Below are 57,471 nucleotides of genomic sequence, written 5' to 3' on the forward strand. Positions count from 1 at the left end.
TGAGGTCGATGGACTCGACCTTGGTGCCGGCGAGGCGACGGGCCGCGTCGGAGGCTCCGGCCTTCGGTCTGCGTTCGATGGTGAAGCCGATGACGGTGCCGGAAAGCGCGGTGGGCGAGTACACGGTGGTGTCCGTGGGTGCGGTCGTGCCGGTGTCCGCGCCGAGAGCCCGGGTGGTGAAGGCAAGCCCGAAGGAGCCGTTCGCGGTGAGGCGGGCGCGGGTGTCGGGCTCACCGAGCTCGGTGTAGCCGTACACCCTGCCGGCCGGGCACAGGGCCGCCTGCCAGCTGGTCATGGCGTCGGCGGCGAGTTCGCTGCCGGCGGTGGCACGCTCGTCGGAGCCGAGGGCGCAGTTGGCGCCGACCGGGTTGAAGCCGAGCTTGACGGCGATGCGGTTCTTCCAGTTGGTGGAGGAGACCGGGGAGCCGGCGTTGACCTGGCTGGTGTCGGCGTAGGGCTTGCCGTCGAGGTCGAGGTGGCCCTGCGGGACGATCACCAGCCAGCAGGAACGCGGTGCCGTACGGCCGTTCTCCGTCACCGGGACGCCACAGCCCAGGTGCGGGGCCTCGTTGGCGGTCTGCGCCTCGAAGAACTCCTGGCCGGTGCCGTCGGCGCCGGTGCGGGCGAAGTCGACCTCGTTGGTGGTGTTGTGGTTGAACAGGGAGTTGTTCTGGGTGCCGCTCGTGATCACCGTGCCGTCGACGGACTTGAAGGGCACCTCGCCCTGTCCTGAGACGCCACCGGCGCCGTAGCGGTCGTCCTGGCCGTAGTTGCTCGGGTCGGCACTGTAGAAGATCTTGCGGGAGTCGTCGTACTCGTTGCCCGGCCAGCTGCCCCGGTCGGTGGTCGGGGAGGCGCCGTACTGGCACTGGGTGCGCGACGGGCCGGGGTTGGCCGGGACGGTGCCGTCGTCGTCGCCCCAGCACTGCATGATCTGGACGAAGTCGGTGTTGAACAGCGTGCCCGCGAAGGTGCTCGGGGTGCCGCCGGTCCAGGAGACGGTGATCGCCTGGCTGGTGAGGTGCTCGGTTTGGCTGACCTTGAACTTCATGTCCTTGAACTCGCCGCGGCCGGAGACGGTGACGGCGGAGTCGGTGCCGCTCGCGGCGGTGGCGGGCTGGGCGGTCTGGGCGACCGCGAGGCCGGCGAGGGCTCCGGCGGCGGCGCCGGCGACGAGGCGCACCAGCAGCTTGCGTACGCGCTTCATCGCGCACCCCCGTCCATGACGTCCTTGGTGTCGTTCTTCTCTCCGCTCCCGGTGCGCCCGGCCATCGCCCGCGAGACGATGGACGGCAGGAGCAACAGCCCGAGGACCAGGGCCGCGGCGAGCAGCATCAGTGTCTGGGTGGTGGTCCAGCCGCTGTGCCCGGCCACGGCGATCGGCTGGGCGAGGGCGATGGTGCCGTCCACGGCGGTACCGCCGCCGGTGCCGGTACCCGATCCGCCGCTGGTACTGGTACCGGTGCCGGGCGCCAGGGTCTGGCCGGTGTCGGGGTCGACGACGGGCTGGGCGCTGCCGCCCGCCGAGCCGCCGGTGCCGCCGCCGCTGCCCGAACTCCCCCCGCTCGTACCGCCGCTCGCGGAACCGCCCGACGTGCCGCCGCCACTTGTGCCGCCCGCCGATCCCGAACCCCCGGAGCCGCCGCCCGACTTGGCGCCGCCGCTGCCGGTGTTGCAGGCCGCGGCGCCCTTCTTGTCGCAGGCCGCCGGGTAGGGGGCGGTCTCGGCGAGCTTGTTGTGCCCGTCGCTGGAGAAGGTCGGGTTGTTGCAGCCCTTGATGTTGATGTTCTTCGTCTGCACGCCCGGGATGCGGCGGATCTGGTCGAAGCCCGCCTGCACCAGGTTGATCGGCAGCGGCGAGTAGCCGAGCTGGGGCATCTGCTGCTGGCCCTGGCACATGAAGTAGTACGAGAAGGCACCGAGCGTCTTGCCCTTGGCCTCGGTGAAGGTGCCCTGCGCCTTCAGGGGCAGGATCATGTACGAGTAGCTGGACAGCGGGTAGTTGCGCTGGTCGCTGTCGTTGTAGACGCCGTCGAGCTGCTGGGTGAGGTAGTCGGCGGAGCTCTTGTTGGTGTTGATCCTCGCCTTGAGCAGCGAGACGGCGACGTTCTTCGGGGTCGGCTCGGTGTAGTAGCCCGCGTGGTTGAGGATCTTGGCGACCGGATAGCCCTCGTTGATGGCGTACGAGTAGTTGACGTAGCCGATGGCGCCCTCGCCGTAGTTCTGGGCGACGTAGCCCGCCACGCCCGGGTCGCCGGACTGGGCGATCATGCCGGACACGGTGGGGTAGTACGAGGTCTGCCCGCAGGCCCCGGAGCGGCCGACCTTGCCGCAGTACGCCTGCCACAGCGACTTGTGCTGGTTGGTCATCCACATCGTGAACTGGGCGGTGGAGCCCGAACCGTCGGAGCGGACGACGGGGACGACGGGGCGGTGCGGCAGTTGGAGCCCCGGATTGTCGGCCTTGATCACCGGGTCGTCCCAGGTCTTCACGACGCCGGTGAAGATCTTGGTGAGGACGTCTCCGGAGAGGCGGAGGTTGGTGACCCTCTTGCCGTTGACGGTCAGGTGGTACATGAAGGCGGTGCCGCCGGCCACGATCGGCATGTAGGCGTAGCTGCCGGCCGACGGACGTTCGGCGGCCGAGCCGTCGGTCGGGTGGGTCTGGAACGGGATGTCCGAGACCGCGAAGTCGACGGTGCCGCTGAGGAATTGCCGGCGGCCGTCGGAGGAGCCGCCGCCGGCGTAGCTGATCCGCATGCCGTACTGGTTGACGGCCTTGCGCCACTGGTCGATGGCGTTCTCCGCCCACGTGGAGCCGGCGCCGGCGACCGGGGTGTAGCTCTCGGCCGCGGCGGGCGTGGCCGCGGGCCCGGCCAGCAGGCCGGCGATCACGCCGAACAGGGCGCCGAGGGTCGCAAGGGCGCGCAGGCGCCCGAGGACGGTAGGGAGGTGGCTGCGCATCAGTCGTTCTCTCCGGGGGCGGTGGGGTCGGCTGTGGCGGACGCTTCGGTGCGGGGGGCGGCCTCGAACAGGGACAGGCCGGGGGCGTGCAGTTCGTCGAAGCGCGCCACGTCCTGCCGCGAGGCGCGGGCGGTGCGGCGGGCCTGACGCTTGGTCTGGTGGCCGGGGCCGCGGCCGCCGATCACACGGGCGATCACGAAGAGCACCAGGACCAGGGCCATGAGGACGGCCGCCGCGCCGAAGCCGCGAGCGATCATGGTCGGCTGGGGCGACTTGACGAAGTTGAAGACGGCCAGCGGCAGGGACACCATCGGCCCGCTGGTGGGGTCGGTGTTGAGTGCCGCGGTGAATCCGGCGGTCAGCAGGACGGGAGAGGTCTCGCCGATGCCGCGCGCGGTGCCGAGGATGACGGCCGTGGCGAGCCCGGAGCGGGCGGTGGGCAGGATGACGTGCAGGACGGTGCGCCAGCGGGGTGCGCCGAGCGCCTCGGCCGCTTCGGTCAAGGTCCCCGGCACCAGCCGCAGCACGACGTCCGACGCGCGGATCACGATCGGCAGCATCATCACGCTGATCGCGAAGCCGGCCGCGAGACCGGACTTCTGCATCCCGAGCCCGAGGATCCAGATGGCGAACACCATCAGGCCGGCCACGATCGAGGGCAACGCGGTCATCGCCTCGACCATGGTCCGCACGAACCGTGAGAAGCGGCCCGGGACCTGGTTCAGGTACACGGCGCAGGCGAGACCCAGCGGCACCGTGATCGCGAGCGCGATGGCGGTCATGATGAGGGTGCCGAGCATCGCGTGGGCGATGCCGCCGTTCGTCAGCGGGTCGAGCGGGCCGGCGGCCTGCATGTCCTTGGTGAAGAAGTTGAGGTGCAGCAGCGCCTCCCGGCCGCGCCAGGCGGTGAAGCCGACGATGAGCACGAGCGCGGTGAACAGCAGCGTGGCCGCCGTCCACAGCACGACCGTCATCACCCGGTCGCGTACGGACTGGCCGTCTTCTTCGAATCCTGTCAACACCGCGTAGATCGCGAGGAAGAGCAGGTAGGCGGTGACGGTGAAACCCAACGCGCCGGAGAACGGGGCGAGTTCGCCGTACAACAGGATCGTGGCGCAGAGCCCGGAGGCGGCGGCGCCGGTGAGGGACAGCAGGCCGGAGAGGCTGACGCCGCCGATACGGCGCGGCCGGTCGGGAGGCAGGGCGGGCTCCGCCGCGGCGGGCCCGGCGGCCAGGACGGGCTCCTGCGCCACGAGGTTCTCTTCTACGACGGTCATCTCATGCCTCGCTCTGTGCGCCGGACCGGGAGCGGGCCACGACCGAGGAGGCGGTGAAGTTGACCGCCAGGGTGAGCAGGAACAGCGCCAGGCCCGCCGCCATCAGCGCCGACATGCCGAAGGGGGAGGCGTCGCCGTAATGCAGGGCGATCAGCGACGAGACCGAGTTCGCCCCGGTCTGGAGGATGTGCGGCTGGATGACGAACACCGGCGAGATGATCAGATACACGGCGATGGTCTCGCCGAGCGCCCGGCCGAGGCCGAGCATCGTGCCGCCGATGATGCCGCCCCTGCCGTACGGCAGGACGACCGCGCGGATCATCCCCCAGCGGGTGGCGCCGAGCGCGTAGGCGCCCTCGCGCTCGCCGGCCGGGGCCTGGGCGAAGACCTCGCGCATCACCGAGCACTGGATCGGCGCGACCATCAGCGCGACGACGATCCCGGCGACGAAGGTGGAGGCGGTGTAGACGCTGTCGGAAGCGAGCGGCTCGCCCGGCTGGGCTCCGTCCACCGTGAACAGTGGTATCCAGCCGAGCCAGGTGGACAGCCAGCGCGACAGTCCGATCACGTGCTGCTGGAGGAAGAACAGTCCCCACAGCCCGTACACGACCGACGGTACGGCCGCCATCAGGTCCACCATCGTCACCAGCGTGTAGCGCAGCCTCCGCGGTGCCACGTCGGTGATGAACAGCGCGGTCCCGATGGCCAGCGGCACCGAGATCGTCACCGCGACGACGGCGATCAGCAGGGTGCCGGTGAGCACGGCCGCGATGCCGAACCGGTGGACGTCCGGCTGCCATTCGGTGGTGGTGAGGAAGGAGAACCCGGTGGCCTTGAGAGCCTGACCGGCTCTCAGCAGCAGGAAGAGGCCAACTCCCGCCATGACGGCGAGGACGACGACACCGCTGGCTGTCAGTTGGTACCGGAAGATCCGGTCACCGAGCCCACGAGCGGCGTACGGCCGCCGGGGCGCGGGTCTGTCGGAGTCCGATCTGTCGGACTCCGCATGTGCGGACGCCACGTGTGGTCCCCCCACTGCGTAAACGAAACAGGCGTGCGGCGACCGATTGGTGCCGTGCGGGGAGATTCAATGACCGGATCGTGTCGGTCCAACGCGCGATCTATGGATCGTTGACGAACAACATGTGTCCGTTCAGTGCAACCGGTGTGGAGGAGATTCGGAGTTCCTGTGTCCCGCCCGGACCGGGCCGCCGCCGCGAACTCAGTCGGGGAGCCTCTCGATCCTGGCCAGAAGGAGTTCGAGATCCCGCGTGGCACGGATACAGAAGTCCTGGTCCCCGTGCTTGAGGTCGGACAGGACACCCGGGTACCCCGGAGCGGCTCGGGAGAGTTCGTCCCGCACCCTGCGTGGCTGGAGGTACCAGTTCTCGGCCGAGACGTCCGCGACCCACCCGACGTTTCCCTCGAACGTCTCGACGGTCGGCGGGATCGCCAGGCGTACCCGGTCCTGCGGGTCGGCGTAGCGCCAGACGACCACGGGCGGACGGACGAGGGAATCCAGCGGATCCACCCCGGCCGAGATCCGGAACCACGCGATCGTTCCGTGGGCCCGCAGTGCCCGCAGCACCTCCGCCGAGCCGATCACGAGAACGGCCCGGCGAAACCCGCGGGCCCCGGCCCCAGCCCCGGATCGATCGACTTCATCAGTTTCATCAGTCTCATGTGGTGACTCGCCGGACGGCGCACGGCTTCCCTACGCCGATGTCACCGCCGACAACCGGTGTACGTCCCGTGCCGTCCCCGTCACCCCGGACAGGAAGCCCTGGGCGCGCGGGGAGGCGTTCTCCGTCAGCCAGGCCGGGTCGATGTCGCAGACGGCGACGCGGACCTCGGTGCCGGCCAGGGCCAGCGGCAGCGTGTGGACGACCGTGGAGGGGAAGCTGAGGATCGTGCGGCCGATGGGGCCGCGGCGGGCGATCAGTTCCAGGGGGAGATCGGGGCGGACGATCTCCAGGCCCGTCTCCGCGGCCAGCCGGTGGAGCTTTTCGGCGCTCTCGCGGCGGTGGGCGAAGTAGCGGGTGGCGCCGTGGGACCTGGCGAGGGTACGGACCGCCTGGAGATAGCGGTCCCCGTCGACGACACCCGTCTCGACGAGGGACGTGCCGACCAGGTCCGCGCCCTTGGTGAGGCGGGGCGGCCCGAAGCGGGCCCGGGTCCAGGAGAAGTCGTTGGCGGTGACGCGCACACCGATCGGGGTCTCGTCGATCGGCATCGAGGAGAACACCTCGACCGTACGGCGTTCACTGGGCGTCAGCCGGCGCCTGGCCAAGGAGGACACCGGGGCGAAGAGCAGGTCGCGCGGGCCCGGGCGGCCACCCTTGCGGTGCCAGCGGACCAGTCGTTCGCCACGGGCGAGCTGGGCGACGAACTCCATCGTCGCCGTGCCGTCGTCGACCACGACCAGGTCGGGGGCGCGGGTGATGGTCAGGAGGAGTTGCACATAGCGGGAGAACGGGTCTCCCATGACGATGCGGCGGGCCCTGCGCAGCAGCGGGGCGAGGCCTCCGATGGTGTGGAAGGGCGCCGTGGTGCCACCGCGCGCCTCCTCCCAGCGGACCGAGTGGCCTTCGTCGCGGGCCAGTTCGGCCATGCGGCGCAGTTGGCCACGGGTCATCGGGTCGTTGGGGGACAGGACGACGAGGGTGAGCCCCGCGCCGGGCGCCGTGCCGTTCTGGGCAGAGGTGTGCGCCCATTCCAGCACGTTCAGGAGCTGTACCGGACTCTCGACGAAGGCGAGAGTGTGGGGGCCGGTGGATCCGGCGCGGGGGCTCATCGACGTACGACCGTCCTGTCGTAAGGAGTTGTCGTAGGGAGGTGGGAGGTAACGCGTGGGGGGTTGTGGAGGTCAGGACCTCAGACCGTGACCGGCTCGCCCGCGGCCGCGGCGATCTCGGACTCGGCGACGACGCCCGTGACGCGGCGCAGCTTCTTCATGGGGCCGAGCTCGGACTCGTAGACCTTCTTGACGCCGTCGCCGAGGGAGGCCTCGATGGTGCGGATGTCGCGGACGAGGCGGGTGAGGCCCTGCGGCTCGACGGAGGCGGCCTGGTCGGAGCCCCACATCGCGCGGTCCAGGGTGATGTGACGCTCGACGAAGGTGGCGCCCAGGGCGACCGCGGCCAGCGTGGTCTGCAGGCCCGTCTCGTGGCCGGAGTAGCCGATCGGGACGTTCGGGTACTCGGCCTGGAGGGTGTTGATGACGCGGAGGTTGAGCTCCTCGGCCTTCGCCGGGTACGTGGACGTGGCGTGGCACAGGAGGATGTTGTCCGAGCCCAGCACCTCCACCGCGTGGCGGATCTGCTTCGGGGTCGACATGCCCGTGGAGAGGATGACCGTGCGGCCGGTGGCGCGCAGGGCGCGCAGCAGCTCGTCGTCGGTGAGGGACGCGGAGGCGACCTTGTGGGCGGGGACGTCGAACTTCTCGAGGAAGGCGACGGCCTCGGTGTCCCACGGGGAGGCGAACCAGTCGATGTTCTTGCTCTTGGCGTACTCGTCGATCTGGCGGTACTCGTCCTCACCGAACTCCACACGGTGGCGGTAGTCGATGTAGGTCATGCGGCCCCAGGGGGTGTCGCGCTCGATGTCCCACTGGTCGCGCGGGGTGCAGATCTCCGGGGTGCGCTTCTGGAACTTGACCGCGTCGCAGCCGGCCTCGGCGGCGGCGTCGATCAGCTTGAAGGCGTTCTCGAGCTCGCCGTTGTGGTTGATGCCGATCTCGCCGACGACGTAGACGGGGTGGCCGGGGCCGGCGGTCTTCGAACCGAACTGGCGCAGACGGGAGTTGGTGCTCATGGTGGAGAAGTTCCTTACTTGTCGAGGGAGTCGAGAGAAGGGCCGAGGATCCAGCTGGCGATCTCTCGGATCGCGCCGTCGCCGCCGGGGACGGTGGTGACCGCGCGTGCGGCGCCGCGCACGACGTCGTGGGCGCTCGCGACCGCCACGGGCCAGCCCACGAGGGCGAAGCACGGGAGGTCGTTGACGTCGTTGCCGACGTAGAGCACGCGCTCAGGCGCGATGCCCTGCTCCTCGCACCACTGCTTCAGTGCGAGGTCCTTGCGGTCGATGCCGTGCAGGACCGGAATCTTGAGCTTCCGGGCCCGGGCGGCGACCACCGGGTTCTGTTCCGAGGACAGGATCAGCATCTTCAGCCCGCTCTTGCGGAGGGCGGCGATACCGAGGCCGTCCCCGCGGTGCACGGAGACGAACTCCCGTCCGTCGGAGTCGATCAGCACCCTGTCGTCGGTCTGGGTGCCGTCGAAGTCGAGGACGACCGCGTCGATGTCTTCCGCGGTCGGGAGCGAACCGGGTCGGTTCGCGTCGAAGAGGGGGGCCAGCGCGCGGGCGCGGGCGAGGTCGTGCGGGTCGTCGATCTCCAGCACGCGGGCCGGGTCGGTGCGGACGAGCTCCGTGCGGCCGAAGAAGCGGTGCTGGTGCTCGCGCAGGCCCGCCGCGTCCATGGCGTAGGCCGCGCCGGTCTCCAGGAGGTCCTGGGGCCGGTCCTGGCGGCGGGGCCGGAAGGACTTGTCGTGGTTGACGCCGTTGCCGCCCTCGGTGGACTCCTCGGCGGCGTCGCGCCAGATGAAGCCGTGGAAGTTGGCCACCGTCAGCGCGGTGTCCGCGCCGTTCTCGGCGACCGCCCCGGCGACCCCGTCGATGTCCTCCCGCGTGATGAACGGGCTGGTGCACTGGACGAGCAGGACCACGTCGACCGGGGAGCCGTGCAGCGCCTCGTGGGCGTCCAGGGCGTGCAGGACGGCGGCCTCGGAGGTGGCGGTGTCACCGGCGATGGCGGCGGGGCGCAGTACGACCTCGGCGCCCGCCTCGCGGGCGGCGGCGGCGATCGCCTGGTCGTCGGTGGAGACCACGACGTCCGTGACGAGCCGCGTCGCCCGGCACTCGCGCACCGCGCGGGCCACCAGCGGCACTCCGCCGACCGGGAGGAGGTTCTTGGCGGGGACGCCCTTGGAGCCGCCGCGCGCGGGAATCACCGCGAGCACCCGGCGCACCGGCGCCGCGTGACCCGCTTCCGAGTTGGTCATGCGCTGTTCTCCTTGACGAGGGACACGGGGAAGGCTTGAGGGATCGGCGGAAGGGCTGAGGGATCGGTGGTGGTCACAGCTCCCCCATCCGCCGGATCACGGGGGCCACGCGCTGCACTCCGTGGCGGTAGGCGCCACGGGCCGCCCGGCGGACGATCTGCCGTACGGGGCTGGGCTCCTTGTCGGCCGCGGGGGCGCCGGGCAGCGGGCTGCCGTCCGGGGCGAGGTGGTGGCGGGCGAGGATCCCGGGGAGGTAGCCGGGGGCGGTGACGGGCGTGTAGTAGGGGGCGAGGGGCAGCAGTCCGGGGGCCGCCAGCAGGCCCGTGATCCGGGCGCGCGCCTCGTCGAAGGCCGTCTCGTACGAGCCGTCGGCGGCGACGCCCTGCCGAGCCACCCAGACCGGGTCGGGCGCCGGCTCGTACCCGGCGTCGAGCTGGTCCCAGGAGGCGAGGCAGCCGGAGCCCACGAAGTGGTGGTTGCCGAGCGCCTCGCGGACCCCGAGGTCGCTGAGGACGACGGTGGGGATGCGGCGGTGCAGGGACTCCAGGGCCGCCGTGGAGCTGATGGTGACCAGCAGGTCGGTGCGGTCGAGCACCTCGCCCATGTGTCCGTACACCAGCCGGAAGTTGGCGGGCAGGTCGGTCTTCTGCGCCAGCTTCTGGTAGGGCAGCTCCTCGATGTGCGTGGTGTGCTCGCCGGGCTTGGAGCGCAGCTTCAGCAGCACCTCGCGGTCCGGGTGGAGGCGGGCGTGCTGGATCAGCCGGTTCAGCAGGTACGTACGGTCCTTGCGGTTCTCCGGGACGGAGGGCTGGGCGGCGAAGACGACCGTGTACGGGTCGTGCTTCTCGTAGGCGGCGCCGCCCAGGAAGGGCAGTGCCACCTCCGTCACCGAGGAGGCGTCGGCGCCCACTCCCTCGTACACGGCCCGGAACCGTTCCGCGTCCTGCCGGGAGTTCGCGAGGACGAGGTCCGCGCCGTGCCGCAGCAGCAGGCCGTCGGCGAGCTTCTCGTAGACGACGCCGACATAGCCGGTGACGACCACGGGCCGCTTGCTGCGCCCCTCCCAGACATGGGCCAGGCCGTGCAGGATCGCCTGCACACCGCCGCCCACGAGGGCGATGACGAGGACGTCGTACGGCTCCCCCTCCATGGCGCGCAGGAATTCGACGGCGGTGACCTCGCGGAGGGAATCCGCGCGGACGCCGACTTCTTCGAGCTGGCGGGCGGTGGGGGTGGCTCGGCCGCGCAGGAGATAACCGTCGAGCAGAATGTCCGAATCAGCCGGTGAAATGCGATTCGCGGTGAGCGAACCCCATTTCCACCGGGTGTCGGAATCCGCGAGAACGGCGACCCGCAGGGACTTCCTGGTACTTGCTGGCACGTCCAAGACGCTAGGAAGCCATTCCGAGTTGCGGCCCAACCTGAATGCAACAAACGGTTAACAGCACATCGACGAATGGCGAATCAGGCCGTGATCGAGCCGGAAATCAGCTGGGTTCACTGCTTCGCCACGCGTCGTTCACCTGACATCTCACCAACGGTCAAGACGAATGCCGGGCTGCCGCCTAACGTCACGTGGGTGGTCAAGCTCTCCGTCATCGTGCCGTTCTACAACGTGCAGCAATATGCACCCGACACCTTGAAGAGCCTGCGTGCGAACGCACGTGAGGACTTCGAATTCGTTCTCGTGGACGACTGTTCACGAGACGAGACTCCGGACATTCTCGCGCGCGCGGAGCGCGAGCTCCCCGGCGCGGTGTATGTCAGACACGAGAAGAACGGAGGACTGGCGACCGCGCGCAACACGGGCATCGACGCGGCGCACGGCGAATACCTCACGTTCCTCGACGGGGACGACTGGCTCGCCCCCGGCTACTACGAACAACTTGTTGCCTCCATCGAACAGCTGGGCTGCGACTTCGTCCGTACGGACCATGTCCAGTGCACCGCGCGGGCCCGCACCATTCACAGGGTCCCGCACGGCCGGCGCGGAGTGGTACTGAACCCCCGCGACGCGATACTGCCCGCCGACCGCTCCACCTCCGTCGACTACGCCTACGCCTGGGCGGGCATCTACCACCGCCGGCTGGTCGACCGGGGGCTGCTGCACTTCACCGACGGCCTGCGGACGGCCGAGGACCGGCCCTGGATCTGGAAGCTGCACCGGGAGGCGGAATCCTTCGCCACGGTGGGGCTTCTCGGTGTTTTCTACCGGCGCGGTGTGGCCTCCTCTCTCACTCAGATCGGGGACGTGCGCCAGCTCGACTTCATTCGCGCGTTCGACCAGGTGGTGGCGGAAACCGCCGCCGACCGCGACGCCGAAAAACTCCTGCCCAAGGCCGTGCGCACCTATTGCGCGATTATTTCCCATCATCTGGGATCCATCGAAAGGTTCGAGCCGGCAGTGGCACGGAAACTGAAGTCGATGAGCGCCGTCGCTCTGCGGAACATGCCGCAGGACGTGCTCGACGACGCCCTCGACTCGATGGACGTGCAGCGCGCCACGCGGCTGCGCCGGCTGCGCCGCCGTCCGGCTTCCACCACGGGGGTGGCCGCGTGACCACCCAGATCTTCATGGCGTCCACGCTGTACGGCACGGCCACGCTCGCCGCGGCCCTGGACACCGACTGCTTCCGCCCCGCCGACCGGCGCATCCTGCTCGTCTCCAACAACGCGGCGACGCCCGAGACGACGCCCGGCCTCGACGAGATGCCCGGCTTCGAGCAGCTGCGCGGCCGCTTCGACGACGTGATCTCGTGGAACGAGACCATCTCCCCCTTCCACCCGGGCGGCTGGGCCCCGCGGCCCGACGACGTCCCCCTGTGGGAGCGGCATCTGCGGCTCGCCTGGAACCTCGGCGACGACGACATCGAGCTGGCCGTCGAGTCGATCCAGGTCAACCCGGCGCTCGGTATCTCGCAGATCTTCATGGGCGCGCCCGTCACCGTGTACGCGGACGGCCTGATGAGCTACGGCCCCACCCGCAACAAGATCGACCCGCTGGTCGGCACGCGCGTGACCCGCCTGCTCCACCTGGACCTCGTCCCCGGCCTCAAGCCCCTGCTCCTCACCGAGTTCGGCGTCGAGCCGGAGATCGTGCCGACGGACGCGTTCTCGAAGGTGCTCGCCGAGCTGGTCGACACCGGCGACGAGCTGCCCTTCGTCGACGAACCGGCCCTCCTGCTCGGCCAGTACCTCTCCGCGCTGGACATCCTCACCGCCGAGGAGGAGGAGAACCTCCACGTACGGATGCTGAAGGGCGCCCTCGCGCTCGGCCACACGCGCGTGGTGTTCAAGCCGCATCCCTCGGCCCCGGCCCGCTGGTCGCGCCTGCTGGAGAAGGAGGCCGAGAAGCTCGGCGCCGACCTCACCGTGCTCGACACCCCGGTCCTCGCCGAGGTGCTCTACCAGCGGATGCGCCCCGCCCTGGTGGTCGGCTGCTTCTCCACCGCGCTGCTCACCGCGTCGGCACTGTACGGCCTGCCGGTCGCCCGCGTCGGCACCGGCCCCCTCCTCGACCGTCTCACGCCGTACGAGAACAGCAACCGCGTCCCCGTCACGATCGTGGACGCGCTGCTGCCCGAACTGACGGACGAGTCGGCGGTCGACGAACAGCGCCGGAGCATGGACGTGGCGGAACTGACGGACCTCGTCCGGGCCGTCGGCTTCGCGATGCAGCCGAAGATCTACCCGGACCTGCGCCCGGCCGCCGAGGCCTACCTGACCAGGCATCTGAACCACCACACCCGGCGCTACTTCAAGCGCAAGCGCCTCACCTCGCTGGCGCTGCCCGGCGCGGTCCCGGCGCAGCTGGCGTTCATCCCGCGCAATGCCACCGTGCGCCGCGTGGCGCGCCGCGCCCGCTCGCTGAAGCGGGCCGTGGGTCGCTGATCCGGTGTCCTGGGCCGGGCCGTCGCGGGCCGGCCCGGGAACCCGAAACGACATACAGGTGAACACGCACGGACCGTCGGGCGAATCGTCGGCCGCACGACCAGGTAAACCTTATTAATCGGATTAGTGTGCTGTGGGTCCACTGAGTCCCGTTGAGGGGAAACCTGTGATCGACTCGCGCGAGGCCGTCCAAGTGGCCTCCACGGGCACCGTGGCCCGCACCGTCCTGCCGCCCACGGACGCACCGTCCCCCGCGAAACCGGCCAAGCCCCGGGAGACGCGGCTGCGCGCACTGGACGGACTGCGGCTGGTCGCCGCGCTGATGGTGGCCGCGTACCACTACGGCGGGCGCGACGGCGAGGTCGCGAAAGCCTGGGGCAGCTCGCCGCGCCACCAGTTCCCCGTGCTGCACGGGTACTTCGCGTACGGCTGCCTGGGCGTCCAGGTGTTCTTCGTGATCAGTGGTTTCGTCATCTGCATGAGCGGCTGGGGCCGCCCGCTGCGCTCCTTCTTCGCCTCCCGCGCCTCCCGGCTGCTGCCCGCGTACTGGGCCGCCATCATCCTGGTGACGGTGGTGTTCGCACTGCCGATGGTCGCGTTCAAGACGGTCTCGCCGAGCGACACCCTGGTCAACTTCACGATGCTGCAGTACCCGCTCGGCGTCGACCGGGTCCTGGGCGTGTGCTGGACGCTGTGGGCGGAGGTCCGCTTCTACGCCCTCTTCGCGCTGTGCATCGTCCTGCCCGGCGCGAACCGCCGCCGCGTGATCATGTTCTGCGCCGGCTGGACGCTGGCCTACGTCATCGCGCAGGGCGCCAAGATGCCGCTGCTGGACATCGTCCTGATGCCCGAGTACGCGCCGTACTTCATCGGCGGCGTCGGCCTCTACCTGGTGCACCGCGACCGCAAGGACGTGTACGCCTGGGGCATCGTGGCCGTGAGCTGGCTGATCGGCCAGCACTACGCGGTGCAGGGGCTGTGGCACGCCCCGCAGGCGAACGGCTTCTCCTACCGCACCACCTACGGCATCGTCCTCGTCGTCACCTTCGGCTACGTCGCGGTCGCCGCGATCGCCCTGGGCTGGCTGCGCTGGGCCAACTGGCGCTGGCTGACGGTCGCGGGCGCGCTGACGTACCCCTTCTACCTCGTCCACGAGCACCTGGGCTGGGTCGTCATCAAGGCCCTCCACCAGGGGCTGCACATCCCGTCGTACGCCACGTTCCTGCTGACGGCGGCGAGCATGCTGACCCTGGCCTGGCTGCTGAACCGGTACGTGGAGAACTGGCTGACGCCCAGACTGCGCACGGCGCTGGCGAAGCCCCGGCCGACCGTGGGGGCGTCCCGGCCGTAGGGCGCACCGCGGGTTCAGCCGATCCCGTACCGCGTTCCGATCCCCGCGATCACCAGGGCCAGCCCTTCTTCGAAGTGCCGGTCGTAGTCCTCGAACATCTCCGCGCCCGCCGCGGCCGACAGAGGGAAGTCGGCCATCCGGCGGGCGCGGTCGTCCACGTCGTAGCCCTCGCGGCGCTCCCCGGGGAGCGGCTGGACGCCCTGCTCCTCGGTGACGAACCCGAGGGTGTAGAGGTAGGCCGTCGTGGCCGCCCGGACCGCCTGGGCGAGGGTGAAGCCCGCGTCCGTGAGCAGGCGCAGGTTCTGTTCCATCTCGACCGCGTGCAGAGTGCCGGTGAAGCGTGAGCCGCTGAAGACCCTGGCACCGTCGCGGTAGCTCAGCAGCGCGGCGCGCAGTGCGCGGTTGGCCGCCAGGATCCGCTCCTGCCAGGTGGCGTCGGGGTCGACCGGCGCGGCCTCCGTCATCCGGCGGTACATCTCCGTCGCCATCTCGTCGAGCAGCGCCTGTTTGTCCTTGAAGTGCCAGTACAGGGCGGGTGCCTTGACGTCCAGCTCCTTGGCGATGGCGCGCAGGGTCAGGCCCTCCAGTCCCCCCTCGTTCAGGAGTTTCAGGGCGGTGTCCGCGACGCGCTTGCGGTCGAGCGGCGCTCGTCGTTCCGTACTCACACTTGACAACTTAACACCGTTAAGGCCACGCTCGGAAACGCCGGAACTTAACAACGTTAAGGAGAGTGTGGTCATGGCAGCACAGACAACGGCGCAGGGCGCGGGCCGAAACATGGGCTCGGACGTGGACGTGGACGTTCTGATCGTGGGGGCGGGCCCCGCCGGTCTCGCCCTCGGCGTCGACCTCGCCCGGCGCGGGGTGGACGCGCTCGTCGTGGAGCGGACCGACGGCCTGTTCCCGGGTTCGCGCGGCAAGGGCATCCAGCCGCGCACGATGGAGGTCTTCGAGGACCTCGGCGTACTCGACGCGATCCGCGCGGCCGGTGGCCCCTACCCGGTCGGGATGATCTGGCAGGACGGGGAGCCGCAGGGCGAGCACCGGATGTTCGACCCGGCCGAGGCGAGCGACGGTTCGCCGTACGCCGAGCCGTGGATGGTGCCGCAGTGGCGTACGCAGGAGATCCTCTTCGCGCGCCTCGTCGAACTGGGCGGAAGCGTCGCCTTCGGGCACGAACTGCTGACGATCACCCAGGAGCCGGACGGGGTGACGGCCCACTTCGCCGCCGGCGCCCCCGTCCGCGCGCGGTACCTCGTCGGCGCCGACGGCGGCCGCTCGACCGTGCGGCGCGGGCTCGGGATCGCCATGACCGGCGAGACGGTCGACCCGCATCCGGCGCTGGTGGCCGACGTCCGTATGACGGGCCTGGACCGTGACCACTGGCACGTGTTCCCGCCCCGGGGCGACGACGACGGCTTCCTGGCGATCTGCCCGCTCGCCGGCACCGAGGACTTCCAGCTCGCCGCCCGCTTCCCGGAGGGGACCGAACCCGATCTGACCCTGGAGGGCGTACGGAAGGTCGTCGCCACCCGCTCGCACCTCGCCCCCGAGGCCGTGACCGAGGTGCGCTGGGCCTCGGACTTCCGCCCGCGGGCGGCGCTGGCGGACCGCTTCCGCGCGGGGCGGGTCTTCCTCGCCGGGGACGCGGCACACATCCACTCCCCGGCCGGCGGCCAGGGGCTCAACACCAGCGTCCAGGACGCCTACAACCTGGGCTGGAAACTGGGCGCGGTACTGGGCGACGGCGCCCCCGAGGCGCTCCTCGACTCCTACGAGGAGGAACGGCGGCCCGTCGCCGCGCGCATGCTCGGCCTGTCCACGGCCGTCCACCGCGGCGAGGCCCGGCGCAGCACGCAGACGACGGGCCAACTCGGCCTGGGCTACCGGGACTCGTCACTCTCGACGGACCTGCGCGAGGGCCTCCCGGAGGACGCCCTGCGGGCGGGCGACCGCGCTCCGGACGGCCCTCTCCCCGACGGTACCCGGCTCTTCGACGCCTTCCGCGGCCCCCACTGGACCCTGCTCGCGGCCGGCCCGGAAACCCGGGTGCCCGCACTCCCCGTCCGCACGGTCGGCATCCCCGCGCACGAGTCGTACGGCACCGGCCTCTTCCTGATCCGCCCCGACGGTTACGTGGGATGGACGGGCGACACGGCTTCGGGGCTGCGGGAGTACGCGACGCGCCTGGGTGTCCTGGGCCAGGACCTGGCCGAGGAGTTGGCCGAGGACCTGTCCTAGGCGCTGGCCAGGGTGAGCTTCACGGCGAAGCCCAAAAACAGGGCGCCCGCCGCGGTCGTGGCCCCCGCCGAGAGCCGCTTGCGGCGCCGGAAGGCCGCCGCCAGCTTCGTCCCGCTGAAGATCAGCGCGGTGAGGTACAGGAAGCTGGCGAGCTGGGCGAAGGCGCCGAGGACGACGAAGGAAAGGGCCGGGTAGGCGTAGCCCGGGTCCACGAACTGCACGAAGAAGGCGACGAAGAACAGGATCGCCTTCGGGTTGAACAGGCTGATCACCAGCGCCCGCCGGAAGGGCCGCTCCTCGGCGGCCGGCGCGGCGGTGGCCTCGCTCTCCTCGGCGCGCTCGTGCCGGGTGCGCCACATGCTCCACGCGGCGCGCAGCATCCCGATCGCCAGCCATGTCAGATATCCGGCCCCGGCGTACTTCACGATCCCGAACAGCACGGCGTTGGCCTGCAACAGCGAGGCGACTCCGGCCGCGGACAGGGTCATGAGCACGGTGTCCCCGCACCAGACACCCGCGGCGGCCGTGTATCCCGTGCGTACGCCCTTGCGGGCGGCGACGGACAGCACGTACAGCGAGTTCGGACCGGGAAGCAGAACGATCAGCACGAGTCCCGCGAGATAGGTCGGGAGGTCGATAACACCAAGCATGAGGTGGAGTGTCGCACGAGAGTACGACAACGGACCCAACGGGTGCCGAGGGTCAATCCCCGTCCAGGAGGGTGTCGACGGAGAGGTCGAGCGTGACACCGACGAACTCGGGCACGGGGACCGTCTGCCCGCGCCTGAAGCGCTGGGGCGCGGGGTATCTCCCGTCGACCGGGTTCTGGTGGAGCAGCACCTCGTCGTGCCGGCGGTCGACCACGACGTAGACGGGAATTCCCGCCTCGGCGTAGCAGGCGACCTTGAGGCCGAGGTCGTCGGACCAGTTGCAGGCGGTCACCTCCAGGACCATCCGGAAGGCGCGGGGCGCATAGCAGTTGATCTGGACGTGCGTGCTCAGGAAGTCCTCCTCGACGATCGAGAGGTCGGGAACGGCGAAGTCCTCCGGCCCTGTGGGCAGCCACAGCCCGATGCCCAGCAGGCACGTGAGCCCTGCCTGCTCCAGTCCGGCGTCAAAGAACTTCGTGATGAGGCGCGTCAACGTCTGCTGATGCGGACCGTCGGCCCACGGCGTGGCGGTGAGCCTCCCGTAGAGGATCTCCCCCGGTACCCCTCCAGCTCACGGGTGAGCCAGGCCTCGGCCTCGATGACAGTCGTGCGCCGCCGTGATGACACCGCCACCCCAACTCCTCTCCGGATACCCCCGTTCACAGAGCGTATCCGGAACGGCACCCTCAGAACGCATCCGTCGGCACATACGTCCCCCAAACCCCCCGCAGCGCGTTGCACACCTCGCCCACCGTCGCGCGGGCGCGCAGGGCGTCCTTCATGGGGTAGAGGACGTTGTCCGTGCCCTCGGCCGCCTTCCTGAGGTCGGCGAGGGCCGCGTCCACCGCCGACTGGTCACGCTCGGCACGGAGCTTGGTGAGGCGTTCGGCCTGCTGGGCCTCGATGGCCGGGTCGACGCGGAGGGGCTCGTACGGCTCCTCCGCGTCGAGCTGGAAGCGGTTGACGCCGACCACGACCCGCTCACCCGAGTCGGTCTCCTGCGCGATCCGGTAGGCGCTGCGCTCGATCTCGCCCTTCTGGAAGCCGTGCTCGATCGCGGACACCGCGCCGCCCAGTTCCTCGACCCTCGCCATCAGTTCGACCGTGGCCGCCTCGACGTCGTCGGTCATCTTCTCGATGACGTAACTGCCGGCGAAGGGGTCGACCGTCGCCGTCACGTCCGTCTCGTACGCCAGGACCTGCTGCGTCCGCAGCGCCAGGCGCGCGCTCTTGTCCGTGGGGAGCGCGATCGCCTCGTCGAAGGAGTTGGTGTGGAGCGACTGCGTGCCGCCGAGGACCGCGCCCAGGCCCTGGACCGCGACGCGCACCAGGTTCACCTCCGGCTGCTGGGCGGTCAGCTGGACCCCGGCGGTCTGGGTGTGGAAGCGCAGCATCAGCGACTTCGGGTTCTTCGCGCCGAACTCATCCCGCATCACCCGCGCCCAGATGCGCCTGGCGGCGCGGAACTTCGCGACCTCCTCCAGGATCGTCGTACGGGCGACGAAGAAGAAGGACAGGCGGGGGGCGAAGTCGTCGACGTCCATGCCGGCGGCCACGGCCGTGCGGACGTACTCGATGCCGTCGGCGAGGGTGAACGCGATCTCCTGCGCGGGCGAGGCACCGGCCTCGGCCATGTGGTAGCCGGAGATCGAGATCGTGTTCCACTTCGGGATCTCGGCCTTGCAGTACTTGAAGATGTCCGCGATCAGCCGCAGGGAGGGCTTGGGCGGGAAGATGTACGTGCCGCGCGCGATGTACTCCTTGAGCACGTCGTTCTGGATCGTGCCCGTCAGCTGATCGGCCGGGACGCCCTGCTCCTCCCCCACCAGTTGGTACATGAGCAGGAGCAGCGCCGCGGGCGCGTTGATCGTCATCGACGTGGACACCTTGTCCAGCGGGATGCCGCCGAACAGGATCCGCATGTCCTCCACCGAGTCGATGGCCACCCCGACCTTGCCGACCTCGCCGTGCGCGATCGGCGCGTCCGAGTCGTGGCCCATCTGGGTGGGCAGGTCGAAGGCGACCGACAGGCCCATCGTCCCGTTCGCGATCAGCTGCTTGTAGCGCGCGTTCGACTCCACGGCCGTGCCGAAGCCCGCGTACTGGCGCATCGTCCACGGGCGGCCCGTGTACATCGACGGGTAGACACCGCGGGTGAAGGGGTACGCGCCCGGCTCGCCCAGCTTCTCGGCCGGATCCCAGCCCTCCAGAACCTCGGGTCCGTAGAGGGGTTCGATGGGCAGTCCGGACTCCGACTCGCGCGCCATTGCTGTGCCTCCCGCTGAAGTTACTTACTGGTAGGTCCGACCCTCGCCACGGACTGTAGCGGCGGCCCTGCGCGGGATGGAGAGGACCGCGCTGGGACCTTGCTCACAGGCTTCATCGCTCTCAGGATTCATTGCTCACACGCTTCATTCCCCAGGATCGCGCGTCGTTCGCAACCGGGCGCGCCTGGGGAGCATCTCAGGGGACACGACGACGCACCGGGGGTTGGAATGCGTACGACTGGTATGGGGAGATCGCTGGCCGCCCTCGTGGCGCTCGTCGCGGTGAGCGGCTGTACGGCCCAGGCCGTGGACGCGCACGGGAGCACGCACGGGAGCACGCAGGGAAAGACGCCGGGCAGCACGCGGGGCGACACACCGCCGTCCGCCTCGAAGACGGACCGTTCGGCCACGCCCGGGGACGACAAGGCGGGCGGCACGACGCCGTCCGCCGCCCCCAAGGTCCTCTGGTCCCGCGGCGACAAGGGGAACGACGTCCGTGAGGTCCAGGCCCGGCTGCACCAGCTCGCCTGGCTCATCCCGGCGCCGACGGGGACGTACGACACCCCGACGGTCACCGCGGTGAAGGGGTTCCAGGGCAAGCGCGGGCTGCCGCGGACCGGCGAACTGGACGCCGTCACCTGGGAGCGGCTGCGGGGGATGACGCACAAGCCGGCCTCGTGGGAGTTGTACCCGTACGGCGGGCAGCCCGCCGCGCGGCCCGACCCGCGCTGTATGACGGGCCGGGTGCTGTGCGTGAGCAAGACGAGCCGCACCCTGCGCTGGATGATCGACGGCAAGACGGTCTCGGAGATGGACGTGCGGTTCGGCTCGCAGTACACGCCGACCCGCGAAGGGGTCTTCAGCGTCTACTTCAAATCGCGCTACCACGTGTCGACGATCTACCACACGTCCATGCCGTACGCGATGTTCTTCAGCGGCGGCCAGGCGGTCCACTACTCCCCCGACTTCGCGGCCCGCGGCTACTACGGCGCCTCGCACGGCTGCGTCAACGTACGGGACGAGGGGAAGATCGCGGCGCTGTTCGCGCAGGTCCGAGACGGGGACAAGGTCGTCGTCTACTGGTGACGGCCGGCCCGGAGGGCGGAGGGAGTGATGGGGCGCGGGCGGGACCGGGGGAACGTGTCCCGCCCGCGCCGATGTGCACCAGGCCTGGGTACGGGGGGAACCCCGGCTCGGTGCGACGGCCGATGACCAGTCGGCTCACCCAGTACTGCGTCGGCGCGGCCGAAAACGTCACACCCGGGCGGAAGAAAATTCCGAGGAAGTGAGAAACCGCAGGTCAGAGAGCAGATGACAGGGTGCGCCGGAGTCCGGGTGGCTGAGAACATACCCGGACCGGATGGCCGAAAGCCTGCTCGGAAGGTCGGCAGCAGTGGCTGCCCGGGAGGTCAGCAGCAGCAGCGGCCGCTCAGGACGTCGGCAGCAGCGGCCGCTCAGGACGTCGGTGTCGGCAGCAGCGGCTCGACGACCGGGCGCGGCGACGGGGCGAGGATCCCGTTGTGGCCGTGGTGGCCCCCCGTGCCGCCGGAGCCCGTGTGGCCGTCGCCGTCGCCGCCGTTGTCCCCGCCACCGGAGCCGCTGCCCGAGCCGTCACCGGAACCGCCCCCGGCCCCCTGGTCGGAGCCGGAGTCCGAGCCCTGGTCGCCGCGGTCCTCGCCCGAGTCGGCGCCCGTCCGTCCCAGGACGCCCTTGCAGTACTTCGTCACGCGCCGGCCGCCGCCCGCGGCGTCCACCAGGACACGTCTGCGGCCGGACTCCAGGGTCTTGCCGCCCAGCACGTCGCGGCAGTACGAGCGCGTCTTGGCCCACCACTCGCGGGCGCGGGCCGACCGCCCCGCGTCGGAGGAGTCGGGCTGTCCGCTCGGCGCGCCGGGCCCCTGGGCCTCGTCGCCGCCGGAGCCGGCACCGGCCGGCGCGCTCGTGGTGGCGCCCGGGACCGGCGTCTTGGCACCGTCGGCCTTCGACGCTCCCGGCGACGGCGAGAGGAACGGCTGCCGCGGTGTCTGTGCCGCGGAAATCGTCGCGGCCGGGTGTGGCGAATCGTCACGGAACGGAGTCGGCAGCACTCCGGTTCCGGCCGCGACGGCGACCCCGCCGATCATCCCCGCGGCCAGCGCGGCGACGATCCCGAGGCGCACCGGACGGCCCCAACGGGGCCCCCGCGGGGCCGGGGCCGGACGGCCCAGCCGGACGAGACCCGCGTCGCCGGAGTGGGCCGCGGCCCCCGGGCGGACCCGGCGGCCGAGCAGGGAGACCTCGCCGTTCCGGCTCGCGCGCGCCTGCTGGAACGCGGCCAACGCGGCAGCCTCGCCGGGGAGTTCGGCACTGGTCGGCGCGGGTTCGGGGGCCAGCGCGCCGAGCACGTCGGCGAGCCGCTTGGCCCGGCCCTGGGTGTCGGCGTCGACGGCTTCCAGCGGCTCACCACGCAGCAGACGCTCCGCGGCGTCACGGTCCAGCCACTTGTCCTGCTCGTCGGCCATCACATGTCCTTCTGCGTCCGCGAACGCGTATGCGTCACACCCGCGGACGTCACCGCGCGTGTGCGCGACTCTCTTCGTGACTCTCTTTGCGGTGGGACGGCACCGAGGCCGCCGGCGGATTCCGGATCCGCGCCGAGCAGCTCCGCGAGCCGCTTGAGACCGCGGTGCGCCGCGGTGCGGACGGCTCCGGGGCGCTTGCCGAGGGTCTCGGCCGCGGTCTTGGCGTCGAGGCCGACGACCACGCGCAGCACGACGGCCTCCGCCTGGTCCTGGGGGAGTTGGGCGATCAGCGAGAGGGTGCTGTCGGTGGCCAGCGCCTCCATCGCCTCGCCCGCGGTGTCGGAATCCCCGGCCTTCGTGGTCAGTTCCGTCTCGTCACCGCCGATCGCGGGGCGGCGCCCGCGCATGCGTATGTGGTCGAGGGCGCGGTTGCGGGCGATCCGGGCGGCCCAGCCACGGAAGCGGTCCGCGTCACCGCTGAACCTCTCCAGGTCACGGGCGATCTGCAGCCAGGCCTCGGACGTGACGTCCTCCGCGTCCGGGTCGCCGACCAGCGTCCGTACGTATCCGAGCAACCGTGGGTGCACCGAGCGGTACACAGTCCGGAACGCGGTCTCGTCCCCGTCCTGTGCAGCAAGCACCGCGGCGGTCAGCTCCGCGTCGTCCCCCAGCACCCCGCGCGCCCCTCTTTGCGCCTAATCCGGCGCCGCTCTCGCGGACCGGGTTGCTCGCCGTTGTGGTTCCTCAATTGGTGGTTGCGGTCGTAGGCCCCTCGTGGGTGCGGTTGTCCGTCCTCCGCACCCCGGCGCGAATGGCACGTTACGGCCTGAAACCGCTCCCCGTCCATGTTCGTACAGGATGCAACTAACTGGTGACACAGCGAGGTGTGACAGAAAACGCAGCCGCGGCGCTGTAGAGAGTACGGGTCGCCGCGCGGCCCGTGCCGCGCGACGGTCGGGGCCTCTCCTGTGGGGGGTGGCGGCCCCGGCCGTTGCCATCGGCTCCCTAACTCTCCTTGAACTCGCGCCCCGGTCGGCGCTGCTCGCGCGGTCGCCAGTCGTCGCGCCGCCGGGTCCGCGCCCCGTGCGCCCCGCCCTCACGAACGGCCCGGTACGCGGCGACGGCACGCCCCTCGGCCTCCGGGTCGACGGGAACACCCCTTACGGCGAGGGCGAGCAGCGCGTCGAGGGAGGTCCCGTTCTCACCCATGCCCCTGCCCACCCCTGCCTGTCCTCGGCCGACCGCTTCCTGACGCCCGTCCCGAACCCCTTAGCGTCCGGAGGCCGTTGGACGTCACACCCCGAGCTCCCCGTCGGGGCCGAGTTGCTGCGCCAGGCGCTTGAGGCCACGGTGGGCGGCGGTGCGGACCGCGCCAGGGCGCTTGCCGAGGACACGGGCGGCGGCGGGCCCGTCGAGGCCGACGACCACCCGCAGCAGCACGGCCTCGGCCTGGTCGCGGGGCAGCCGTGCGACCAGTTCCAGGGCGCGCTCCGTGGAGAGGCTCTCCAGCGCCTGGTCGTGGGTGCTGTGGGAGCCGGGCAGTTCCAGCAGGTCGTTCTCGAGCCCGGTCGCCCGGGGCCGTACCTTCTGCCTGCGCAGATGGTCGAGCGCGCGGTGCCGTGCGATGGTCGCGGTCCAGCCGCGGAACCCCGCCCCGTCCCCCTTGAACCGCCCGAGGTCCCGCGCGATTTCCAGCCAGGCGTCGGACGCCACGTCCTCCGCGTCGTCCCCGACGATCCCGCGCACGTACCCGAGCAGTCCGGGCTGCACGATCCGGTACGCCAGCGCGAAGGCCGCCTCGTCCCCCTGCTGCGCCCGCGCCACGGCCGCACCGAGCTCACCGTCGTACGCCTGTACGCGGCGGGGTTCCCCTCCCTGGCCCAACGCTGTCCTCGTTCGCCCCGAGTCGGTCAGAATGCGCACGGTGCGACACGGTCGGCCGTGTCGACGCCCACGTGGTCATCTGCGTCGGGCCCCACAGAAACGTCACAGCCCGTCAGGCACCCCGGGCGTCCCTCGGGACACATCCCGGCTCAGGCGTCCGTGCGGTCGGAGATACAGCGTCCGTACGCCTCCGGGCTGTCGCCCGCGGGCCGGTTCAGCCCTTGGTCTCCACCGGTTCGGGCAGCGGGGCCGGCCGCGCCTGCGGGGCCGGCATACGGTCCGCGTTCACCACGATCCCGGCGATCAGCGCGGCCAGCAACAGTGCTCCCATCGCCCACCAGGTGGCCACGTTGAAGCCGTGCACGGCGGCCCGGGAGGCGAGGGCGCGACGGTCGACACCGGGGCCCGCGTGCGCGCTCGCGTACCGGGTCGTCACGCTCGCGGCGATCGTGTTGAGCAGCGCCGTACCGATCGAACCGCCGACCTGCTGGGCGGTGTTGAAGGTGGCGGAGGCCGCGCCCGCGTCGCGGGGCGCGACGCTCACCGTGGCCAGCGAGATGGAGGTCATCATCGCGGTGCCCATGCCGAGGCCGAGCATCAGCATGCCGGGCAGGATGTGCGAGGCGTACGCGGGTGCCACCCCGACCTGCGCGATGATCGCCAGCGCCCCCGCGGCCACCAGCAGCCCGGGGACGATGAGGGCGCGCGGCGGGACCCGGTTCAGGAGGCGGGCCGCGACCTGCGTGGAACCGGTGATCATGCCGACGGTGATGGGGAGATAGGCGAGTCCGGTCTTCATCGGCGAGTACCCGAGCACACGCTGCATGTAGTAGGTGAGGAAGAGGAAGACCCCGAACATCCCGATGGTGACGAAGAGGATGGTGAGGAACGCCCCGACCCGCTGCCGGTCCCTGACCACCGACATCGGCAGCAGCGGCACCCGGGCGCGGGTCTGCCAGAGACCGAACACGCCGAGCAGCACGACCCCGGCGGCCAGCAGTCCGAGGACCAGTCCGTCGCCCCAGCTCCTCGACTCCGCCTCCGAGAAGCCGTAGACCAGCGAGAGCATTCCGGCGGAGCCGAGCACCGCTCCCGGCACGTCCAGGCGCGCGTCCTCGTACCGGCCGCCGCCGCTGAGCACCGCCAGGGCGCCGGCGAACGCGACCAGGGCGATGGGCACGTTGACGTACAGGCACCAGCGCCAGTCCAGGTACTGGGTGAGGAAACCGCCCGCGAGCAGCCCGAACGCCGCGCCCGCGCCGACGATCGCGCCGAACACGCCGAACGCCTTGCCGCGCTCCCCGGGGTCGGTGAACGTCGTCGTGAGCAGCGAGAGGGCGGCGGGAGCGAGTAGCGCGGCGAACACGCCCTGGAGGGCGCGCGCCCCGAACAGCATCCCGGAGTTCGCGGCCGCGCCGCCCAGCGCGGACGCGGCGGCGAAGCCCAACAGGCCGATCATGAAGGCGAGTCGGCGACCCGCGAGGTCGGCGATCCGGCCGCCGAGCAGCAGCAGCCCGCCGAAGGCGAGGGTGTACGCGGTGATGACCCACTGCCGGTTGCCGTCCGACATGTGCAGGTCGCTCTGGGCGGAGGGCAGGGCGATGTTCACGATGGTCATGTCGAGGACGACCATCAACTGGGCGAGCGCGATGACGACGAGCGCCCACCAACGGCGGTTGTCGGCCACGAGGCCTCCCGGGTCCGGCGGTTGCCCTCATGTTCACTCCGGAGACCGCCGTTTGGGAACGGTCGCGTACCTTAAGAACCGGCAATCTCGCCGCCGTTCGGCGCGCTGCCCCTATCCCACGGCCTCGCGGCACAGCAGCCGCAGCGAACCGTCGCCCGCGTAGCAGCGGCGGGCCTCGTCGACGGGGTCCCACAGGCGCCCGTCGGGGGTGCGCAGCCAGTGCTCGCCGCCCGTCTCCCACCACTCGGCGCCGGTGCACCGGACGACGACCTCACCGGCGTACGCGCCGAAGCCGCGCAGCACGGCGTGGACGGCGGCGTACGGCGCCCCCTCCCGGCGTATCTCCTCGATCAGCCGGTCGACGCGCCACAGACTCTGCGCCGAGTAGTCGAGGCGCAGCCGGGCGCCCTCGCGCATCGTCGCGACGGTGTCCGCGGCCCAGCGCACGGGCTTGGTCGCGGCGGAGGGCCTGGTCGCCCGGATCGGGTTCGCACTCGTTGCGTTCACACTCGTAGCGTTCACACTCGGAAGAGCGCCTTCCGGACGGGATTCGTCACGCGTCCCGGGCGCCTTCGCGACACCGGCCCAGGACCCTCATCTCCGGCCCCAGGACGGTCACAGGAACCCCTCAGGGAAACAGGTTTACGACCGTCCGCGCGCCCGGCGTGACACCACCGCGCGCAGGACGCGCCGCCCCTCCGTCGACACCTCCAGGGCGGGGCGCAGGCCGCCCGCGCCGCGGGCCGCGAGCAGTTCCAGGACGGCGACCTGGCGACGCAGTTCGGCGGCGACGAGGGGCCCGTCGCCGTCGGCGGCGACATCGAGGAGCCGGTGGATCCGCAGGGCCGCCGCCGAACAGGCGTCGGCCCAGGCGCGCAGGGCGGACGCGCAGGGGTCGTCGGGGGCGGTGGCGAGCATACGGCGGGCGAGTGCGGCGGCGCGGTCCTCGTCACTCACGGCAGCCTCGGTCTCGGCCTCGGTCTCGGCCTCGGTCTCGGCCTCGGCTCCTGGGCCGGATCCGGGGGCGGGGTCGGGGTCGGGGTCGGCGGAGGGGGCGGCGGAGTCCAGTTCCGCCCGTGCCTTGGCGAGCCGTTCGCCCCAGGCGTCGCCGTCCGCGAGGCTCGACCAGAGCGGCCGCAGGACCTCGTCGTCGCCACCCAGCAAGGGCACGCACCGATCCAAACAAGCCAGCCCGCTCGCTGCCAGACCACGCTCGTCGGCCTGAGCGATCAGGTCCACCAGGCTCATCACGCCTCCCTCGACAGGGCGCTCCTGCTTACGGAGCCCGCACTTTCCCTTACTGCGTGCTCCGGAGCGGGAGTGTCACAGGGGCACCACTCCGAGCCGGTCGAGGAACCGGAAAAGCAGGTTTTCGGCCAAAGGGTCGGCGTCCGCGGTCAGCACGGCGAGCAGGGGCTCGGCGACCACCGTGTGCCCGGCCTCCGCGGCCCAGGCAACGGCCCGCGCGGCGGCGTCGGAGGGCTCCAGGAAGTAGTCGTCGACGGTGAGCCCCTCCTCGCTCTGCCCGAGGTGCGCGGCCATCGCCGTGCGCGCGAGGCAGGTCGTCCACGCGCCGCTCCCGGGCCCGGCCGCCTCGACGACCACACAGTCGCTGTTCATGACGTACCCGAAGAGCGCGGGCGCGCCGGTCTCCCGGGCGAGCGTGTTCATGCTCCCGACGTCGCCGTCACCGCTCGGGTACTCCCAGACCTGCCAGCCGTCGGGCGCCGTGGTCCGCAGCGCCATCCCGTGTGCCGCGCCCAGCGCGTCCAGCTCCGCGAGCGGCCGCTCGCTTCTGCCCACGACGTAGTAGCCCCAGTAGCCCATGCCGGTGTCCCCCCGGTGGTGTTTCGGTTCGGCCGCGCCGAATACACCACAGGGGCAAGTGAATTGGCCAGGGAATCGGCCGAACCGGCGCGCCGCCTGCCTCCAACGGCCTAACGCCGACGGTCAGCGGTGGTCCCGGACCGCCGCCGGGACCGGCGCCCCGGGCGGGACCGGGCCGCGCAGGACCTTCTCGTTCTGTATCCGGTTCAGGCGCAGGACGACGAGGGCGGCGAGCACGGCGGCCACGATGTCGGTGACGTCCGAGAAGATCCTCTGGCCCGCGGCGTGCTGGAGTTCCAGCGCGGTGTGGGCCGCGCGGTGCGCGGCGGACGCGGTCTGGTCGGCGGCCGACGTGATGATCCACATCGCCCACCAGGCATTGACGAGCCCGTGTGAGGTGCGGGTGCCGGCGGGACGGCTCGCGTCCCAGGTGTTCAGCATGATCCGGCGCGGGAACCAGAAGTTCACCACCGGCACGAACCAGCCCCAGCCCACCCAGGCGCGCCCCATTTCATGCCCGAACGGGTCGAACACCTCGGCGTTGATCCGCACCCGGTGGAACCAGACGAGGTAGACGGCCATGGTGGCGACCAGGGCGACCAGTTGCGCGACCCCGGCCGCGGCGAAGAGCGAGTCCGCGTGGTCCGCGTCCCGCCGCACGGTGTCACCGATCCCGCCGTCCGCGAGGGTGCCCGTGACGTCGTACATCTTGACGCCTGCCCAGATCGCGAAGAGATCGACGGCGACGACCACGCCGAGCAGCACCGCGACCGCTCTCCCGAGGCCCACCGGCGAGGCCAGCCAGGCATTCCCGTGCGGCGGGGGCACCGTGCCCACCGGCACGGGTGCGAGGGCGGGTGTTTCGGCGCACACGGAACACAGCCCGCCGGCCATCGACGCGGCGAACTGCTGGCAACGCTGACAGATCAAGGGAACCCCCGGACTACCCGCACAAGAAACCGGGTGCGCCCCCTCCCCAGGGGCACACCCGGCACACGAATCACAGGGAAGATACGCCTCAGCCCAGCCGGTTCGCCAGGTTCTTGAAGTCCGTCCAGGACAGCGCCGGCCGGCCCGGGTCCCACAGCTTCTGGATCGTGGCACGCAGCGGCATCCTGATCCCCGCCGCCACCTGGTCCTGGGTCTGGGAGTTCGCGCGGTCGGACCAGACGGCGAAGCTCCCGCCGAGGATCTGGCCGTCGTACTTCGCGGGGACCGGCGTGGTGCCGCGGACGACGAGCGGGGTCCACTGCTCGTAGATGCGCTGCCCGGTCGGGTAGACGAAGGTCTGCGGCTCACCGAGGACGTAGTAGAGGTACTCGTCGTTGTAGTTGATGAGCTCCCGGCCCGCGCTCAGGTACTCGACGGGCGGGCGCGCGCCGAGTTCCTTGCCCGTCCAGTACGCGACCTCCAGGTCCTTGTCCGCCTGGACCGTGCCGCCGCGGAAGAACCCGTCGTTCCAGGCCCGTGCGGTCCGGTCGTGGCCGCGCACCACCTGGGCGCGGGCGTTGAGCCAGCCGGTGGTGAGGTCCGCGACGGTGGCGCCGGGGCCGTAGGCCTGCTTGGCGGCGGCGGCCAGTTGAGGGTAGGAGGTCGACGGGCTGGCCACGGTCAGGGCCTGGTACTCGTCGCCGCCGAGGTGCCAGTACGGGCCGGGGAAGAGTCCGGTGTACTCGTTCAGCAGGTCGTCGACGATGGAGGCCGCGGCGGGCTTGGAGATGTCGACGGTGCCGCGCGGGGCGGTTCCCGAGACGCTGCGCAGTTGGAGGTCGGGGTGGGCGGCGATCACCGCGCCGAGGTGACCCGGCGAGTCGATCTCGGGGACGACATGGATGTGACGGCTCTCCGCGAGGGCGACGATGTCGTGGACGTCCGTCTTGCTGAGGTGGTCCTTCGACACGATCTCCGGGTGGGTGTCCGACTGGATGCGGAAGCCCTGGTCGTCGGAGAAGTGCAGACCCAGCTCGTTGTACTTCAGATCGCCCAGTTCCCGGATCCGGTCCTCTATCCAGGCCGCGGAGTAGGGCTTGCGCGCGATGTCGAGCATGAACCCGCGGCGCGGCTTGGCGGGCTGGTCGCGCACGACGCCCTCGGGCGCCGTACCGCCGTCGTGCACCTCCTGCTTGAGGGTGCGGGTGCCGTAGAAGACGCCCGCCTCGCCGGGCGCGGAGATGGTGACCCGGCGGTTCTTGACGGTCAGGGTGTACGACTCCGGGTCGGCGCCACCGGTGTTCAGGCCGAGTTCGACGTCGCCGTCCTTGGCCGCCGTCTGTCCGGCGTACGACATTTTCAGCTCGTCGGCGAGCAGCTTTCCCTCGTCGGCGAGGCCGGCGTCGTCGACGACCACGCGGGCGCCCGCCGCGGGACGCCAGCCGGGACCGCGCGCCGGAGTGTGCTCGCGTACGGCGGGGATGGTGCGCGGGGTCTGGGAGAGGGGGTAGGTCCGGGTCGGCGTGGGAGACGGCGGGGCCCCGGTCCGGTTCGCGGACCCGGCCGCCGTCCGGCCAGGATCGACGCTCGCCCCGGTCGGCGCGCCGGCGTCACCGGACGGCCACAGCGCGACGGTCGCCACCACGGCACCCGTCACCGCCGCCACGCCGACCGCTATCAGTACCGGCCGCTTCCCGTCCTGCACCGGCGCCCGTCGTCGCCTGCCCGTGCTCACCGCACCACGCCCTTCGCTTCGGTAACCGAGGCCCACGCCCTGTCGTACGCATCGAACGCCTCGTACACCTCACGTCGTACACCCCCGGACGTTCCACGGTCCCCCTCTCCACGTCACCCGTCCACCGCAGGTTCCGAAACTCTCCCGTCCGGGTGAAATTCGGGCATCCATCGGACACCTCCCGTCAATCGTCGATAACGTGGCAGCACAACTCTCACTTCTTCCCCTGCCGCACCACACGTGACGTTCACAGGACGTCACGGCATCCCGTCGACATCCCACCGCCGAGGACCCACGCTGCCTTCGCACCGTCTTCCACGCCTCCCCGGCCAGGTCGCCCTACCCGAGCAGAAGAGCGTGCCGTCGTCCCCGGCGCGCCTGGAGCCGTTCAACTCGGCGCCCGCCGACTCCGTCGTGCGCGCGCTCCTGACCTGCTGCCACAGCCTGCGCTGGGCCCACCGACTGGCCGACCACCGGCCCTACCCGGACCTGGACGCCTTTCTCGCCGCGGCCGACGAGGCGGCCTACGACCTCACCCCGGCCGACCTGGCCGAGGCCCTCGCGGGCGAGTCCCTCACGCTGCTCCCGGACGGCGCCTACTCCGCCGCCCACACGGCCCTGAGCGCGGCCCACGCGGCCTACGAAAGCCGCTTCGGGCATGTGTTCGTCATCTGTCTGGACGACTTCTCCCCGGAGGAATCACTGGATCAGGTGCTCGTCGGAATCCGATCACGATTGACAAACGATCCCGAAGAGGAGCGGCTGGTCACGGCGGAGGAGCTGCGCCGTCTGGCCAGGGGCCGCCTGACGCGCCTCCTCGGGGACGAGGGGCCCTGGGCCGTCCGGAATAGCCCGAACGTGCCTGATTGATTGCCAGTTTGATCACATAGATAGGGCCGCTGTAAACGTTCCGACAAGTCGTCGCTACGATGGCCAGGGCCGGTGGACCGTACCCGGCCGGGCCGACCGACACAGAAGCCGGCAGGCCCCAATCCCCGCTCCCGGAGGGTTCTTCCGTGCCGGCTGGAACGCTGTACCGCGGCCGGGAAGGAATGTGGTCCTGGGTGGCTCATCGAGTCACCGGCGTCCTCATCTTCTTCTTCCTGTTCGTACACGTGCTGGACACCGCTCTCGTCCGTGTCTCCCCCGAGGACTACGACAGGGTCGTGTCCACGTACAAGAATCCGATCGTCGCGCTGCTGGAGTACGGCCTCGTCGCCGCCATCCTCTTCCACGCGCTCAACGGCCTGCGCATCATCGCCGTCGACTTCTGGTCGAAGGGCCCGCGCTACCAGAAGCAGATGCTCTGGTCCGTCGTCGGTATCTGGGTCGTGCTGATGATCGGGGCCCTGTACCCGGTCCTCGGTCACGCATTCCGCGAAGTCTTCGGGAGCTGACGCCGCCCATGTCGAACAACACAGTCACTACTGAGGCCGCCGGTTCCGGTATCGGGCCGGTCGAGGGCGCGTACTCCTCGTACAGCGTCGACAACCCGGCGCCGTTCATCGAGGCCCCGCGCAAGCGCACCAAGAAGACCCCGAAGTCCACCCGTGGCAACTTCGAGATGTACGGCTGGCTGTTCATGCGCCTGTCCGGCATCGTGCTGGTCGTCCTGGTCCTCGGCCACCTGCTCATCCAGCTCGTCCTCGACGGCGGTGTCTCCAAGATCGGCTTCGCGTTCGTCGCGGGCCGCTGGGCCTCCCCGTGGTGGCAGGTCTGGGACCTCGCGATGCTGTGGCTCGCGATGCTGCACGGCGCCAACGGCCTGCGCACGGTCATCAACGACTACGCGGAGCGCGCGAACACCCGGCTGTGGCTCAAGGGCCTGCTCTACACCGCCACGGTGTTCACCATCCTGCTGGGCACGCTGGTGATCTTCACCTTCGACCCGAACATCCGCTAGGCACGGGGCTGAGGTAACCGACTCATGCAGATCCACAAGTACGACACCGTCATCGTGGGCGCCGGCGGCGCCGGCATGCGCGCCGCCATCGAGGCGACGAAGCGCAGCCGCACCGCCGTGCTGACGAAGCTCTACCCCACCCGCTCCCACACGGGCGCGGCGCAGGGCGGCATGGCCGCCGCGCTCGCCAACGTGGAGGAGGACAACTGGGAGTGGCACACCTTCGACACGGTCAAGGGCGGTGACTACCTGGTCGACCAGGACGCCGCCGAGATCCTGGCGAAGGAGGCCATCGACTCGGTCCTCGACCTGGAGAAGATGGGCCTTCCCTTCAACCGGACGCCCGAGGGCCGGATCGACCAGCGCCGCTTCGGCGGTCACTCCCGCAACCACGGCGAGGCCCCGGTCCGCCGGTCCTGCTACGCCGCGGACCGCACCGGCCACATGATCCTCCAGACGCTGTACCAGAACTGCGTCAAGGAGGGCGTGGAGTTCTTCAACGAGTTCTACGTCCTGGACCAGCTGATCACCGAGGTCGACGGCGTCAAGCGCTCGGCCGGTGTGATCGCCTACGAACTGGCGACCGGCGAGATCCACGTCTTCCAGGCGAAGGCCGTGATCTACGCGTCCGGCGGCACCGGCAAGTTCTTCAAGGTGACCTCCAACGCGCACACCCTGACGGGTGACGGCCAGGCGGCCGTCTACCGTCGCGGGCTGCCGCTGGAGGACATGGAGTTCTTCCAGTTCCACCCGACCGGCATCTGGCGCATGGGCATCCTGCTGACGGAGGGCGCCCGCGGTGAGGGCGGCATCCTCCGCAACAAGGACGGCGAGCGCTTCATGGAGAAGTACGCGCCGGTCATGAAGGACCTCGCGTCCCGTGACGTCGTCTCACGCTCCATCTACACGGAGATCCGTGAGGGCCGCGGCTGCGGTCCCGAGGGCGACCACGTCTACCTCGACCTCACGCACCTCCCGCCGGAGCAGCTGGACGCCAAGCTCCCGGACATCACGGAGTTCGCGCGCACCTACCTCGGCATCGAGCCCTACACGGACCCGATCCCGATCCAGCCCACGGCGCACTACGCCATGGGCGGCATCCCGACGAACGTCCAGGGTGAGGTGCTCCGCGACAACACGACCGTCGTGCCGGGCCTGTACGCCGCCGGTGAGGTCGCCTGTGTGTCCGTGCACGGCGCCAACCGCCTCGGCACCAACTCGCTCCTGGACATCAACGTGTTCGGGCGCCGCGCGGGCATCGCCGCCGCCGAGTACTCCGCGAAGGCCGACTACGTCGAGCTGCCCGAGGACCCGGCCTCGCAGGTCGTCTCGCAGGTCGAGCACCTGCGTAACTCCACGGGCACGGAGCGGGTCGCCGCGCTGCGCCTGGAGCTGCAGGAGTGCATGGACGCCAACGTGATGGTGTTCCGCACCGAGCAGACGATCAAGACGGCGGTCGAGAAGATCGCCGAGCTGCGCGAGCGCTACCGGAACGTCTCGATCCAGGACAAGGGCAAGCGGTTCAACACGGACCTCCTCGAGGCCATCGAGCTGGGCAACCTGCTCGACCTGGCCGAGGTCATGGCCGTCTCCGCGCTCGCCCGCAAGGAGTCCCGCGGCGGTCACTACCGCGAGGACTACCCGAACCGAGACGACGTCAACTTCATGCGCCACACCATGGCGTACCGCGAGGTCGGCGACGACGGCACCGAGTCCATCCGTCTCGACTACAAGCCGGTCGTCCAGACCCGCTACCAGCCGATGGAGCGTAAGTACTGATGGCTACCCCGACCCTCGACAAGGCGGACAGCGCCGGCCAGCCCGAGGCGGGCTTCGCCGACTCGCCGTACATCACCGCCACCTTCCGCATCCGCCGCTACAACCCCGAGGTCGCGGCGGAGGCGGTCTGGGAAGACTTCCAGCTGGAGATCGACCCGAAGGAGCGCGTCCTCGACGCCCTCCACAAGATCAAGTGGGACCTGGACGGAACCCTCACCTTCCGTCGCTCCTGCGCGCACGGCATCTGCGGCTCGGACGCCATGCGGATCAACGGCAAGAACCGCCTCGCCTGCAAGACGCTGATCAAGGACATCAACCCCGCCAAGCCGATCACGGTCGAGCCCATCAAGGGTCTGACGGTCCTCAAGGACCTCGTGGTCGACATGGAGCCGTTCTTCCAGGCGTACCGCGATGTGATGCCCTTCCTGATCACGAAGGACACCAACGAGCCGACGCGCGAGCGTCTGCAGTCCGCCGAGGACCGCGAGCGCTTCGACGACACCACCAAGTGCATCCTGTGCGCGGCGTGCACGTCGTCCTGCCCGGTCTTCTGGAACGACGGTCAGTACTTCGGTCCGGCCGCCATCGTCAACGCGCACCGCTTCATCTTCGACAGCCGTGACGAGGCGGGCGAGCAGCGCCTGGAGATCCTCAACGACAAGGACGGCGTGTGGCGTTGCCGCACCACGTTCAACTGCACGGACGCCTGCCCGCGCGGTATCGAGGTCACGAAGGCGATCCAGGAAGTGAAGCGCGCGCTGATCACGCGTCGCTTCTGATCTTCCGGTCGGCCTTCCGGTCGTACGGCGCCGTGGGCCCCGTTCCCCTTGTGGGAGCGGGGCCCACCGTCGTTGACGGACCGTGTTTTTCGGCCTTTCCCGAAGCGTCGAGAACGCGCCGGGGGCCGGGCCGCCGGTAAAAGCTTGTCATGGGAAGCAATGATTCCGTTGTGTATCGCCCCCGCCTGGGCGGGTGAAGGCGCCCCAGAGTAAAGAGAACCTCATCGATATGAGGTTCCCCTGAGGGTACGGAAGGACCTTGCTCTCCGTAGTCGAATTCGCCATTGAGGGGCGATTGGCCTCTTGATAGGTTTCTCATGGGAAAGGCGCCCCGACTGACCACCGGGGGCCTTCGATCGGGACGGCCGGCGTACGCGGTAGGGAATTCTGCAGATTCCCGGATGCTCGGCGGCGCGCTCCGACGGGGGACAGGTGCAACTTCTTCTCTCCGGCCGAGCTGACCACTCTCCCGGATGAGGCCTCACTGCTTCCTGCGGCAGCCAGAGATCTGCCGCGTCATGCGCACCATCTCGCTAGCGAATCGATTCCAGGGATCCCTCACGTTTCCGGTGCGGCTTCGCCATGCCGGAAATTCCCGGAAGACCATCAAATTCCATACAGGAAGGCTCAGCATCGTGAACGCCAAGCGTGTCATAGCGGCGACCGTCATCACCGCGGTCGCCGCAACGGGGGCCGCGGGGCTCGGCGCCGCCAACGCCTCGGCAACGTCGTTGCCGCAGCAGCGGACCGCCGCCCACCACTCGGTCGCCACCGCCACCGTCGTCAATGACGGAGTCCAGCCGCAGTTCTGGCACGCCGTCGCCCAGAGCGTGGTCGCCGCCACCGCGGTCAAGGTCACCGAGGCGGCGGTCAAGGTCTCGACGAAGCTCCGGTCCTCGTCCTCCAGCGAGTCCTCCTCGTCGTCCAGCGGTGGCCCCGCCGTCAGCGCGAACGGCCTGCATGGGGTCATCCCCGGGGACGTCCAGTACGACGCCAACTGACCGCGCCGGGGCCGTGTCCCTGACCGGCCCCGGCATCCGGTGACGCACCACTCGCACACGCGCCCGGCGGTCCTCCCGGCCGCCGGGCGCACCCCTTCACCTCAGCGAAAGGGAGATGTCGCACGATGAGAGTCTTCGGGCGAGTCCCCGCGGACGCCGACGACGACCCGGCTCGCGCGGACGCCGACGACGACCCGGCCGGCGTGGGCGCCGACGACGACCCGGCCCGCGTGGGCGCCGACGACGACCCGGCCCGCGTGGGCGCCGCCGACGGCCCTCGCGCGGACGCCGGCAACGGCCCTCGCACGCACACGCACGCGGTCACGGCGCGGCTGCGGATCTGCACCTTCCTGGCCCTGCTGCCCGTGGCCCTGTACACGGCCGCCTGCCTGGTCTACAACGCGCCCGATTCTCCGGCCAAGTCCCGTATCCAGGGAGCGGTCGCGCATGTCATGCAGCCGTATTTCTGGCAGGACTGGCAGCTCTTCGGCCCCACCCCGGGCAGCAACGACGACCTCATCTACCTGACGGTGCGCATGCGGACCGCCGGTTCCGACCAGGTCGTGCAGACCAGCCCGGTGGAAATCGAGCAGGCCATCGACCGCGCCCCGCACGCATTCCCGCTGAATCCGACGAAGCTCCCGGGTATCCCGCTCGCATTCGACGCCGCCGCCAATCGGTACGCACGTATGGTGACGGATTTCAAAAAGCTTCCCGCGGCGCAACGCAAGGCGGCTCAGGCCGATCTGGACAAGCAGTACGTACCGGAGTTCCAGGAAATACAGCGCTTCCTTTCCGCCCGGGCCGCCACGATGTACCCGGGGGCGGAGATCGTGTCCGTCAAAGCCGCTTTCAAGACCAGGCCCATCATTCCTTTCTCGGAGCGCTATGTGACTCCGAAACCCGAAGAGAAGAGCAAGGGAATTCTGGAGACGTCGTGGATGGACTACGTTCCGGGGGTGGCCCGCTGATGCGCGGATGGGCCAAGTACGGCCTGGCGTGGATCGATGCCGGGCTGCTACGGATGGCGAGCCGTGAGCACCGGCTGATCGGGATCGCGCTGCTGCGGATCGTGATCGGGCTGGCGACGGTCATGTACTGCCTCGCCGACTACGGAAACCGGCGGTTCCTGTGGGGCCCCGACTCCTACAACTCGATCCACACCGCGAAGGCGGCGCTGACCCACGGCGCCTTCTCCCTCTATCTGTTCAGCCACTCCACGGTGTGGTTCGAGATCGTCTTCCACGCCACGATCCTGGTCTCCGCCGCCTTCATGGTGTGCGGCGGCAGAGTGCTGACCGTGGCCCAGGCCGTGCTGATGTGGTCGCTGCACAACCGCAACCAGGACGTGCTGGAGGGCGGGGACAACCTCGCCCAGATCCTCGTCATCTTCATGGTCTTCACCGTCTCCAACGCCTACTTCGCGCCGGGGGCCAAGGCCAGGCGTGCCGGACTGCGGGCCCGTAGCGCCCCGTCGGCCGGCACGGTCGTACACAACCTGGCGGCGTATCTGATCGTCTTCCAGACCGCGGTGCTGTACTTCGCCGCGGGCTACTGGAAGATCACCGGGAAGATGTGGCAGGACGGCGTCGCCATGTACTACATCAGCCGCATCACCGGTTTCCAGATGTCGTCGACGTACGCGCACGCGATGGGCAACGCCTATGTCGGCACCGCGGTCAGCTACTTCACCATCTTCGCGGAACTGGCACTCCCGTTCGCGATCCTGTCCGCCCGCGCCTGGGTGCGGAAGGCCAACACCCTGGCGCTGGAGGGCATGCACCTGGGCATCATGGCCTGCATGGGACTGGTGTGCTTCGGGCTGCTGATGATCGGCGCGGACTGCACCTGCCTGCGGGACGAGGACTACCGGTCCCTCAAAAAGCGGGCGGTCGGCGTCACTTCGCGCCTCGCCCAGCGGCTCCGGCCCGCCGGGACCGTCGGCGCCGGACCCGCCGCGGTCTCCGCGTTCGCCGCCCTCGCGCCTCGGGACGGGGCGGCCGATGCCTGAGCACGACAGCACCGAGGCCGCCCGCGCCCTGGAGCGCTTCCTCCTGGCCGACCCCGGGCAGTGGAGCGAGCTGGCGCCGCGCGTCGTCGACGCCGTGGGCGACCGGCGGCTGCACGAAGTGGTCGGGGCGACACTCGCCCACGTGGGAGACGTGCGCTCGGTCACGGACGGCCCGGACGGGCTGGTGGTCCAGGGGACGGCGGGACGGACCCTGGCCTTCGCCGCCGCGGACGCCGGCGGGCGGCTCACCAACCTCCGTCTCGCCCCCGGCCCCTATCGGCCGCCCCGGCTGCGCGTCCCGGCCGGGGCACGCATCGCCGTGGGCTGGGCCCTGTGGTGCGTGCTGCTGGCCGTGCGCGTCGCGGCCTGCTGGACCGCCTCGTCGGTGACCGGCTGGTGCGGCGACGTCCTGATCGTGGCCGCCGCGTATCTCCTCATGGAGGGGCGTCTCACGCCCGCCCGGCTGCCCTGGTGGCTGCGCCGGGCCATGGAAGCGGGCGGCCCCGTGGCACTCGCCTCCGCCTGGCGGCTGCCCTCGCTGCCCGCCGGTCACCCAGGCGCGGAGCTCGTGACCGGTCTTGTCCTGCTGAGCGGTGTCGCCGGGTACCTGGTGTGGGCGCGACGCCACCGCTGGGGGGCGGAGCTGTCGGCGCCCCTGCGCTTCCCGCTGCGCGACGGCACCTGGCTCATCGCCCAGGGCGGCGGCCCCGGCCTGAACCACCACGCGCCCCACCCCGAACAGCGCGGGGCGATCGACGTCATCGGCGTCGGCGCGCGCGGCGCCCGGCTGCGCTCCGGCGCGGCGCCGGACGCCTACCTGATCTACGGCGCGAAGCTGTACGCCCCGTGCGACGGGGACGTGGTCTCCGCCGCCGACGACTACGCGGACCAGGTCCCCGGCACCATCCGCTACGAACCCCCCTACGGCAACCACGTGTTCATCGACACCGGCAGTGAGCTGGTCAAGCTCGCGCATCTGCGGCCGGGCACCGTGACCGTGGCCACCGGCGACCGGGTACGCGCGGGCCAACTCCTCGGCGAGGTCGGCAACTCGGGCAACACCACCGAGCCCCATCTGCACCTGCACGCCGAGCGCGACGGACTCGGCCTCGACCTCCGGTTCACCGGCATCACCGGAACGCTGCACAGGGGACGCACGCTGCGTACCTGAAGGGCCCCTGAAAGCCCCTCACACCGGGGACCACCCCGCACCGCCCTCGCACCTCCCCTCCTCACGTCCGCCCGCGACCTCCGTACGTCCGGCCCGGACGCCACCTCGGCTCCCCAGAAGGGCTCTCCATGTCCGCACACCCGCGCATACGCCCCGGCGCGCTCGGCGCCGCCGTCTGCACCGCACTCCTGGGCACGGTGCTGGCCTCGCCCGCCGCGCACGCCGCGGCCCCCTCCCCGCACCGGCACACCCTGTCCGGCTCGCGCCCCGGATACGCCACCGCCGGCGCGGACGCGGGCGCGGTGCCGGCCGACCAGCGCCTCACCGCCCGCCTCTACCTCGGCTCCCGCGACCCGGGCGGCCTGGCCGCGTTCCTCCGGCAGGTGACCGACCCGCACAGCCCGCACTACCGGCACTTCCTCACCCCCGCCGCCTACCAGCGGCGCTTCGCCCTCGGACCGGCCGAACACCGGGCCGTGGCCGACTGGCTGACCCGGGCCGGCCTCACCGTCACCCGGGACACCGCGCACTACATGGACGTCTCCGGCCCCGAAAGAGCCGTACGGCAGGCGCTCGGAAGCCCCATCCACCACTACCGCACGGCCCGGGGGACGGTCAGCGCGCCGTCCGGCGACCTCAGCGTCCCGAGCTCCCTCGGCACCGAGGTGGTGGCCGTCTCCGGGCTGTCCGCGCCCGCCGCCGCCCACCCGCAGTCCCACCGCACCACCACCCCGCTGCACCCGCCGCGCCCACCGCACCCGCGGCCCTCCGGCACCTCCGTCGCAGACGCCGACGACACCGGCGCCGTCTGCTCCCCCTCCTTCGGCGGGACCCCGGCCACCGGTCTGCCGACCGCCTACGGCGCGACACCCGCCTACGCGCCCTGCCCGTACGTCCCCGCGCAGCTGCGTCACGCGTACGGAGCGGGCGGTGCCCACGCGACCGGCAAGGGCACCACCATCGCCATCGTCGACGCCTACGGCTCCCCCACCATGCCCGCCGACGCCGACCGGTACGCCCGCGCCACCGGTGACCGCCCCTTCCGTCCGGGCCAGTACCGCCAGCGGGTCACCCCGAAGGACTGGAACGTGGGCTCCGCGTGCGCGCCTCCCGCGTCCTGGGCCGGCGAGGAGGCCCTGGACGTCGACATGGCCCACGGTCTTGCCCCCGACGCGCACGTCCTCTACATGGGCGCCGACTCCTGCCTCGACGCCGACCTCATGGACGCCGAGGCCACCGTCATCGACCACCGCCTGGCCGACTCCATCTCCAACTCCTGGGCCGAGATCATCCACTCCGACCCCGGACATCTGACCCCGGACCTCGTGAACGCCTGGAACCTGCTGTTCGAGCAGGCCGCCGCGGAGGGCATCGGGGTGTACTTCGCCGCCGGGGACTGCGGAGACTCCTCGCCCGGCGCCGCCGAGACCGGCGTCAACTGCGACCCGAAGACCACCGCCGCCCAGGCGGACTTCCCCAGCGGCTCCCCCTGGGTCACCTCCGTCGGAGGCACCACCCTGGCCCTCGACCGGCACGGGAACTACGCCTGGGAGACCAGCATGGGCGACGAGCTGTCGGTCCTCACCGACAGCACTTCCGCCGCCCGGTCATCCGCCGCCCGGTCATCCGCCTCCCGGACATCGGCCTCCCGGACATCCTCCCGGACATCCGGCAAGGCCTGGGGCCCCCTCCCCGGAGTGTTCGCGTTCGGCGGCGGAGGCGGCCCCAGCGACTTCCCGCAGCCCTGGTACCAGCGCGGGCACACACCCGCCGGCGGCCACGGCACCCCGGCGCGGCGCACCACCCCCGACGTGGCCATGGAGGGCGACGGCGCGCTGCCCGTCCTGGTGGGACTCACCGACGGCGGCACCTTCCAGCTCGTGGGCTTCGGCGGCACCTCCGCCGCCACCCCCGCCTTCGCCGCGCTCCAGGCCGACGCCCAGCAGGAGACCGGCCATCCGCTGGGCTTCGCCAACCCGCTGCTGTACGCGCTCGGCGGCAGTCCGGTCTTCCGCGACGTCACCGACCACCCCGCCGCCGCGGGTACCGGCCCGCTCACCGCCGTCCGCGACTACGGCCCCTCGCCGACGGCCCAGGCCCCGTCCGACGACCAGCAGCGCTACGTCCTCTACGCCCTGGGCCGCGACTACGGCCTGCACGCCGTCCCCGGCTACGACGACGCCACCGGACTCGGTTCCCCCTCCCCCGCCTATCTGCGGTGGATGCGCCGTACCGGCGGCATCCCGCGGTGACACCGGACGCCATCGTGGTGGGGTCGGGGCCCAACGGTCTGGCCGCCGCCGTGGTCCTGGCCCGGCGCGGGCTCGCCGTGACCGTCCTGGAGGCGGCCGACACGCTCGGCGGCGGCACCCGGACCAGCGAACTGACCCTGCCCGGGCTGCTCCACGACCACTGCGCGGCCGTCCACCCGATGGCGCTCGCCTCGCCCTTCCTGCGGTCCCTCGATCTGGAGCGGCACGGCCTGGAGTGGCGACGGCCCGAGATCGATCTCGCCCATCCGCTCGATGACGGCCCCGCGGCCGTCCTGCGCCGGTCCCTGGAGGCCACGGCACGCTCCCTCGGCCCGGACGGAGCCGCGTGGGAGCGGCTGTTCGGGCCGCTGACGGACCAGTACGACTCCCTCGCGGCGGAGTTGCTGCGCCCGCCGCAGCGGCTGCCCCGGCATCCCCTCCCCCTGGCCCGGTTCGCACTGCACGCGGCGCTCGGCGCCACCGCCGTCGCGCGGCGCTGGCGCACGCCGGGCGCCCGCGCCCTGTTCGCCGGCGTCGCCGCGCACGCGATGGCGCCCCTGACCGCGCCGGGCAGCGCCGCCATCGGCCTCATGCTGACCGCGGCGGCGCACCGGCACGGCTGGCCCGTGGCACACGGTGGCTCAGGGGCCGTCACCCGTGCCCTGGCGGCGTGCCTGGCCGAACTCGGCGGCACCGTGGAGACCGGCGTCCGGGTGCGTTCGCTGGCCGAACTGCCGCCCGCGCGCGTCACGTTGCTGGATGTCGCGCCGCGTGCCGCCGTGGCGCTGTGCGGCGACCGGCTGCCCGCCCGCACCCGCCGCGCGTACGCCCGCTGGCGGCACGGGCCCGCCGCCTTCAAGGTCGACCTGGCCGTCGAGGGCGGTGTGCCCTGGCGCGACGAGTCCTGCCGCCGGGCCGGGACCGTCCACCTGGGCGGCACGCTGGAAGAGGTCGTGGACGCCGAACGGGCCGTGACACGCGGGCGGATGCCGGAGCGTCCCTTCGTCCTGGTGTCCCAGCAGTACCTCGCCGACCCGGTCCGCTCGGCGGGAGACGTGCACCCCGTCTGGGCGTACGCGCACGTCCCGCACGGGTACGACGGCGACGCCACCGAAGCCGTACTCGACCGGATCGAGCGCTTCGCACCAGGCCTGCGGGAACGCGTGGTCGCCCGTGCGTCGATGTCCGCGTCCCGGCTGGAGGCGTACAACGCCAACTACGTGGGCGGTGACATCCTCACCGGCGCCAACACCCCGCGCCAGCTGCTCCTGCGCCCCCGCGCGGCCCTCGATCCCTACGACACCGGCATCCCCGGCGTCTTCCTGTGCTCGGCGGCGACCCCGCCCGGTCCCGGCGTGCACGGGATGTGCGGCTACCACGCGGCGCGCTCGGCCTTGCACCACCTGGGGGACCCGCACGGTCGGGCACCGGGCTCCCGGGGTGGCCCGTACCTAATCTGATGGCATGTCAGATGATGTGTCGTACGAGCTGCTCGGCTTCGACAACGTACTGCTGCCCGTCGGGAACCTCGGCGCCGCGGTGGAGTTCTACGGGCGGGCCGGCATCCCGGTGGCGTTCCGGCTCGACGAGGCCGGGATCGCGCTGCTGAAGGTGGGCAAGGAGACGCCGGGGCTGCTGCTGCGACTGGAGGAGGAGCTCGGCCTCCGGCCGCCGCTGTGGGCCTCGGCGCGCGTATGGCTGGAGGTCAGTGACGCGCGGGCCGCGGCCGACGCGCTGGCCTCGGCGGGCATCCGGCCGCTCGCCCCCGCCTTCCCGGTCGCCACCGGCTGGACCGTCGAGATCGCCGACCCCTGGGGCAACGTCATCGGCTTCACGGACTACGGCAAGCGGCCCGAGCTGGGCCGCCATCAGGCGTGACCCCCCTCACTCCTTCGCACCACGCTCCCCCTGACTTGAACATGTTCAAAAGCAGGTCTACATTCCTTCTCGACAGCGTTTTGAACGCGTTCAAGAAGGGGTGGGGACATGGACCTCACGGTCGTCGCGTACGTCATCTATCTGCTGGTCAGCATCGCGCTGACGGTCTGGGTGGCACGCACGCTCAGCCACAACGGGCGGATCTTCCTCGCCGATGTACTGCACGGCAACGAGAAGCTCGCCGACGCCGTCAACCACCTCCTGGTGGTGGGCTTCTACCTCGTCAACCTGGGCTTCGTCGCGCTCTATCTGAACGGCGACGACGGCGAGATCACCGACACCCGCGGGATCTTCGAAGCCCTGTCGACCAAGCTCGGCGTCGTCCTGCTCGTCCTCGGGGTCATGCACCTCGGCAACGTGTACGTGCTCAACAAGATCCGGCGGCGGGGCGTCATGGAGCGGGAGCAGCTGCCGCCCGTCGCGCCGACGGACTGGGTCGCGCCGGCGGCCGGGGCGTGAGCACCGTGACCGGCCTCGAGGCCACCCGTGACCGGGACGCCGTACGCGTCCCGGTCCTCGGGCTCACCGTCCTCTACGACGCCTCGTGCTCGCTGTGCACCTTCCTGCGCGACTGGCTGGGCAAGCAGCCCCAGCTGGTGCCGCTGCGGCTCGTGCCGGCCGGTTCCGAGCAGGCCAGGGCGCTCTTCCCCGCCCTCGACCACCGCGCCACCCTCGACGAGATCACCGTCGTCGGGGACGGCGGTCAGGTCTACCGCGGGGCCGCCGCCTGGGTCGTCTGCCTGTGGGCGCTGCGCGAGCACCGGCCGCTCGCCCACCGGCTGAGCACCCCGGCCGGGGCCCGGCTCGCCAAGGGCGCGATGCTCGCCGCCGCGAAGTGGCGCTCCACGCACGCCCAGCAGGGGTGGGGCGGGGGCGCGTACCGGCGGGGCGACGGGTGGGTGTACGAGCCGGGCGTCGGGTGGACGTACCAGCCTCCCGGCTGTGACAGCGGCTCCTGTTCGACTCGTTAGGCTCTGTTCCCGTGCCAGCACCGACAGACAGCCCCGGCCCGGACGACACCAGCGCGCCCGGAAAGGCCCAGGAAAAGGGTCCCGCCAAGAGCGAGCAGACCCGCGCGCTGATCCTGGAGACCGCGCTGCGGCTGTTCCAGGAGCGGGGGTACGACAAGACGACCATGCGGGCGATCGCCCAGGAGGCCGGGGTCTCCGTCGGCAACGCGTACTACTACTTCGCCGGCAAGGAGCACCTCATCCAGGGCTTCTACGACCGGATCGGCGCCGAGCACCAGGCGGCGATCCGGCCGGTCCTGGAGCGCGAGAAGGATCTGGAGGCGCGGATCGCGGGAGTCCTGAAGGCGTGGCTGGACGTGGCGGAGCCGTACCACGAGTTCGCGGCGCAGTTCTTCAAGAACGCCGCCGACCCGGAGAGCCCGCTCAGCCCCTTCTCCACCGAGTCGGCGGGCCCGCGCGAGGAGGCCATCGCCATACACCGCGAGGTGCTCGCCGGGTCGAAGGCGAAGGTTCCGGAGGAACTAAGGGACGTCCTGCCCGAGCTGATGTGGCTGTCGCAGATGGGGCTCGTCCTGTACTGGGTCTTCGACCGCACGGAGGGGCGCGAACGCAGCTACCGGCTCGCCGAGCGCGGCGCCCGCCTCACCACCCGGGGCGTCTCACTGGCCCGCTTCCGCGTCCTGCGCCCGCTCGTCCACGAGGTGCACGAGCTGTTCACGGACTTCCTGCCGGGGATGACGAAGTTGCTGCCGGATCCGGGGCGGGGCTCCACGACCGGGTGACGCCCGTGATACGGGGCATGGCGGAGGGATGCGGCCTACGATGATGCTCTCGACACCAGCCCATGGGAGGCACGCGATGTCCGCTGCATCCGCCGAGCAGCCTTTCAACTCTCGGCCACTCACGGCCATTGCCGACGAGATCATGGAACGCCATCCGGGCTACCGCGTCGAGATCATCGGAGGCCATCTCCTCGTGTCCCCCGCCCCGGATGTCCCCCACGCTCGCGCTCTGACCAAACTCATGCGCCCGTTCATCGCGGCAGGACTGGACGACGGCGAGACGGAGGTACTCCAAGGCATCGGGCTCTGGCTGCCCACCGACACCGAGGACTACGCCATCCCTGACCTCGCGATCGTGGACGCCGATGTCGAGGACCACCTCGTAGAGAACAACTCCTACGAACCGGTCTGCTTCCGCCTCGTCCTGGAGGTCACCTCCGGAAACTGGAAGAACGACCTGAAGACCAAGGTCACCGCCTACGCCCAGGCCGAAGTCCCTGTCTACGTGATCGTCGACCGCAAGCACCAGCGCCTGCACGTCCTCACCGACCCTGCCGGGGGCAGGTACGCGAACCACCGCCCGCACGCCCCCGGCGAAATCGTCACCCTCCCCGATTCCATCGGCGCCAAGGTCACCCTCGACGTCGATGAAATCCTCAAAGCCGGGCAGCCGAAGGCTAATTGACGGCGTCCACCTCTCCCTCCGTCAACTCCAGGTCGTGCACCAGCGGTTCGTCGGTCACGAGGATGTGCCGGGCGCGGGCGCCGTACGACGAGGCCGTCGCCGACAGCAGATACGCGCCGGGCGCCGGTACCGAGACGATGTACGAGCCGTCCGCCAGTGAGGTCACCCGGTCCAGCTGACGACCGCCCTTGCTGAGCAGGGTGAGGACCGCCCCGTCGACCGGCCCGCCCTCCGCGTCGCGGACGAAGCCGTGCACGACCGTCGGTCCTCCCGCCGAAGCCCGCGGCAGCGACTCCGCCTCCTCCGCGGGCTCCACCGCCAGGTGCGGCAGCCGCTTCTCCAGACCGGCCGGCAGCCACCAGTTGGACTTGCCGAGCAGATGCATCGCGGCCGGCACCAGCGCCGTACGGAGAATGAACGCGTCGAGCGCGACCGCCGCCGCGAGGCCCACGCCCGCCATCGCCGCCCCCGAGTCACCGCTGAGGACGAAGGCGAGGAAGACGCAGACCATGATCAGGGCGGCGGAGTTGATGACGCGGCTCGTCTCCGCGAGGCCGACCCGGACCGCCCGCGCGTTGTCCTTCGTGTGCACCCACTCCTCGTGCATCCGGCTCACCAGGAACACCTGGTAGTCCATGGAGAGGCCGAAGAGGAGGGAGAGCATGATGACGGGCAGGAAGGCGTTGATCGGGCCCTCCTTTCCGAGGCCCAGCAGGCTCAGACCCCAGCCCCACTGGAAGATCGCGACGAGGACACCGAAGGACGCGGCGGCCGCGATCAGGTTCATCAGGGCGGCGGTCAGGGGCACCACCAGGGAGCGGAAGGCGACCATCAGCAGCAGGAAGCCCAGCCCGATGATGGTGGCGACGAAGAGCGGCAGCCGGTCACCCGTGACGGTCGAGAAGTCCTTGGAGATCGCCGTCACACCGCCGACGTGGGCCTGCGCCCCGGCGTCCGGGATCACCTTGTCCCGCAGGGTGTCGATGAGCTGGTCCGTCTTCTCGGACTGCGGTGACGTGGTCGGTACGACCTGGATCACCGTGACGCCCTGCGCGGGCGGCAGCGCCGCGACCTGGGCGACGCCGTCGGTCGCGCGGATGCCCTGCACCAGCTTGTTCGTGTCGCCGCTGGTGGAGACCACCTGGAGCGGGCCGTTGAAGCCGGGTCCGAAGCCCTCCGCGAGAAGGTCGTACGCCTTCCGGGTCGTCGTCGACGCGTCGTCGTTGCCCTGGTCGGTCGCGCCGAGCCGCAGCGACAGCACCGGGATCGCGAGGATCGCCATGACGACGACGGCCATCACGGCGATCGAGCGCGGGCGCTTCTGGACGCTCGCCGACCAGCGCGCCGCGAAGCCGCTGGCCCGCTCCGGCTCGGGGCCTTCGGCGGCCAGCTTGCGCCGCTGGCGGCGGCTGAGCACCCGGGAGCCGAGGAAGCCGAGCAGCGCGGGCAGCAGCGTGACCGCCGCGAGCACGCTGAACACGACGGTGAGCGAGGTGCCGATGACCACGCCGTCCAGGAAGCGCAGGTTGGTCACGAGCATCCCGGCGAGCGCGATGCACACCGTGCCGCCCGCGAACAGCACCGCGCGGCCGGAGGTGTTGAGGGCGGTGACCGCCGACTCCTCCGGGTCCATGCCGCGCAGGATGCCGCGCCGGTGCCGGGTGACGATGAACAGCGCGTAGTCGATGCCGACACCGAGGCCGATCAGCGTGGCGAGCAGCGGAGCCAGGTCGGGCACCGACGTCACATGGCTGAGCAGCTGGGTGGAGAACAGGCCCGTGCCCACCCCGAAGATCGCGATGCCGATCGGGAGCAGCATCGCGAAGAGCGACCCGAAGGCGAGGAAGAGGACGACCGCCGCGGCCAGGATGCCGATCATCTCGGCGAGTCCGGTGGGCGGTTCCTGGACGCGCTGGATCGCCTGGCCGCCCAGCTCGACGTGCAGACCGCCGCCTCGGGCGCCCTGTGCGGTGTCGACCACGTCCTGCACCAGTTCCTTGGGCACCGCGTTCGCCTGCTCGGCGAAGGTGATCTGGGCGTACGCGATCTTGCCGTTGGCGCTGATCTGCGCCGCGCCCCGGTCGCCCGCGTACGGGCTGGTGACGCCGCCGACCCCCGCCATCTTGCCGATCCTGTCCAGCGCGGGCTGGATCCGGGACTGTACGGACTGGTCCCGGACGGTTCCCGTGTCGACCTTCCACACCACCGTGTCGGTGTCGCCCGCGCGCTCCGGGAAGGCCTTCTCCATCTGGTCGTACGCGCGCTTGGAGTCCGTGTTCGGAAGGGAGAAGACGTTCGCGTAATCCGTGCCCGCGGACGAGGCCGCGGCCCCGAGCCCGAGCAGTGCCCCCACCCACAGCAACAGGACCACCAGCCGGTGCCGATAGCACCACCGTGCCAATGTCGCCACGCTCAACGCTCCTTAGTCGACCGGTCATCCGGTCGTTCGGTTGTCGGTTGGTCCCCCAGGTCCTGGGACCAACCATCGACCGGCACGCTCGAGCGACGACACAGACCGCCCATGACTCTCAAGGAACTCCAAAGGGGGAGCCGCCCCCTGGCGCGACCCGCGTGCGGATACTGGGGGGCATGACCGCTCACGAGGGGGCCACCGTTCTCGTCGTCGAGGACGAGCCGAGCATCGCGGACGTCCTGGCCATCGCGCTGCGCTACCACCGCTTCGAGGTGATGACCGCGGGCACCGTCCGGCAGGCGCTCACGCTCGCCGAACGCACCCGCCCCGACGCGGCGCTGCTCGACGTGATGCTGCCGGACGGCGACGGGCGGGCGCTGGGCCGTGAACTGCGCCTGCGCCGGCCCGACCTGGCGATCGTCTTCCTCACCGCGCGGGACGCGCCCGCCGAGATCGTCGGCGCGCTCGGTTTCGGCGACGACTACATCACCAAGCCGTTCAACATCGACGAGGTCGTCGCCCGGATCACGGCCGTACTGCGCCGCACACGCCCCGACGACGTCCTTCCCCAGCGCCCGCCCCTTCGCTACGGCGAACTCGAACTGGACGAGACGACGTACTCCGTGCACCGCGGGGACCGCACGGTGGAGCTCACCCCCACCGAGTACGCCCTGCTGCGCTTCCTCGTCCGCAACGGCGGCCGGATCGTGCCCAAGGAGCAACTCCTGCGGCACGTCTGGCAGTACGAACACTCCGCCGAGTCGACCGTCGTCGAGACGTACATCAGCTATCTGCGCCGCAAACTCGAACCCCTCGGCCCACCGGTGATCCAGACCCGCCGGGGCGTCGGATACGGCCTCGCATGACCCCGGCATCCCCGGCATCCCCGGACCCGGGAGTCGCCGCGCCGCATGCGGAGCCCTCCCTCCGCGCGGAACCCGCGACCCGGACCGAGCTCGCCCTCTGTGCGGGGATTCCCGCGTACGTGAGTGTGCGGCGCCCCCGGCGTCACCACGGGGTCCATTCCTTGCGCGGCAAGCTGACGCTCGCGAACGTGGCGTTGCTGGCGCTGGGCATCATCGTGGCGACCGCCGTCAGCCTGATGGGCATGCGGCACTATCTGCTCGACCAGGTCGACACGGAACTGTCCAAGACGCGGGAGTCCCTGACCGGTTCGCGGCTCACCCTCCACCAGATCGACTCGCTCACCGCGCTCGCCTTCGTACGCGAGCGGATGGTCCCCGGCGCGGACCGGTCCGACAAGCCGGACTCGATCTTCGCGGCGGTGGACGGCCACGGGACCCCCCTCAGCGTCGGCGGTTTCAAGCCCACCGACATCCAGCGCGCGCTGGCCGCCGCGGTGGACGAGCCGAGCGCCCTCGCGCACGACCCCGCCCTGCACGACACCACCGTGCACGGCGCCTCCTACCGGGTCACCGGGGCCCGGCTCGCCGACGGCACGTACGTGCTGCTCGCCGCCTCCACCGACGCCCTGCACAAGGGCATCGCCAAGGCCCTCAAGCTCGATCTGGGCGTCGGCACCCTGCTGTTGTCGCTGCTCGCGGCGCTGACCATGATCAGCGTGAGGCGCCGGATGCGGCCACTGGAGGACATGGTGGAGACCTCGTCCGCCATCGCCGAGGGCGACCTCACCCGGCGCGTGCCCTCCAGCCACCATCCGACCCAGGAGGTCGAACAGCTGCGGCTCGCCCTCAACTCCATGCTCCACCAGGTGGAATCGGCGTACCGGACCCGCGAGCGCAGCGCGGCGCAGCTGCGCCGGTTCGTCGCGGACGCCTCGCACGAGCTGCGCACCCCGCTGTCGGCGATCCGCGGCTACCTCCAGCTGTACGAGAAGGGGATGCTGCGCGAGCCGGGTGAGCGCCGGCGGGCCTGGGACCGGATGAACGCCGAGGCCGACCGCATGGGACGCCTCGTGGACGAACTGCTCATCCTGGCCCGCCTCGACCAGAGCCCCGAGCTGCGTTTCAAGAACGTCGACCTGAGCCGTCTGGTACGGGACGCGGCCGAGGATCTGCGGGCCCAGCAGCCCGGGCGTCCGGTGACCGTGGGCGCCGACGGGACACTGCTGGTGCACGCCGACGAGTCGGGGCTGCGGCAGGTGCTGGGCAACCTGGTGGCCAACGTACGCACCCACACGCCCGCCGACGTGCCGGTGCGGCTCGGCCTCGAACGCAAGGACGGGACCGTACGGCTGTGTGTCGCGGACCAGGGGCCCGGGCTGGCGGAGGAGGACGCGGCGCGCATATTCGACCGGTTCTTCCGGGCGGGCGGTGGTGCGGGCAGCGGGCTGGGGATGGCGATCGTGCAGGGAGTGGTGGCCGCGCACGGGGGTGACGTGGCGGTACGGACGGCGCCGGGAGCGGGGCTCGAGGTCACGGTGACGCTTCCGACGCGGTGAGCTGCTTTAACAAGCACAGTGAGGTGCTTGAACAAGCTCGGTGACTCGCTTGAACATAAGCAAACCCGGATGATTGAACACCGGCCGGTACGACCTCGTACCCAACAGAAGAAGGCGGCCCCGACCTCAGCCTGGTCCGCCGCGCCACCACCGGGCTTCGCACGGAAGGACCGCCGGGTTGTCGTTCAACACGAGCTCTCGACAGCTGTCGAAAACGGACGAGGCGCCGGAGGACGTGCCCTCGCAGGAGGTCACGCCCCTGGACTCCCCGGAGGCCGACACCCCGGAGGGGGGCGTTCCAGAGGCGGACGCTCCGGAGGCGGAAGCACAGGAGACGAACGCCGCAGAGGCGGAAGCTCCGGAGGCGGAGGTCGAGGTCGAGGCAGAAGCAGAGGCCGACCCCGAGCCGGAAGCCGCGGAAGCCCCTGAGGTCCCGGAAGTCCCTGAAGTCCCGCAAGTCCCGGAAGCGATGGCTCCGGAGACGGAGACTCCCGAAGCCCAGACGTCCGGGACGACGACATCCGAGACCGAGACTCCTGAGACCGAGACTCCTGAGACGGAGACCCCTGGGGCCGAGACTCCTGGGGCCGAGACTCCTGAGACGGAAAGCCCCGGGGCGCAAGCCTCGGACGTCGACGCTCCGGAGGGCGAGGTCACCCCCCGCCCACGCCGGTGGTGGCGGGTCTGGGGCGGGTGGCGGGAGAGGTACCCGGTCGCGGCCCGCGTTCTCTGGTGGACCACCACCGCCGTGGCCCTCGCTGTAGTGGTCGTCGCGCTGCTCATGCCGACCCAGGCGGACAAGTTCCGGGTGGCCGCTTTCGTGCGTCTCCCGGTGGAGGCGATCTTCGGCGCCGCCCTGCTGATCGTCCTGCCCCGCAGGCCGCGGATCGCCGTGGCGGTGTTCGCCGGGCTCGGCCTGGGCGCCCTGACCGTCGTGAACTTCCTCGACATCGGTTTCAACGAATACCTCGGGCGAGGCTTCAACGTCGTCCTCGACTGGTCGCTCTTCAGTGATGCGCAGGGATACCTCCAGGACACGTTCGGCAAGGGTGGCGCGCTCGGCATCGCGGCCCTGGCCGTGACGCTCGTGATCGCCGTACTCGCCCTCACGACGATGTCGGTGATCCGACTGGGCAACCTGGCGGCCCGGAACACCGAGACGGCGACCCGCACGACGCTGGTGCTGGCCATCGCCTGGGTCACCTGCGCGGCGCTGGGCGTGCAGTACGCCGCGGGGATACCCATCGCTTCGGAGCACACCATGCAGGCCCTCCAGTTCAAGACGGAGCAGGTGCGGCGGACGCTGCGGGACGAAGCCGAGTTCGCCAAGATCGCGAAGAAGGACGACTTCGCCAACACGCCGCCCGACCAGCTGCTCACCGGGCTGCGCGGCAAGGACATGATGATCACCTTCATCGAGAGCTACGGCCGCAGCGCGATCGAGGACCCGGTCATGGCGCCGGGCGTCGACGCCACGCTCACCGCCGAGAACGAGAAGCTGACCCAGGCCGGGTTCGCGGCCAAGAGCGGCTGGCTGACCTCGGCGACGTACGGCGGAAGCAGCTGGCTGGGCCACTCCACCTTCCTGTCGGGCCTGTGGATCAGCAACCAGCAGCGCTACCGCACCGTCACCGCGGGCGATCGCCTGACCCTCCCCGGCGCGTTCAAGAAGACGGGCGCCTGGGACACGGTCGGCGTCATGCCGGGCATCCAGAAGGCGTGGCCCGAGCAGAAGTTCTACGGCATCGACAAGCTCTACGACTCCCACAAACTCGGCTACAAGGGCCCGAAGTTCAGCTGGTCGACCATGCCCGACCAGTACGCGCTGACCGCGTTCGAGCGCCTGGTGCACAGCAAGAAGCACGACAAGCCGCTCATGTCGACGATCATCCTGACCTCCAGCCACCAGCCCTGGGCGCCGATCCCCAAGCTGGTCCCGCAGGACCAGGTCGGCGACGGCTCGATCTACAACGCGATCGAGAAGGCCGGCAAGAAGCCCGGGGACATCATCACCGACTCCACCAAGTCGAAGCAGGAGTACGGCAAGTCCATCCAGTACTCGGTGTCGAGCCTCATCAACTACCTGGTGAAGTACGGCAACAAGAACACCGTGCTGATCTTCCTCGGCGACCACCAGCCCATCGCCCGGGTCAGCGGCAACCACGCCAGCCGTGATGTGCCGGTCTCGATCGTCGCCAAGGACCCGAAGGTCCTGGACAAGATCGCCGACTGGAACTGGGCGGACGGACTGCAGCCGCAGCAGGACACCCCGGTCTGGAAGATGAACGACTTCCGCGACCGCTTCCTGACGGCGTACGGCTCGACCCCGGCGCCGTGATTCACGGGGGCGCGGACGCCACGAGCGCCCACACGGTCTTGCCGTGGCGGCCCCGGCTCCACACCCCCCACGCCACGGCGACGCCCTCCACGAGGTGCAGGCCGCGGCCGGTCTCCTCCCCCACGGAGACCGGCCGCGGCCGTGGTGCGGCGAAGCCCTCGTCGGAGACCTCGACGAAGCAGGAGCCGTCGGCGAGGGCGGTCACCGCGACCTCGAACTCCCCTTCGTGACCTTCGTGAAGGGGTCCGTGGCGTACGGCGTTGGTCACGAGCTCGGAGACGATCAGGACGACGTCCGCGAGGGCCGGGTCGTCGGTGCTGTGGCCCCAGTCCCGCAGATGGTCGCGTACCCGGCGCCGGGCGAGTCCGACGGACGCCGGGTGCCGGGGCAGCCGGAACGCGTTGCGTCTCAACACCTCAGCTCCTCACCGTGCGCACACCTCGGGCACATAGTGCGCACATGGTGCCGCGTTGGGCGAGAGCGCGATGTCACCGGGGTGGGGGGCCACCCCGCGAGATCACGTCACGTGTCATATTCAGCCCGGCTCATATCCAGCCCGGCTCATATCCAGCCCAGCCGCCAGAGGCGGAAGACACCGGTCCCGTCCGACAGATACTGGCCGCCTCCGACGTCCTCACTGCTGAGTACGTACTCCTTGCGCTGCCACAGGGGGATCAGGGGAACATCGCGGGCCACGATTTCCTGCAGTGTCTGGAAGTCGTCGGACGTGCGGCTGCGGTCCTCGTACTGCTGACTGTCCTGAATCAGCCGGTCCACGTCCTTGTCGCTGTACCCGTTCTTCATGCTGTTGCCGGTGCCGACGAGCGGGGTGCTGAAGGTGTCCGGGTCGGGGAAGTCGGCGACCCAGCCGACCGCCCAGGCGTCCAACCGGCCCTCGGCGTACCGCTTCTGGAAGTCGGTCCACTCGTAGCCCTTGATGTCCACCTTGAACAGGCCGCTCGCCTCCAGCTGCCGCTTCAGCTCGGTGGCCTCCTCGCCGGCGGCGCCCCGCCCCTCGGCGTACCCGTAGGTGAAGCGCACCGGCGTCGACACCCCGGCCTCGGTCAGCAGGGCCTTCGCCTTCTTCGCGTCGGGCTTCGGGTAGGTGTCGAAGAACGACGTCGAGTGCCCTGTGATGCCCGCGGGGATCAGCCCGTACAGCGGATCGGTCGTCCCCTTGTAGGTCTGGCTGACCAGTTGCTCGCGGTTGATCAGCACGGCGACGGCTTGCCGTACGAGGCGGTTGTGCAGCGGCGAGTTCGCGCGGACGTTGAGGACGAGGTTGCGGGTCTCGGCGCTGTCGGACTCGGTGACGTGCTGGTCCGGGTCGCTCGGCGAGAGGGTGGCGAGCGTCGCGGGCGGCAGCTGACGCGTCGCGACGTCGACCTGCTTCGCCTTCCAGGCGCTCTCCAGTGCCTTGGGGGTGCCGTAGTAGCGCAGCACGGTGGGCGTGCCGCTCCCCTCGACGGCGCCCTTGTAGTTCTTGTTGGGCGCGAGGACGGCCCGCTTGTCCTTCGTATACGACTTCAGTACGTACACCCCGGTGCCGTCGGCGCCCGCGTCCTTGCGCAGGGCGTGCTTCGGGTAGCGGGTGTGGTCGACGATCGACCCGGCTCCGGTGGCCACCTTGAAGGGGAAGGTGGCGTCCGGCGAGGACAGGTGGAAGGTGACCTTGAGGCCCTGGGCGTCCACCGAGCCGAGGGTGGAGAGCAGGGACGCGGGCCCCACCTCGGAGTTGATGGCCTTGACCCGGTCGAAGGAGAACTTCACGTCCTCGGCGGTCACCTTGCTCCCGCTCGGGAACGTCAGGTCGTCGCGCAGGGTGCAGACATAGGTCCGCAGTCCCGTGCCCAGGAACCCGCAGCTCTTCGCCGCGTCCGGCACGGGGGCGGCGCCACCGGGCTCGAACGTCAGCAACGACTGGAACACGTTGCTGAACAGGGCCCAGGAGCCGGCGTCGTACGCGCCCGCCGGGTCGAGTGACGTGACGGCGTCCGTCGTCCCGACCGTGATGGTCCTGTTGTGGTTGTCCTTCGACGGCAGTAACTGCCAGCCGCCCACACCCACGGCCGCCAGTACCACCAGCACCGCGAGAATCCGTATGCGAACCGATCGCATCGGCGCCCCTCCCCAGGCCACGCCCCGTGCCACTCCCCAGTGACGCGGATCACCCAACCACAGGTGTTTCGTCTGAGGGAAGAGGTGTCCGAAGAATCAGACGGGGTATTGGGAAAGACCGTTTCCCCCCTGTTTCACAGCCGGTTCTCAGGCTTGCAGGGATGCCAGTTCCACGACGGTGATGTCCGACGGCGCGCCCACCCGGGTCGGCGGCCCCCAGGCGCCCGCGCCCCGGGAGACGTACAGCTGTGTATCGCCGTACCGTTCGAGGCCCGCGACCGTGGGATTGGCCAGTTCCGCGATGTAGTTGCCCGGCCAGAGCTGGCCGCCGTGGGTGTGCCCGGAGAGCTGGAGGTCGACACCGTGCTTGACGGCGTCGTGGATCTGGACCGGCTGGTGGGCGAGCAGCACCACGGCCCGCGCGGTGTCCCGGTCCCCCAGCGCCCTCCCGAAGTCGGGCCCGTGCCCCTCGCTCTCCCCCGCGACGTCATTGACGCCCGCGAGATCGAATCCGGCCATTTCCGTCCGGGCGTTCTCGAGCGGGTGCAGACCCAGTTCCCGTACTTCCCGGACCCATTGCGCGGCGCCGGAGTAGTACTCGTGGTTGCCCGTGACGAAATATGAGCCGTGCCGTGCCCGCAGCCGCGCGAGAGGCGCCGCGGCGGGTCCGAGGTCCTTCACACTCCCGTCGACGAGGTCCCCGACCACCGCGATCAGGTCGGGCTGCGTCGCGTTGATCGTGTCGACGACGCGCTGACAGAAGTCCCGTCCGAGGGTGGGCCCGAGGTGGATGTCACTGACGACGGCGATCCGGTAACCGTGTGCGGACCGGGGCAGTTTGGCCAGCGGCACGGTGACCCGCTTCACCCGCGGCCCGCGCAGCACCCCGTACGTCCCGTACCCCACGGTCCCCAGGGCGACGGCCGCGGCGGCCCCGCCGGCGGCACGCGAGACGAAGAGCCGCCGCGAGGGGGCGGTGACGGGCGGTGGGGGTTCGACGGGTGAGGGCTCCTGGGGGGCCGCCGCTCCCGTCGGCACCGACTCCGGGTGCGGTACGGGTGCCGGGTGCGGCAGGGCCACGGAGGGGGCCGCGCGCCGCTCCACGACCCGGCGCAGCAGCGGTCGTACGACCTCTCCCGCCACCACTCCGAGCAACAGATAGATCGACAGCGCCATCCACAGGAACCCGGGCCAGGCCAGCACCTGCTGGAGCCGGAAGGGCGCACCGGCGCGCTCCGCGGTGACCGCGGCGATCATCAGCACCGGCCCGGCGACGAAGACCACCGTGCCCGCGCGCCGGGCGAGCCCCGGACCGGACGTCGTGTCACGCACCAGGCGGCGCCACACGTACCAGTACAGCCCCGCGACCGCGGCGAGGGCGAGCAGTCCCACCAGTACGAAGACGATGACCAAGACGCCGTATCCCCCGTTGTCCGCCGTTGTATTCCGTTGTCCCCCGTTTGCCCCCTGTTGCTATGACGTCTGGCGCAATGCGCGCAGTCCGCGGAACCCGATGCCACCGACGACCGTCCCCAAGACAAAGGAGACGACGGCGAGCGTCAGGTGCACCCAGAAGTACGCCGTCGGATCCCCCGCGTCGTTGAACGCGAGCCCGCTGCCGTCCTTCCACAAATTCTTGACGAAAGTGACCCAGATGATCCAGCTCCACACTCCGAAGGCGAGCAGGAACCAGGAGACGGGGCGGCTGAGCTTCATGGGTCCAGTATCGCCGTCGCCGGCCGGGAGCGGGCGCCGGGGTGGCCGGGACCAGGGGACTCCAGCATCAGGTAATGGGACTTCCCGGCCCGCGCCCTGTAATTTCTCGACCGTGCCCGCCACCAAAAAGACCATCCGGCGATCGATGCTGGTCACTTCCGCCACCTTGTTGACTCTTTCGCTGACGACGACGGTCCCCGTCTTCGCGGCCGACAAGCCGTCGTCGTCACCGTCGCCGACGGCGAGCCCGAGCGCGACTCCCCCGGCGAACATGTCGACGGTGGGCGGAGCGCGGCTGGGAGAGGCCGGGACCCAGGTGGCTCTCGGCGCGGGCGCCCCGGTGCTGCCCAAGGACGTGACCGCGCGCTCCTGGATCGTCACCGACGCCGAGTCGGGCGACGTGCTGGCCGCCCACAACGCGCACTGGCGGCTGCCCCCGGCGAGCACGCTGAAGATGCTCTTCGCCGACACCGTGCTGCCGAAGTTCCCCAGGACCGAGCAGCACAAGGTCGCCGTCACCGACCTCTCGGGCATCGGCGCGGGCTCCAGCATGGTGGGGATAAAGGAGGAGGAGACGTACAGCGTGCACGACCTGTGGCTCGGTGTCTTCCTGCGCTCGGGCAACGACGCCGTGCACGTGCTGTCGGCGATGAACGGCGGCGTCGAGCAGACGGTGAAGGACATGCAGGCGCACGCCGAGGACCTGCAGGCCCTCGACACGCATGTGGTCAGCCCCGACGGCTACGACCAGCCGGGCCAGGTGTCGTCGGCGTACGACCTGACGCTGTTCGCCCGTTCCGGACTGCAGAAGAAGGACTTCCGGGAGTACTGCTCGACGGTGCGGGCGAAGTTCCCGGGCGAGACGAAGAAGAACGACAAGGGGAAGACGACCCGCGAGTCCTTCGAGATCCAGAACACCAACCGGCT

General features: G+C 70.7%; 53 protein-coding genes (2 of these 53 only partly in view). 25 read left to right on the forward strand and 28 right to left on the reverse strand.

Annotation, left to right across the window (positions count from 1 at the left end; genetic code table 11):
* From AQJ27_RS12700 to AQJ27_RS12740, 9 genes are all read right to left on the reverse strand, one after another.
* Positions 1-1,207: the 5' end (the start) of a hypothetical protein gene (locus AQJ27_RS12700; protein WP_067366610.1), read on the reverse strand. The gene continues 1,442 nt to the left of window position 1, outside the view; only the first 1,207 of its 2,649 coding nucleotides appear in the window; its start codon is at positions 1,205-1,207; the stop codon falls past the left edge of the window.
* Entirely contained in the window at positions 1,204-2,964 is a 1,761-nt protein-coding gene (gene pstS, locus AQJ27_RS60150; RefSeq protein WP_067366613.1) for a phosphate ABC transporter substrate-binding protein PstS, read from the reverse strand. The genes AQJ27_RS12700 and pstS overlap by 4 nt, the downstream gene beginning before the upstream one ends.
* On the reverse strand, positions 2,964-4,241 hold the full coding sequence (gene pstA / locus AQJ27_RS12710) for a phosphate ABC transporter permease PstA (RefSeq protein ID WP_067366616.1): 1,278 nt from the start codon (positions 4,239-4,241) through the stop codon (positions 2,964-2,966). The genes pstS and pstA overlap by 1 nt, the downstream gene beginning before the upstream one ends.
* A 1-nt stretch (position 4,242) precedes the next feature.
* On the reverse strand, positions 4,243-5,262 hold the full coding sequence (pstC, locus tag AQJ27_RS12715; RefSeq protein WP_067366619.1) for a phosphate ABC transporter permease subunit PstC: 1,020 nt from the start codon (positions 5,260-5,262) through the stop codon (positions 4,243-4,245).
* A 201-nt stretch (positions 5,263-5,463) separates the two neighbouring features.
* Entirely contained in the window at positions 5,464-5,847 is a 384-nt protein-coding gene (locus tag AQJ27_RS12720; RefSeq protein WP_067366622.1) for a hypothetical protein, read from the reverse strand.
* Between the two features lie 108 nt (positions 5,848-5,955).
* Complete coding sequence (locus AQJ27_RS12725) at positions 5,956-7,035, reverse strand: hypothetical protein (RefSeq protein WP_067366625.1); 1,080 nt, start codon at positions 7,033-7,035, stop codon at positions 5,956-5,958.
* Positions 7,036-7,115: 80 nt separating this feature from the next.
* The gene (locus tag AQJ27_RS12730; RefSeq protein ID WP_067366628.1) at positions 7,116-8,054 is read right to left on the reverse strand and encodes an N-acetylneuraminate synthase family protein; all 939 of its coding nucleotides are present in this window, start codon (positions 8,052-8,054) and stop codon (positions 7,116-7,118) included.
* Between the two features lie 14 nt (positions 8,055-8,068).
* Positions 8,069-9,301 (reverse strand): N-acylneuraminate cytidylyltransferase, encoded by a 1,233-nt coding sequence (locus AQJ27_RS12735; RefSeq protein WP_067366631.1) that lies wholly within the window; start codon positions 9,299-9,301, stop codon positions 8,069-8,071.
* Between the two features lie 73 nt (positions 9,302-9,374).
* Positions 9,375-10,682 carry a DUF6716 putative glycosyltransferase gene (locus AQJ27_RS12740; RefSeq protein ID WP_067367787.1) on the reverse strand — a complete coding sequence of 436 codons (1,308 nt, stop codon included), beginning with the start codon at positions 10,680-10,682 and terminating at the stop codon, positions 9,375-9,377.
* 198 nt (positions 10,683-10,880) lie between these two features.
* Here AQJ27_RS12740 and AQJ27_RS12745 point away from each other — a divergent pair, with 198 nt between their 5' ends.
* The 3 genes from AQJ27_RS12745 (at position 10,881) to AQJ27_RS12755 (ending at position 14,543) form a co-directional block, all read left to right on the forward strand.
* The gene (locus tag AQJ27_RS12745) at positions 10,881-11,861 is read left to right on the forward strand and encodes a glycosyltransferase family 2 protein (protein WP_054233676.1); all 981 of its coding nucleotides are present in this window, start codon (positions 10,881-10,883) and stop codon (positions 11,859-11,861) included.
* Positions 11,858-13,192: an alpha-2,8-polysialyltransferase family protein gene (locus AQJ27_RS12750; RefSeq protein ID WP_067366635.1), complete on the forward strand. Its 1,335-nt coding sequence runs from the start codon at positions 11,858-11,860 to the stop codon at positions 13,190-13,192. Before AQJ27_RS12745 ends, AQJ27_RS12750 begins: the two co-directional genes overlap by 4 nt.
* Positions 13,193-13,358: 166 nt before the next feature.
* Positions 13,359-14,543: an acyltransferase family protein gene (locus AQJ27_RS12755; RefSeq protein ID WP_079064940.1), complete on the forward strand. Its 1,185-nt coding sequence runs from the start codon at positions 13,359-13,361 to the stop codon at positions 14,541-14,543.
* Between the two features lie 14 nt (positions 14,544-14,557).
* Here the strand turns inward: AQJ27_RS12755 and AQJ27_RS12760 are convergent, their stop codons facing one another.
* Positions 14,558-15,208 carry a TetR/AcrR family transcriptional regulator C-terminal domain-containing protein gene (locus AQJ27_RS12760; protein WP_067366638.1) on the reverse strand — a complete coding sequence of 217 codons (651 nt, stop codon included), beginning with the start codon at positions 15,206-15,208 and terminating at the stop codon, positions 14,558-14,560.
* A gap of 73 nt (positions 15,209-15,281) precedes the next feature.
* Between AQJ27_RS12760 and AQJ27_RS12765 the strand changes: the two genes are divergently transcribed.
* A complete protein-coding gene (locus AQJ27_RS12765; RefSeq protein WP_235613761.1) occupies positions 15,282-16,784 on the forward strand; it encodes an FAD-dependent oxidoreductase in 1,503 nt (500 codons plus the stop codon).
* Here the strand turns inward: AQJ27_RS12765 and leuE are convergent.
* From leuE to AQJ27_RS12780, 3 genes are all read right to left on the reverse strand, one after another.
* Positions 16,781-17,434, reverse strand: coding sequence for a leucine efflux protein LeuE (gene leuE / locus AQJ27_RS12770; RefSeq protein ID WP_067366640.1), 654 nt, complete (start codon positions 17,432-17,434; stop codon positions 16,781-16,783). The genes AQJ27_RS12765 and leuE overlap by 4 nt on opposite strands.
* 52 nt (positions 17,435-17,486) lie before the next feature.
* Positions 17,487-17,927 (reverse strand): Uma2 family endonuclease, encoded by a 441-nt coding sequence (locus AQJ27_RS12775; RefSeq protein ID WP_235613762.1) that lies wholly within the window; start codon positions 17,925-17,927, stop codon positions 17,487-17,489.
* A 193-nt stretch (positions 17,928-18,120) separates the two neighbouring features.
* The gene (locus tag AQJ27_RS12780; protein WP_067366643.1) at positions 18,121-19,701 is read right to left on the reverse strand and encodes an acyl-CoA mutase large subunit family protein; all 1,581 of its coding nucleotides are present in this window, start codon (positions 19,699-19,701) and stop codon (positions 18,121-18,123) included.
* 228 nt (positions 19,702-19,929) lie between these two features.
* Here AQJ27_RS12780 and AQJ27_RS12785 point away from each other — a divergent pair, with 228 nt between their 5' ends.
* A complete protein-coding gene (locus tag AQJ27_RS12785) occupies positions 19,930-20,787 on the forward strand; it encodes a L,D-transpeptidase family protein (RefSeq protein WP_201264426.1) in 858 nt (285 codons plus the stop codon).
* 368 nt (positions 20,788-21,155) lie between these two features.
* Here AQJ27_RS12785 and AQJ27_RS12790 read toward each other — a convergent pair whose 3' ends face one another.
* From AQJ27_RS12790 to AQJ27_RS12835, 10 genes are all read right to left on the reverse strand, one after another.
* Positions 21,156-22,202: a hypothetical protein gene (locus AQJ27_RS12790; RefSeq protein ID WP_067366646.1), complete on the reverse strand. Its 1,047-nt coding sequence runs from the start codon at positions 22,200-22,202 to the stop codon at positions 21,156-21,158.
* Positions 22,202-22,876 (reverse strand): RNA polymerase sigma factor, encoded by a 675-nt coding sequence (locus tag AQJ27_RS12795; protein WP_067366648.1) that lies wholly within the window; start codon positions 22,874-22,876, stop codon positions 22,202-22,204. Before AQJ27_RS12795 ends, AQJ27_RS12790 begins: the two co-directional genes overlap by 1 nt.
* A 331-nt stretch (positions 22,877-23,207) precedes the next feature.
* The gene (locus AQJ27_RS12800) at positions 23,208-23,411 is read right to left on the reverse strand and encodes a hypothetical protein (RefSeq protein ID WP_067367800.1); all 204 of its coding nucleotides are present in this window, start codon (positions 23,409-23,411) and stop codon (positions 23,208-23,210) included.
* An 84-nt stretch (positions 23,412-23,495) separates the two neighbouring features.
* Positions 23,496-24,086: an RNA polymerase sigma factor gene (locus tag AQJ27_RS12805; RefSeq protein WP_067366651.1), complete on the reverse strand. Its 591-nt coding sequence runs from the start codon at positions 24,084-24,086 to the stop codon at positions 23,496-23,498.
* Between the two features lie 214 nt (positions 24,087-24,300).
* Positions 24,301-25,773, reverse strand: a complete 1,473-nt coding sequence (locus tag AQJ27_RS12810) for an MFS transporter (protein ID WP_067366654.1) — start codon at positions 25,771-25,773, stop codon at positions 24,301-24,303.
* Between the two features lie 111 nt (positions 25,774-25,884).
* On the reverse strand, positions 25,885-26,280 hold the full coding sequence (locus AQJ27_RS12815; protein WP_235613763.1) for a hypothetical protein: 396 nt from the start codon (positions 26,278-26,280) through the stop codon (positions 25,885-25,887).
* Positions 26,281-26,415: 135 nt separating this feature from the next.
* Entirely contained in the window at positions 26,416-27,021 is a 606-nt protein-coding gene (locus tag AQJ27_RS12820; RefSeq protein ID WP_067366659.1) for a hypothetical protein, read from the reverse strand.
* Between the two features lie 75 nt (positions 27,022-27,096).
* Positions 27,097-27,600, reverse strand: coding sequence for a hypothetical protein (locus AQJ27_RS12825; RefSeq protein ID WP_067366662.1), 504 nt, complete (start codon positions 27,598-27,600; stop codon positions 27,097-27,099).
* Between the two features lie 123 nt (positions 27,601-27,723).
* On the reverse strand, positions 27,724-28,530 hold the full coding sequence (locus AQJ27_RS12830; RefSeq protein WP_067366665.1) for a DUF4328 domain-containing protein: 807 nt from the start codon (positions 28,528-28,530) through the stop codon (positions 27,724-27,726).
* 88 nt (positions 28,531-28,618) lie between these two features.
* Positions 28,619-30,265 carry a beta-N-acetylhexosaminidase gene (locus AQJ27_RS12835; protein WP_096240278.1) on the reverse strand — a complete coding sequence of 549 codons (1,647 nt, stop codon included), beginning with the start codon at positions 30,263-30,265 and terminating at the stop codon, positions 28,619-28,621.
* A gap of 357 nt (positions 30,266-30,622) precedes the next feature.
* On the opposite strand from AQJ27_RS12835, the gene AQJ27_RS12840 reads away from it, so the two are divergent.
* The 16 genes from AQJ27_RS12840 to AQJ27_RS12915 all read left to right on the forward strand — a co-directional run bounded on the left by AQJ27_RS12840 (position 30,623) and on the right by AQJ27_RS12915 (position 45,537).
* Positions 30,623-31,135: a 2-oxo-4-hydroxy-4-carboxy-5-ureidoimidazoline decarboxylase gene (locus AQJ27_RS12840; protein ID WP_235613764.1), complete on the forward strand. Its 513-nt coding sequence runs from the start codon at positions 30,623-30,625 to the stop codon at positions 31,133-31,135.
* 146 nt (positions 31,136-31,281) lie between these two features.
* Positions 31,282-31,662, forward strand: a complete 381-nt coding sequence (gene sdhC, locus AQJ27_RS12845; RefSeq protein WP_079064942.1) for a succinate dehydrogenase, cytochrome b556 subunit — start codon at positions 31,282-31,284, stop codon at positions 31,660-31,662.
* A gap of 8 nt (positions 31,663-31,670) precedes the next feature.
* A complete protein-coding gene (locus AQJ27_RS12850; RefSeq protein ID WP_067366672.1) occupies positions 31,671-32,168 on the forward strand; it encodes a succinate dehydrogenase hydrophobic membrane anchor subunit in 498 nt (165 codons plus the stop codon).
* Positions 32,169-32,192: 24 nt separating this feature from the next.
* The gene (gene sdhA / locus AQJ27_RS12855; RefSeq protein WP_067366675.1) at positions 32,193-33,947 is read left to right on the forward strand and encodes a succinate dehydrogenase flavoprotein subunit; all 1,755 of its coding nucleotides are present in this window, start codon (positions 32,193-32,195) and stop codon (positions 33,945-33,947) included.
* Positions 33,947-34,726: a succinate dehydrogenase iron-sulfur subunit gene (locus AQJ27_RS12860; RefSeq protein WP_067366678.1), complete on the forward strand. Its 780-nt coding sequence runs from the start codon at positions 33,947-33,949 to the stop codon at positions 34,724-34,726. Before sdhA ends, AQJ27_RS12860 begins: the two co-directional genes overlap by 1 nt.
* Positions 34,727-35,361: 635 nt before the next feature.
* Positions 35,362-35,727: a hypothetical protein gene (locus AQJ27_RS12865; RefSeq protein ID WP_067366680.1), complete on the forward strand. Its 366-nt coding sequence runs from the start codon at positions 35,362-35,364 to the stop codon at positions 35,725-35,727.
* Positions 35,728-35,852: 125 nt separating this feature from the next.
* Positions 35,853-36,698 (forward strand): DUF5819 family protein, encoded by an 846-nt coding sequence (locus AQJ27_RS56365; RefSeq protein WP_067366684.1) that lies wholly within the window; start codon positions 35,853-35,855, stop codon positions 36,696-36,698.
* Complete coding sequence (locus AQJ27_RS12875; RefSeq protein WP_067366687.1) at positions 36,698-37,738, forward strand: hypothetical protein; 1,041 nt, start codon at positions 36,698-36,700, stop codon at positions 37,736-37,738. Before AQJ27_RS56365 ends, AQJ27_RS12875 begins: the two co-directional genes overlap by 1 nt.
* Positions 37,731-38,909, forward strand: coding sequence for a M23 family metallopeptidase (locus AQJ27_RS58590; RefSeq protein WP_067366690.1), 1,179 nt, complete (start codon positions 37,731-37,733; stop codon positions 38,907-38,909). Before AQJ27_RS12875 ends, AQJ27_RS58590 begins: the two co-directional genes overlap by 8 nt.
* A 128-nt stretch (positions 38,910-39,037) precedes the next feature.
* Positions 39,038-41,161 (forward strand): S53 family peptidase, encoded by a 2,124-nt coding sequence (locus tag AQJ27_RS12885; protein ID WP_079064943.1) that lies wholly within the window; start codon positions 39,038-39,040, stop codon positions 41,159-41,161.
* Complete coding sequence (locus AQJ27_RS12890) at positions 41,158-42,621, forward strand: phytoene desaturase family protein (protein ID WP_067367816.1); 1,464 nt, start codon at positions 41,158-41,160, stop codon at positions 42,619-42,621. The genes AQJ27_RS12885 and AQJ27_RS12890 overlap by 4 nt, the downstream gene beginning before the upstream one ends.
* A 4-nt stretch (positions 42,622-42,625) precedes the next feature.
* Positions 42,626-43,039 (forward strand): VOC family protein, encoded by a 414-nt coding sequence (locus AQJ27_RS12895; protein WP_067366692.1) that lies wholly within the window; start codon positions 42,626-42,628, stop codon positions 43,037-43,039.
* 108 nt (positions 43,040-43,147) lie between these two features.
* Positions 43,148-43,558, forward strand: a complete 411-nt coding sequence (locus AQJ27_RS58600) for a hypothetical protein (protein ID WP_067366694.1) — start codon at positions 43,148-43,150, stop codon at positions 43,556-43,558.
* A gap of 5 nt (positions 43,559-43,563) precedes the next feature.
* Entirely contained in the window at positions 43,564-44,070 is a 507-nt protein-coding gene (locus AQJ27_RS58605; protein WP_235613770.1) for a thiol-disulfide oxidoreductase DCC family protein, read from the forward strand.
* Between the two features lie 11 nt (positions 44,071-44,081).
* On the forward strand, positions 44,082-44,852 hold the full coding sequence (locus AQJ27_RS12910; protein WP_067366699.1) for a TetR/AcrR family transcriptional regulator: 771 nt from the start codon (positions 44,082-44,084) through the stop codon (positions 44,850-44,852).
* Positions 44,853-44,928: 76 nt separating this feature from the next.
* Entirely contained in the window at positions 44,929-45,537 is a 609-nt protein-coding gene (locus tag AQJ27_RS12915; RefSeq protein WP_067366702.1) for a Uma2 family endonuclease, read from the forward strand.
* Here AQJ27_RS12915 and AQJ27_RS12920 read toward each other — a convergent pair.
* Entirely contained in the window at positions 45,530-47,938 is a 2,409-nt protein-coding gene (locus tag AQJ27_RS12920; RefSeq protein ID WP_067366706.1) for an MMPL family transporter, read from the reverse strand. The two genes, AQJ27_RS12915 and AQJ27_RS12920, sit on opposite strands and share 8 nt — an antisense overlap.
* 188 nt (positions 47,939-48,126) lie before the next feature.
* Here AQJ27_RS12920 and AQJ27_RS12925 point away from each other — a divergent pair, with 188 nt between their 5' ends.
* The 3 genes from AQJ27_RS12925 (at position 48,127) to AQJ27_RS12935 (ending at position 52,710) form a co-directional block, all read left to right on the forward strand.
* Entirely contained in the window at positions 48,127-48,816 is a 690-nt protein-coding gene (locus tag AQJ27_RS12925; protein WP_054233711.1) for a response regulator transcription factor, read from the forward strand.
* Positions 48,817-48,935: 119 nt separating this feature from the next.
* Positions 48,936-50,372 carry a sensor histidine kinase gene (locus tag AQJ27_RS12930; protein ID WP_067367822.1) on the forward strand — a complete coding sequence of 479 codons (1,437 nt, stop codon included), beginning with the start codon at positions 48,936-48,938 and terminating at the stop codon, positions 50,370-50,372.
* Between the two features lie 469 nt (positions 50,373-50,841).
* Positions 50,842-52,710 (forward strand): sulfatase-like hydrolase/transferase, encoded by a 1,869-nt coding sequence (locus AQJ27_RS12935; RefSeq protein ID WP_079064989.1) that lies wholly within the window; start codon positions 50,842-50,844, stop codon positions 52,708-52,710.
* Position 52,711: 1 nt separating this feature from the next.
* On the opposite strand, the gene AQJ27_RS12940 is transcribed toward AQJ27_RS12935, so the two are convergent.
* The 4 genes from AQJ27_RS12940 to AQJ27_RS58610 all read right to left on the reverse strand — a co-directional run bounded on the left by AQJ27_RS12940 (position 52,712) and on the right by AQJ27_RS58610 (position 56,544).
* Positions 52,712-53,125: an ATP-binding protein gene (locus tag AQJ27_RS12940; protein ID WP_067366710.1), complete on the reverse strand. Its 414-nt coding sequence runs from the start codon at positions 53,123-53,125 to the stop codon at positions 52,712-52,714.
* 146 nt (positions 53,126-53,271) lie between these two features.
* On the reverse strand, positions 53,272-54,828 hold the full coding sequence (locus AQJ27_RS12945; protein WP_067366713.1) for an ABC transporter substrate-binding protein: 1,557 nt from the start codon (positions 54,826-54,828) through the stop codon (positions 53,272-53,274).
* Between the two features lie 147 nt (positions 54,829-54,975).
* The gene (locus tag AQJ27_RS12950; protein WP_067366716.1) at positions 54,976-56,241 is read right to left on the reverse strand and encodes a metallophosphoesterase; all 1,266 of its coding nucleotides are present in this window, start codon (positions 56,239-56,241) and stop codon (positions 54,976-54,978) included.
* A gap of 60 nt (positions 56,242-56,301) precedes the next feature.
* Positions 56,302-56,544, reverse strand: a complete 243-nt coding sequence (locus AQJ27_RS58610; RefSeq protein WP_054233715.1) for an SCO4848 family membrane protein — start codon at positions 56,542-56,544, stop codon at positions 56,302-56,304.
* 112 nt (positions 56,545-56,656) lie between these two features.
* On the opposite strand from AQJ27_RS58610, the gene AQJ27_RS12960 reads away from it, so the two are divergent.
* Positions 56,657-57,471: the 5' portion of a D-alanyl-D-alanine carboxypeptidase family protein gene (locus AQJ27_RS12960; RefSeq protein WP_341866072.1), read on the forward strand. The gene runs 496 nt beyond the window's last position; only the first 815 of its 1,311 coding nucleotides appear in the window; it begins with the start codon at positions 56,657-56,659; its stop codon lies beyond the right edge, outside the window.

This window comes from Streptomyces olivochromogenes (genome assembly GCF_001514115.1).
GTDB classification, from domain to species: Bacteria; Actinomycetota; Actinomycetes; order Streptomycetales; family Streptomycetaceae; genus Streptomyces; species Streptomyces olivochromogenes.

Excerpts from the sequence above, each read along its gene's own strand:
- AQJ27_RS58600 (WP_067366694.1), top strand. The coding sequence starts at position 43,148 with ATGGACCTCACGGTCGTCGCGTACGTCATCTATCTGCTGGTCAGCATC.
- AQJ27_RS12825 (WP_067366662.1), bottom strand. The coding sequence starts at position 27,600 with ATGGGCTACTGGGGCTACTACGTCGTGGGCAGAAGCGAGCGGCCGCTC.
- AQJ27_RS12785 (WP_201264426.1), top strand. The coding sequence starts at position 19,930 with ATGCGTACGACTGGTATGGGGAGATCGCTGGCCGCCCTCGTGGCGCTC.
- AQJ27_RS58590 (WP_067366690.1), top strand. The coding sequence starts at position 37,731 with ATGCCTGAGCACGACAGCACCGAGGCCGCCCGCGCCCTGGAGCGCTTC.
- AQJ27_RS12875 (WP_067366687.1), top strand. The coding sequence starts at position 36,698 with ATGCGCGGATGGGCCAAGTACGGCCTGGCGTGGATCGATGCCGGGCTG.
- AQJ27_RS12895 (WP_067366692.1), top strand. The coding sequence starts at position 42,626 with ATGTCAGATGATGTGTCGTACGAGCTGCTCGGCTTCGACAACGTACTG.
- AQJ27_RS12885 (WP_079064943.1), top strand. The coding sequence starts at position 39,038 with ATGTCCGCACACCCGCGCATACGCCCCGGCGCGCTCGGCGCCGCCGTC.
- AQJ27_RS12915 (WP_067366702.1), top strand. The coding sequence starts at position 44,929 with ATGTCCGCTGCATCCGCCGAGCAGCCTTTCAACTCTCGGCCACTCACG.
- AQJ27_RS12765 (WP_235613761.1), top strand. The coding sequence starts at position 15,282 with ATGGCAGCACAGACAACGGCGCAGGGCGCGGGCCGAAACATGGGCTCG.
- AQJ27_RS12820 (WP_067366659.1), bottom strand. The coding sequence starts at position 27,021 with ATGAGCCTGGTGGACCTGATCGCTCAGGCCGACGAGCGTGGTCTGGCA.
- AQJ27_RS12800 (WP_067367800.1), bottom strand. The coding sequence starts at position 23,411 with ATGGGTGAGAACGGGACCTCCCTCGACGCGCTGCTCGCCCTCGCCGTA.
- AQJ27_RS12860 (WP_067366678.1), top strand. The coding sequence starts at position 33,947 with ATGGCTACCCCGACCCTCGACAAGGCGGACAGCGCCGGCCAGCCCGAG.
- leuE (WP_067366640.1), bottom strand. The coding sequence starts at position 17,434 with ATGCTTGGTGTTATCGACCTCCCGACCTATCTCGCGGGACTCGTGCTG.
- AQJ27_RS12780 (WP_067366643.1), bottom strand. The coding sequence starts at position 19,701 with ATGGCGCGCGAGTCGGAGTCCGGACTGCCCATCGAACCCCTCTACGGA.
- AQJ27_RS12730 (WP_067366628.1), bottom strand. The coding sequence starts at position 8,054 with ATGAGCACCAACTCCCGTCTGCGCCAGTTCGGTTCGAAGACCGCCGGC.
- AQJ27_RS12945 (WP_067366713.1), bottom strand. The coding sequence starts at position 54,828 with ATGCGATCGGTTCGCATACGGATTCTCGCGGTGCTGGTGGTACTGGCG.
- AQJ27_RS12935 (WP_079064989.1), top strand. The coding sequence starts at position 50,842 with ATGGCTCCGGAGACGGAGACTCCCGAAGCCCAGACGTCCGGGACGACG.
- sdhA (WP_067366675.1), top strand. The coding sequence starts at position 32,193 with ATGCAGATCCACAAGTACGACACCGTCATCGTGGGCGCCGGCGGCGCC.
- AQJ27_RS12850 (WP_067366672.1), top strand. The coding sequence starts at position 31,671 with ATGTCGAACAACACAGTCACTACTGAGGCCGCCGGTTCCGGTATCGGG.
- AQJ27_RS58610 (WP_054233715.1), bottom strand. The coding sequence starts at position 56,544 with ATGAAGCTCAGCCGCCCCGTCTCCTGGTTCCTGCTCGCCTTCGGAGTG.
- AQJ27_RS12735 (WP_067366631.1), bottom strand. The coding sequence starts at position 9,301 with ATGACCAACTCGGAAGCGGGTCACGCGGCGCCGGTGCGCCGGGTGCTC.
- AQJ27_RS12925 (WP_054233711.1), top strand. The coding sequence starts at position 48,127 with ATGACCGCTCACGAGGGGGCCACCGTTCTCGTCGTCGAGGACGAGCCG.
- pstS (WP_067366613.1), bottom strand. The coding sequence starts at position 2,964 with ATGCGCAGCCACCTCCCTACCGTCCTCGGGCGCCTGCGCGCCCTTGCG.
- AQJ27_RS56365 (WP_067366684.1), top strand. The coding sequence starts at position 35,853 with ATGAGAGTCTTCGGGCGAGTCCCCGCGGACGCCGACGACGACCCGGCT.
- AQJ27_RS12790 (WP_067366646.1), bottom strand. The coding sequence starts at position 22,202 with ATGGCCGACGAGCAGGACAAGTGGCTGGACCGTGACGCCGCGGAGCGT.
- AQJ27_RS12725 (WP_067366625.1), bottom strand. The coding sequence starts at position 7,035 with ATGAGCCCCCGCGCCGGATCCACCGGCCCCCACACTCTCGCCTTCGTC.
- pstA (WP_067366616.1), bottom strand. The coding sequence starts at position 4,241 with ATGACCGTCGTAGAAGAGAACCTCGTGGCGCAGGAGCCCGTCCTGGCC.